Below are 55,297 nucleotides of genomic sequence, written 5' to 3'. Positions count from 1 at the left end.
GACGGCGGCTGACACGCCGGGCAAGGCGCGGGAGGGACCGGGGACGGGACTGCGGTGGTTGCCATACGGACTCGTACGTGTGCCCCGGCCGGGCGTCTCAACGGGTGCCGGGGCCGGCGGACGGCGCCCGGTGGGCGGCCGACCTGGGCGGACCGTAGCGTGAAGGGAGACGGCTGGCCCGCAGGGGAGGGACGGGAAGGGAGACGGTGACGATGCCCGGGCTGGACTACGCGGCACTCTTCGCCGCCACACCGAGCCCCTACCTGGTGCTGGGCCCGGACCTGGTGATCGTCGAGGTGAACCAGGCCTACCTGGACGCGACCAGGCGCACCCGTGAGGACCTCGTCGGGCAGCACATCTTCGAGGCGTTCCCGGACAACCCGGCCGATCCGGAGGCCGACGGGGTGCGGAATCTGAACGCCTCGCTGCACCGGGTCCTGACCACCCGGGAGCCCGACACGATGGCCCTGCAGAAGTACGACATCCCCCTGGCGGGCTTCTCCGGCGCGTTCGAGGAGCGCTGGTGGTCCCCGATCAACACGCCGATCCTCAGACCGGACGGGAGCGTGGCGTGGATCATCCACCGGGTGGAGGACGTGACGGCGTACGTCCAGACCCACAGCAGCCCGGGCGGGCCCCCCTCGAAGCAGCTGACCGAGCGGGAGGCACTGGAGGCCGAGCTGTACGCGCGGGCGCGCGAGCTGCAGCGGCTGAACGAGGAGCTGCGGCAGGCCCACACCCGGGAGCGCCAGGTGGCGGTCGCCCTGCAGGAGGCCATGCTCCAGTCGCCCGACCTGGCCCAGCACGAGAACGTCGCGGTGCGCTACCTGCCCGCCACCGGTTCGCTCAACGTGTGCGGCGACTGGTACGACGTGGTCGACCTGCCGGGCGGCCGTTTCGCGGTGGCGGTGGGCGACGTGGTCGGCCACGGCCTGGAGGCCGCCGCCGTCATGGGCATGCTCCGCAGCGCGCTGAGCGCCGCCATCCGCGCACTGGAGCGGCCCTCGCAGGCCCTGGAGGTCCTGGGCCTGTACGCCCGGTCGGTCGAGGGCGCGCTGAACACGACGGCCGTCAAGGCGTTGGTCGACACCAACAGCTGCCTGATCATCTACAGCAACGCCGGCCACCCGCCCGCGGTCCTGATGCACCCGGACGGCGGCTGCGATCTGCTGGACCAGGCCACCGATCCGCCGCTGGGGGCCCGGCCCCAGCACATCCCCCGTCCGCAGGCCGTGCAGACGTACACCCCCGGGGACACGCTCGTGGTCTACACGGACGGGCTGATCGAGCGCCGGGGGGAGGACATCGACGCCGGTCTGCGCCGGCTGACGGACGTGCTCGGCCGCCACTGCACCCTCAGCCCGGAGCGCCTGGCCGACGCGCTGCTGGCCCAGCTGGGCGTGGCCGGCGGGGCCCGCGACGACATCGCCCTGGTCGTGGTGCGGCTGTGACACCGCCGGCGGCCGCTCCGGGGGAGGGCGCCGCCCTCACTGCGTCAGACGGTACCCGGTCACCAGCTCGGCCTGGATCAGCACCATGTGCTCCATCTCCCGGTCCACCCACGGCGTGAGCCGGGCGTGGTAGCGGGACAGTGCCTGCGGCTCCGTCAGACGGCTCGCCCGGCCGGTGACCATGACGCTCCACCCGGTGCGGGTGTGCGGGTCGATCTGGTCCGCCTCGTACACCACCACCTGGGACGCGGACGCGCTGCTGAGCAGGGCGGCTCCGGCGTGCGTGCGGATGACGACGTCGCCGTCGTCGGTGACGAGGTGGTTGACCGGGCGGATCACCGGAAGGGCCTGGTGGGTGAAGCCCACCCGCCCCATCGGCACGTCCGCCAGCAGCTTCAGCGACTCCTGCCGGTCCAGTTCCAGCATGCGGGAGCGGTGGGGGAAGGACGGGACGGTCATGACGCCTCCCGGCAGGTGGCGACGTGTTCGGCGCCGTCGGGCCACAGGACCTCGACGTCGACGCCGTGGCTGCGGGCGAAGGCCACCAGGTGGGCCGTCGCGTCCCGGCCGTTGGACGGGGAGCCGTCCCACACCGCCAGCAGCCGGACGCAGGAGCGCAGCAGGTTCTCGTCCGCGCCCACGCAGGCACCCCGGTCCGCCGGATCGTATTCCAGCAACCGCACCTGTTCGGAGAGGAGCAGCAGTTCACCGGCGGCCTTGCGATCGGGCTCGGCGAGCTGGGCGGGTACGCCGTTGCGCGCCGGGAGCACGGTCACCAGGGCCATCCCCGCCTTGCGGGCGGCACGTCCGAACGCGAGCGGCAGGCCATGACCGGCACGCACCAGCCCGGCCTTGCCCGCCCGTGCGAACTCGGCCAGCCGGGCGCGCAGTTCCTCTTCGAGCAGCGTGAGCGTCGGCACGGTGAGATCGGGATGTCCCACGACAGCGATCACTCCTGCCTGTCCTTTCTTCCGACCGCACGGCGGTCATGACGACGTCCGACTTCCTGATGGAAGAGGCTTTCGAGCAGCGCGCAAGGCGCGTGGGCCCGCCGGTCCCGTGGGCGGGCGCCTGCGGGAGCGGACGCGACCGCGAGCATGAGGTGATCGTCAACAGGTGTGCTGCGGCATGCCAGGGCCGGCCGGGCCGAATGAGGGACCGCATGGCTCTTGTGCGGAGGCGGGTACCTGTGCCCCGGGCGCTGAACACCCCGGAATGCCCCGGTATGTCAACCGCCGGACGGCTGGCGGACGACGGCCCGTCCCGCCCTGGAGTCGGGGCCCTTCGGCCCTTGTCGCGGCGGCGACGCACCGACTTCACTGGCGCCGCGGCCCCGCCCGGCAACCCGGGCCGGAGCCGCCGCCCCCGGGCCGGGACGGCGGTACCGCACCGGTACGGCAAGGACGGGCCATGAGGCGCGAGGACCGACAGGAAGCCCCCGCGGGCGGGGAGACGGGTGGAGCGATGGACGCGGCGGTCTACGCGCGGAACGCGGTCCCCCCGACTCCCCGCCCGGCCCGTTCCCCAGCCACCGTGGGCCCGGAGCCCACCCGGAACACCAGCAAGGCGGACCGAGCCTTATGACGACCAGCAGCACCACCCCGCCCCGCACCACCGACGACCGGGAGGCAGACCGGCGGGACATCACGTCCCGGGGGACGATCGGCGCCGGGCGTGCCCTGGCCTGGCTGCTGATCGTGACGGGCGCCCTCGGCGTCCTCGCCTCCTTCGTCATCACCATCGACAAGTTCGAGCTGCTCCAGGACCCGGCCTTCTCGCCGTCCTGCAACCTCAGCCCCGTGGTGTCGTGCTCGAACGTGATGCGCAGCGACCAGGCGTCCGTCTTCGGATTCCCCAACCCGCTGGCCGGCCTGATCGCCTACCCGGTGGTCTCGGCGGTCGGCTTCGCCCTGCTGGCCGGGGCCCGTTTCCGCCGCTGGTTCTGGCTCGGGCTGAACCTGGGCACGCTGGTGGGCGCCGGCTTCTGCATGTGGCTGATGTCCCAGGCGCTGTACGAGATCGGCGCTCTGTGCCTGTGGTGCTGCCTGGCCTGGGCGGCCACCATCGCGATGTTCTGGTACACGACCGTGCACAACCTCCGGCACGGGATCGTCCCGGCTCCGCGTGGCGTCGTCGCCGGCGCGCAAGAGTTCCACTGGGCCGTACCGGTGGCCTGGTACCTCAGTATCGTGATGCTGATCACGACCCGTTTCTGGTCCTACTGGCAGACGCTGCTCTGAAACGGGCGCCGGCCCTCCGAACAGGGCCGTTCGGCCCATGTGCAGGTCACTGCTGGGACTGTTCGGCCCTATCGGGCACCCGGGCCCGTCGGACGATCATGTGGCGGCGGCCGGGAGGCGCCGCGTCGTCCTTTCCCGCACCACGGCACTTCCCGGCTCGTCGGCGATACGAACCGATGGGGAGGACACCGTCCGGTGGACGAGGTACAGACAAGACACATAGCGAGCTCGGAGGAGGCGGGGACACCCGCGGTGCTCCACGAGCCGACCGGATCCACCGGACACACGCCGAGCAGGCCGTCCTGGGTGGAATGGCTGACAACCACCGATCACAAGAAGATCGGGACGATGTATCTGGTCAGCGCGTTCATCTTCTTCATCGTCGGCGGTCTGCTGGCCCTGGTGATGCGCGCGGAACTGGCCCGGCCCGGCCTGCAGATCATGTCGAACGAGCAGTTCAACCAGGCCTTCACCATGCACGGCTCGATCATGCTGCTGCTGTTCGCGATGCCGATGTTCACCGGCCTCGCGAACTGGATCATGCCGCTGCAGATCGGATCGCCGGACGTGGCGTTCCCGCGGCTGAACATGCTCGCCTACTGGCTGTTCCTGTTCGGCTCCTCGATCGCAGCGGCCGGTTTCTTCACCCCTGACGGCGCGGCCGACTTCGGGTGGTTCCTGTACGCCCCGCTGTCGGACGCCGTCCACTCGCCGGGCCTCGGCGCCGACTTCTGGATCATGGGCGTGGCGCTCTCCGGCTTCGGCTCGATCCTCGGCGCGGTCAACTTCATCACCACGATCATCTGCATGCGTGCGCCGGGCCTGACCATGTTCCGCATGCCGATCTTCACCTGGAACGTGCTGCTCACCGGCGTCCTGGTGCTGCTGGTCTTCCCCGTCCTGGCGGCTGCGCTGTTCGGGCTGGAGCTGGACCGCAGGTTCGGCAGCCACATCTTCGACCCCGCCAACGGCGGGGCGTTGCTGTGGCAGCACCTGTTCTGGTTCTTCGGCCACCCCGAGGTCTACATCCTGGCGTTGCCGTTCTTCGGCGTCGTCTCCGAGATCATCCCCGTCTTCTCCCGCAAGCCGATGTTCGGCTACATGGGCCTGATCGGAGCGACGATCTCGATCGCCGGCCTGAGCATGTCGGTGTGGGCGCACCACATGTACGTCACGGGCGGTGTGCTCCTGCCGTTCTTCTCGTTCATGACGTTCCTCATCGCGGTACCGACCGGTGTGAAGTTCTTCAACTGGATCGGCACCATGTGGCAGGGCAGCCTGTCCTTCGAGACGCCGATGCTGTATGCGACCGGCTTCCTGGTCACCTTCGTCTTCGGTGGTGTGACCGGCGTCATGCTGGCCTCGCCGCCGCTCGACTTCCACGTGTCCGACACGTACTTCGTCGTCGCGCACTTCCACTACACGCTGTTCGGCGTGGTGGTCTACGCGGTGTTCGCCGCGTTCCACTTCTGGTGGCCCAAGTTCACCGGCAAGATGCTGGACGAGCGCCTCGGCAAGATCACCTTCTGGACGCTCACGGTCGGCTTCAACCTGACGTTCCTGGTCCAGCACTGGCTGGGTGTCGAGGGCATGCCGCGCCGGTACGCCGACTACCTGGCGGCCGACGGCTTCACCGCGCTCAACACGGTCTCCACCATCGGGTCGTTCCTGCTCGGTCTGTCGATGCTGCCGTTCTTCTACAACGTCTGGAAGACCGCCAAGTACGGCAAGCGCGTCGAGGTCGACGACCCGTGGGGCTACGGGCGTTCGCTGGAGTGGGCCACCTCCTGCCCGCCGCCGCGGCACAACTTCACGGCGCTGCCCCAGATCCGGTCCGAGTCGCCGGCGTTCGACCTGCACCACCCGGAGGTCCGCGCGCTCGAGGCATCGAGGTAGGCCATGTCCCATGCCGTCCTGGCCCTGGGCGTCGCCGTGCTGACCCTCGCCGGTGCCGTCTGGTACCTGCCCGCCCTCGCGGATCTGCGTGCGGGGGCCGACCGTCCCGACTCCCGCCGCATCGCGGCGGCGGCCTGCCTGACCGGTTGGGGCACGGTCGCCTCCCTCGCCCCGCTGCTGGTCGCGAACGCGACCGGATGGGTGATCGCCGTCGTGACCGGCGTGGGTACGGGCGTCACGGCGGGCCTGTGGACACGCGCCGGGGTGCAGCGCAAGCGTGAGGAGCGCGAGGCCGCCCGTCAATGGGCGACCCTGCGCCACTTCGCCCCCGGCTCCGGCCGGGAGCCGGGCCCGTCCCCGTACACCGTCGCGGCCCTCCTCGGTACGGGGCTGGTCCTCTCCGTGGCCGTCGCGACCCTGCTGATGGCCGCGCCACCCGAGGACGGCCATGACTGGCTGACGGCCGCGGTCGCTCCGGCCGTCGTGATCGGACTCTTCCTCACCATCGCGGTCACCCGCACCCGCGTGACCCGCCGCCGCACGGCGACGGGTCACGCCCCGCCCACACGGTAGAGTCCTGGGAACCCCGCCGGGCGTGACGTTCCGCCCACGGGGTTCCCGCATGTCCTGACCCCGCCGCGCAGGCGCCCTCGGCCCGCCTCCCCGAGACGACGGCCGGCCGCGGCTCGGGGCCGGATCGGCGAGGAAGCCGTTCAGCAGGGCACTTCCCGCCACGCTCCGCGCCCCTGCCCAACCGCGCGCCGGAGCCTCCCCATGCGCGGCAGGCGCCGTCGTGCGCCCCGCGCACCCTCCCATCCGACCCACGAGTGGCACGGCGTCCCAGGAAGCCCTCAGGAACGTGGCCGAATCGGGTCATCTGACGTGTGTTCGCGGACCGCGATACTCAGGGCTGGGCAATCCGCCCGAACCCCTACGTCCGGAGGCCACCCATGCCCCAGACCCGCGTGTCCCACTCCACCGTGATCGAAGCCTGGCTGTCGGGCGCCGAGAGCGCCTACGGCCAGTCCAACCCTGCCGGCCCCCTCTACGTCGGCGGCACGGCGGCCGAGGCCGCGCTGATCGACCCGAGCGACTCGCTCTACGGCTTCTGCTCCAGCCCGAGCGGTTCGCACGGCAGTTTCTGCTGCTGACCGTCCACGGCGGTCCGACGGCCCCGGTGCGGGTGGCTGAGCGCTGAGTGCCTGCACGGGGCGGGGTTTCTTCGAGTTCGACCAGCAGGAGCGTGGGGAACCAGCGCCGGGCCGGGACGCCCGCGTACCCGGGAACGGCCGCGCCGTCCGGGCCGGCGAAACGGTCCCCCGCGCTCCCTCCGCGCGCCCTGGAAGGCGCGGGACGGCGGCACGGGAAAGGCGGACGGTGAGCGGATCGGGGCTGGAGAACGGGTACGACGCGGAGTGGTTCACCCCACCCGTACGCGCCGCCGCCCGCCCATGGCGGGAGGAACTGGCCCGGCGACTGGCCGGCATCAGCGCCCTGGGCCGGGAGGAACGGGACGTGGTGCTGGAAGCGGGCCACACCGCCCTGGTCAGGTCCCTGCACGCGAAGCTGTCCCGCCTGTTCCTGATCGAGCTCCACGCGCTGCGCCTGGAGACGGGCGGCGTCCGGCCCCCCGGGAGCCCCGCGGCCGCGGCCGACACGGACACCTGGGCCGCGTTCATCGAGCAGGCCGCCGAGAAGGGCTACCTCGACCGGCTGGCCGGCCGGTACCCGACGCTCGGTGCGCGGATCACGTCGGTGGCGCGGCTGTGGCTGGCGGCGACGGCGGGCTTCGCGCAGCGGCTGGCCGCGGACCGGGCCCTGCTCCGGCCGCTGCTGGCGGGAGCCGCCGGGGAGATACGTGCCGTCACCTTCGGCGCGGGCGACAGCCACCGTGGCGGCCTGACCGTCAGCCGGGTCGACTTCGTCTCCGGAAGCGTCATGTACAAACCCCGGCCCTCCGGGGCCGACCTGGCACTCGGCGGCCTGCTGGACGAGTTGTTCGCGGACTTCCCCGGGGCCCCGGCGCCGGACGAGCGGATCCGGGTGCCGCGGACCCTGGCGCGCGAGGGTTACGGCTGGGCCGAGTTCATCCACCACCGGTACTGCGCCGACGAGGCCGAACTCGCCGCGTTCTACCGCGGCATCGGGCACTGGCTCGCCGTTCTCCGCTTCACCGGCGGCACCGACATGCACGCCGAGAACATGATCGCGGCCGGTCCGGTGCCGGTGGTCGTGGACGCCGAGACCCTCTTCGACGCCCCCGCCCCCTTCCCGCCCAGCAACAGGGGCGACGCGGTGGACGTGGCGGCGGCGGCCATCCGCCGCACCGTGCTGCGGACCGGACTGCTGCCCGTACGCGGCACCGGCTTCGCGCTCGGCGGGGTGGACATCTCCGGGGTCGGGGCACTGCCGGGCCAGCAGCCGCTGATCCCGAACCCGGTGATCGCGGACGGCGGCACCGCGGCGGCCCGCTTCCAGGTGGACCTGGTCGCGATGCCCGCCGCGGGCAACCACCCCAGCCCCGCCCCGGTGCTGAGCGCCTACTGGGACCGCATCCTGACCGGCTTCCGGGAGATGACCGCCCACCTGCGCCGGCCCGGCGAGGACCCGTACCGGCTGCTGCGCCGCTTCGAAGGCACCCGGGCGCGCCGGATCCTGCGCCCGACACAGGCGTACGTCGACATCGGCCGGATGCTGTGGCACCCGGCGTCGCTGCACGACGAGCCCGCGGCCGTCGAGCGGGCCCGGGACATCCTGCGGCGCAACGCCGAGGTGCTGCCCGGCGCACCCACCGACCGCGCGGCCATCGACGCCGAGATCGCGGACCTGCTGGCCGGCGACGTACCGATGTTCACCTTCACCGTGGACCGGGCCGCCGTACGCGTCACCGTCGAGGACTGGCGCACGGCCGACCTGCCGCTGGAGGAGGCGGTGATCCAGGACGCCCTGGTGGGCGCCTACCTCAACGAGCGTTCGCTGCCCGCGCGTGTCCAGGCCCCCACCCGAGATCCGCACGCCCGGGACGGGGAGCGGCGCCGCCGGGCCCTGGCCGCGAGGATGGTCCGGCGGCTGTGCGACGGGGCGGTACGCGGCGACGACGGCACGGTCACCTGGATCAGCCCGGTGTTCACCCCGGCCGGATGGTCCATCAGGGTGCTGCCCGCCGACCTCTACACCGGGCAGGGCGGGGTGGCGCTGACCCTCGCGGAGTACCTGACCGAGGTGCGGGCCGGCCGGGCCGACGAAGTGCCCGGCGTCACCGAGACCTTCGACGGCGCGCTGCGGGTGCTGATCGGCACCGAGGACCTGACGCCGACGCCGTCCGCCGGGGCGTTCAGCGGCGCCGCGTCCCAGGTGTGGACCTGGCTGGCGCTGCACCGGGTGCTCGGTGAGGACCGGCTGCTGGAACGTGCGGCCGGACGGGCCCTGCTGCTGGACCGGGGTCCGCTCGTCGAGGACGACATCGAGGTGGACCTGCTCAACGGAGCCGCCGGCGCCGTCGTCCCGCTGCTCGGCCTGGCCGCCGCGACCGGGCAGGACCGCTGGCTCGGTGCCGCCGCGCACATCGGACGCCGGCTGGCCGGGCTGGCCACCCAGGACTCGAGCGGTGCCCGCTGGACGACCCGGCTCAACCCCGAGGGCATCGGCGGCTTCGCCCACGGCGCCACCGGCATCGGCTGGGCCCTGGCGAGGCTCGCCCTCAGCGACGCGGGTTCCGCCGCCGACCGCCGCGCCTGGAGCCACCTCGCCGAACGGGCCTTCGCCTACCAGGAGTCCCTCTGGCAGCCCGGGCACGGCAACTGGCTCGACGCGCGGGTCGGCGCGGAGGAGGACTTCTTCACCAGCTGGTGCCACGGCAGCGCGGGGGTCGGTGTCGGCATGCTCGACCTGTACCGGCGCGCGGGCGACCCCGCCCACCTCGACATGGCCCGGCGCGCCGCGCGCGCCTGTGCCGCCGAAGGCTTCGGCTGGAGCCACACCCTGTGCCACGGCGACCTCGGCCTGTGGGAGTTCCTCACGTCGCTGGACTCCGGCGACCGGCCGGATCTCGACGCGGAGATCCTCACCGGCCTCGAACAGCGGGGCCCGGTCGGCGGCCTGGCCCGCGAGGCCTTCTCACCCAGCCTCATGTCCGGTCTCGCCGGCGTCCTCCACACCCTCCTGCGCATGCATCCCGCGGCCGACCTGCCCAATCCCCTGCTCCTCGACTGACCTCGCCGGGTACGGACCCGCCCCGGGAGGTCGGCCGGTCCCGGCGGCAGCGGAGGAACTCCATGCCCGGGGATCTCTTCACGGAGGTGTCCCGGGGCGGGCGGGTTTCATCGCGAGGGCAGCTCGGCGGCCCGCAGCAGCAGGGCCCGTGCGGCGTCCACGCGGCGCATCGGCGGAGGCGTCCGGGGCGGGGATCGCGGCGAGTGCCGTCGCGCGGTTCAGGCCAGGGACAGGAACAGCTTCTCCAGGCGGGCGCGCAGCTCGTCGACGCTCTCGCCGTCGGCGCGCCCGGATTCCATGCCGGTGACGCACTGCTGGAGGCCGGTGGCGATGATCGCGAAGCCGGCCCGGTCCAGGGCGCGGGAGGCCGCGGCCAGCTGCATGACGACGTCCTCGCAGTCGCGGCCCTCCTCGATCATGCGGATCACGCCGGAGATCTGACCCTGCGCACGGCGCAGCCGGTTCAGCACGGCCTTCAGGTCCGTGTCCACCAGATCCAGTTCCATGACCACTCCTCGAAGCGCACCAGGGGGAAAGCATTCATACCCCTAGGGGTATTGTACGGCGTCGTCGACGGCCTCCCCCGTGTGCCGGAGGGGGCCGTCGGTCACAGGGTCGGTTCAGCCCGCTTCCGCCGACTGTGCGGCCGCCTCGCGGCGCAGGTCTTCCATGTCCGCCTCCCGGACCTTGCCGATGAGCTCCTCCAGCGCCTGCGGCGGGAGGGCGCCGGGCCGGGCGTAGAGGATCGTCCGGTCGCGGACGGCCATGAGGGTGGGGATGGAGGAGATCCGGAACGCCGCGGCGAGCTCCGGCTGCGCCTCGGTGTCGACCTTGCCGAACACGATGTCCGGGTGGCGCTCCGCGGCCTTCTCGTAGACGGGGGAGAACATGCGGCACGGTCCGCACCAGGCCGCCCAGAAATCGATCAGCACGATCTCCGAGCCGGTCACGGTCTCCTCGAAGTTGTCCTTGGTCAGTTCGATGGTCGGCATGCTGCCCGTTCTCCTTCGCTATACCCGGTGGGGTATTTTTCCCAACCGTCGGCCGGCCGGTTTTGTTCCAGGCAGACCGGCGGCAGCGGAAACCACCGCATCCGCTCGAAGTCGGCCGGCAGCCCGGTGGGTCCCTCGTCGGGCATGCCGGAGCGGGCGGTCAGCAGCGCGCGGGCGCGGGTGAGCTGCCCTGCCAGCGCGTCCTCGCCCAGCCGCCGGCGGGGGGTGGCGGGCATCGTGAGCCCGTCGGCCGTGCAGCAGGCGCCGGTCAGCCGGAGCGGAGGATCGACCGGGCCGCCGCGGTGGCGCCACTGCCCGGTGCGGGGATCGAAGCGGTAGTCGGACAGCAACCGGTGGCCGTGCTCGGCGATCAGCTCCACCGCGTCGATCAGGTAGTCGCGGACCGTGTCGCTGATGAAGTAGTTGAAGTTGAGGCGGACCCAGCCCGGCTTGATGCCGTCGCAGCCGCGGGTGACCTCGTCCAGCAGTGCGTGGGAGGAGGCCGCGTTGATGGCGAGCAGGCGGTGTCCGTAGGGGCCCGCGCAGGAGCAGCCGCCGCGGGCCTGGATGCCGAAGAGGTCGTTGAGCAGGGCGACGACGTAGTTGTGGTGCAGGTAGGAGTGCGCGCCGTACCGGATGCGGAAGGAGACGATGGACAGCCGCCGCGCGTGGCGGTTGCCGAGGATCTCGATGCCGGGGGCGCGGTCCCAGCGCGCCAGGGCCGTCCGCCAGTGCCGCTCCTCGGCGGCCTGGATGGTGTCGGTGCCGACCGCCTGCTTGAGGGCGAAGACCAGTCCGGCGCGGATGGACTCCACGATCGCCGGGGTGCCGCCCTCCTCACGCGCCACCGGATCGTCGAGGTACCGGTGGCCCAGGGGGCCGACGAACGCGACCGTGCCGCCGCCGGGGGCGGTGGGCACCCGGTTGCGGACGAGTTCGCGCCGTACGACGAGGACACCCGGGGTCTGCGGCCCGCCCACGAACTTGTGCGGCGAGAGGAAGACGGCGTCCTTGTGGTCCCCCGCGCCCGCGGTGCTCTCGGCGACGCGGATGGGCACGTACGGGCCGGCGGCGGCGTAGTCCCAGAAGGACAGGGCGCCGTGCGCGTGCAGCAGGCGTGCGATGCGGTCGGTGTCGGTCAGGATCCCCGTGACGTTGGAGGCGGCGGAGAAGCTGCCGATGCGCAACGGCCGGTCGGCGTACCGCCGCAGCTCCGTCTCGAGCCGGCCGAGGTCGATGTGGCCGTCGGCGTCCTCCTCGATGACCACGACGTCGGCGATCGACTCGCGCCAGGGCAGTTCGTTGGAGTGGTGCTCGTACGGGCCGACGAACACCACCGGCCGCTCGGCAGGCGGCGGTGCCTCCGGGCGCCGCAGCCCCAGGATGCCGACCAGCTTGTTGACCGCGGCGGTGGCGCCCGAACCGCAGAAGATCACGAGATCGTCGTCGGTGCCCCCGACCACGTCGCGGATGATGTGGCGGGCGTCCTCCCGCAGCCGGGTCGTCTGCAGGCCGGTGGTGGAGCTCTCGGTGTGGGTGTTGCCGTAGCGCGGCAGCACCTGCTCGCGCACGAAGTCCTCGATGAAGTCGAGGGAGCGGCCGGACGCGGTGTAGTCGGCGTAGACGATGCGCTGCGGGCCGTACGGCCCGTCGAGGACCTCGTCGTCTCCGATGAGCCCGCGGCGGACGCGCGCCACCAGAGGCGACGCGGGCGGGGGTGCCGAGGCGCTCATGGCGCCAGCTCGATGTCGACCTCGGGCGGCTGCTGGAGCGTGTTGTGGACCGTGCAGTGCGAGGCGACCGCGAGGAGGGCGGCGCGGCGCTCGTCGGGCAGTCCGGGCGGCGGGACCACGGTGACGCGGACCGCGGCGACGCGGGCCGGCCGGTCGGTGGCCATGGTGTACTCCGTGCGGACCCGCAGCCCCGCGCGGTCCAGACCGTGGCGGTGGAGATAGCGGCCCGCGTAGAAGGCCACACAGGTGGCCAGGGACGCGGCGAACAGCTCGGTCGGTGTCGGCGCGCTGTCGGCGCCGCCCGCCTCCGTGGGCTGGTCGACCAGGATCCGGTGACCGCGGACGTCCACGGCGTACGCGTCCGCGTCGACATGGGTGACCTCGAAGCCGTGCGCGTCCGCCTCCCGCGTCCCACGCGCGCCGGTGGTCCCCGATGGTGCGCCTGTCATGGCTGGGTCCTCCTCGTCGGCGTCGACTGCTTCCGGGATCAGTGAAACGCGGGAGGGGGCGCCCGGCGGAGGGGCCGATGGGGTGTGAACGGGGCCGTTCGGTCCTGGATGGGACTACGGCGATGACATACCCTACGGGGTATTTTTCGCGGTGGTCGGGGCCGTACCGCACGGCCGGCCCCGCCTCGGGCGCGCCCCGGGCGTGGGCGGCGGCCGCCCGCACAAGGGCCGAGCGGTGCGACAGTGGGGCCGAACGGCCCCCCGTTGCGCCGGGACGGGAAAATACCCTCGGGTGCATACGTTGTTGTCATCGTCCAGGAGGACCGTCCGATGACCGTCTCCGAACAGCAGGCCTCGTCCGAGACCCGGGCCACTCTGCCGCTCATCGGCGACAAGGCACCGTACTTCGAGGCCGACTCCACCCATGGGCCGGTACGGCTGACCGACTACGCCGGCCGGTGGCTCGTGCTCTTCAGCCACCCCGCGGACTTCACCCCGGTGTGCACGACCGAGTTCGTCGCCTTCACGGAACTCGCCGACGAGTTCGCCGCCCGGGGCGCCGCCCTGCTCGGCAACTCCGTCGACTCGGTGCACAGCCACCTCGCCTGGACCCGGGCGATCGAGGAGAAGCTGGGGGTGCGCATCCCGTTCCCGATCATCGCCGACCTGGACACGGGCGTCTCGCGCGCGTACGGCATGCTCCACCCGAACACGTCGGGCACCGCCGCCGTGCGAGCGGTCTTCGTCATCGATCCGGAGCAGACCGTGCGAGCGGTCCTCTACTACCCGATGAACGCCGGCCGGATGATCCCCGAGCTCCTGCGGCTCCTCGACGCCCTGCAGACCTCCGACCGCGACGGCGTCTCCTGCCCGGCCAACTGGCGGCCCGGCGAGGACGTGGTCCTCGGGGCCCCGAAGACCCAGGCGGAGCTGGATGCCCGGCTGGCCGACGGCGGCGTCAAGCTCACCGACTGGTACCTGGCCTGGAAGCCCGGGACGGCCGCCTGACCCGGACGGCGGTCAGGACCGTACGGCGCGGCGGTCAGGACCGTACGGCGCGTACCAGGGCGTCGACGGCCGTGCACGAGCCGTCACCCTCGGCCACCGGCCGGGTGACGGCCTCGGCCCGCAGGATGCGGGCGTGCGGCCGCCACAGGGCGGCGACCTGCTCGGCGGTGTAGAGCACGTGCGGATCCCGCGGGCCGCCGTGGCCGTGCTCCGGGTTGGTCGCGTCATGGCCGACGAGCAGCAGCGTCCCGCCCGGCCGCACGGCCGGCGCGGCCCGCCGCAGCACCTCTTGCAGCTGCGGCCACGGCAGGTGCAGGTAGGCGATCAGAGCCAGCCCGTATGCCGCCTCGGGGGGCTGCCAGGCCGTCAGGTCGGCGCGGACGGTGCGCAGTCCGACGCCTCGCTCGGCGGACACCCGTTCCGCCTTCGCCAGCGCGACGGCGGAGAAGTCCACGGCGTCCACCTCCCAGCCCCGCTCCGCCAGCCAGACCGCGTTGCGTCCCTCCCCGGCCGCCAGGTCCACCGCGCGCCCGGCGGGCTCCAGCCCGGCCAGCTCCTGTTCGACGAACCGGTTGGGCCGCGCCGTCCAGAGCAGCCCGGAGCCCCGGTAGCGCTCGTCCCAGTCCGCTGCGTCCATGCCGTGCTCCTCATCCCTCCGCGTGTGCGGAGCCCTCGTCCCGTCGGCCGTCGGTGCCGAGCGCGCCGTTCCTCCCCTGTCCGCCGGAGGTCTTCTCGTCTCCGCCGGAGCTCCGTTCGTCCCCGGCGAGGAGATACGGATACGGGCAGTGTCCCGGATCCGGGGCGATGCAGGCGTTGCAGGGCCGGGACCGGTCGACGACACACTTCGGGACCGGCCTCATGGCCGGTCCCCCCTGCCGTCCGGTTCCGGGAACTGCCGCGCCAGCCGCCGCAGCGCGCGCTTGAAGGCCAGGACCGGCACGTAGTGGCGGAGGGGAGCCTGCGCGAAGTGCTCGAACTCCTCCACCACCGCGGCGGTCAGGAGGCCGGAGGGAATGTCGGGGCGCCGGTGCGCGAGCCGCGCCCGGACGTCGTCGCGGGCGCGGCGCTCCGCCTCCGGCGTGACGGGGCCGGCCGGCCGGGTGTCCCGGCAGTGGCCGCCCCGCTCGACGGACGGCGGTGCGCCGTCACCTGTGATCCTGACCATGCCGCCAGTATACCCCCGGGGGTATATCGTGAGTGAGGTGAGGGCCCGCCGGGGCTCAGGCCAGGGTCAGGAACAGCTCCTCCAGCTCGCTCTCGGTCATCGGCGGGACCTGTCCGTGCGACTGCTCGTTGAGGCACTGCCGCATCCCGCTGGCCACGATCTTGAAACCGGCCCGGTCGAGAGCCCTGGAGACCGCGGCGAGCTGGGTGACGACGTCCTTGCGGTCGCGGCCCGCCCTGATCATGGCGATGACTCCGGCCAGTTGCCCCTGTGCGCGGCACAGCCGGTTGAGCACCTCGGTCGCCGAGTCTTCTGCGGTGTTCGGGCCTTTCGTGTCCATGTGGACACCTCCTCAGGGCCGGTCGGTGAGGTCAACACACCCCCGTAGGTGCGCGGAGACGGTCAGGGGAGGACCGGGTCCGAGGAGTCGGCGGGCCGGCCGCCGTCGGCGGGGCCGGCCGGACGCGACCCGGGCGAGCCGACGGGCAGGGTCGGCGCGCCGCTCCGCCGCTCCTGCGCCCGCTTGGCGCGACGGAGCATGGACCAGCTGAACAGGAGCCCCGCGACGGCGGCCGCGCCGGTCCAGATCAACGGGTCGGCCGACAGGACGTCGAGCAGTTGGGGGCCCGTCTGCTGGCCGAGGACGAAGACGCCCATGACGGCGACGAACCAGCCGAAGGACTTGCGCAGGGCGTCCTGCGGGATCCGCCCGGCGACCCGGCCGCCGACCAGACTGCCGGCGACGGCCGCGGCGGTGACGACGGCCGCGAGCCCCCAGTCGATGTGCACACTGGCGAGGTAGCCGGCCAGCCCCGCGAACGACTTCATGGAAATGACCAGCAGCGAGGTGCCCACGGCGACCGCCATCGGCAGCCCGCCCAGCAGGGCGAGCGCCGGGACGACCAGGAAGCCGCCGCCCGCGCCCACAAGACCGGTGGCCAGACCGACCGCGACACCGTCCAGGAGGACGTGGGCCACCGGGAGTTCGTGGCGGACCGGCTTCGGCTCCCCGCGTCGGCCGCGGATCATGGCGACGGCGGTGGCGATCATCATCAGGGCGAACGCGATGAGCAGCACGGTGCCGGGGACGAACTCGGCCACCCGCCCGCCCGCGTAGGCGCCGGTCATGCCGGCCAGGCCGAACAGCAGCCCGGTACGCCAGCGGACGCGTCCGGCGCGGGCGTGCGAGACGACGCCGGCGGCGCTGGTGACGCCGACGACGAACAGCGAGGTGGCGATGGCCTCCTTCGTCTCCATCCCGGCCAGGTACACGAGGATGGGCACGGTCAGGATGGATCCGCCGCCGCCCAGCACGCCGAGGCTGATGCCGATGAGCAGCGATCCGGCGATGACGACGGCGATCACGACACGCCTCGCGCGGTGAGGGGCCGTCCGGCGCGGGTGAGGGCCTGCGCGGCCCACTCCGTGCGGCCGCGGGACCGGCGGACGAGGACGAGGGGCTCGGGGAGGTGCGGCGGCGCGCCGTGAGCGCGTGCGGCGGCGTACGAGGCCGGTGAGGCGTGGGCCTGGGGGGTCATGGGACGGAACTCCTTGCTGCCGGCGGAGCGGTCGGCTGACGGGCGGGACACGCCCGGCCGGGGGCGGCGTCCGCGGACCGGCCGCCGCCCCCGCTCCGATCAGGCGTCTGCCGTTGCGGGCTGGGCGAGCCAGGCGCCGTAGCCGCCGAGCAGGTCGGAGACGTCGGCGCGGCCCTTGTGCCGCAGCAGGCTGGCGGCGATGGACGAGCGGTGGCCGCCCGCGCAGTGGACGACCAGCGGACGGTCGGCCGGGATCTCGTCCGTCCGGCGGGCCAGTTCGGCCAGCGGGATGTGCAGCGAGCCCTCGATGAAGCCCTCTTCGCGCTCCGCGCCGCCCCGGACGTCGAGGATCACCGGCGGCTCGTCGCCCTGCAGCGCCCGGTGGAGTTCGTCGACCGTGATACGGCTGGCCTGTTCCATCTCGTCGGCCATGACGATGAAGGCGCCCTCCGGCTCACGCAGGTAGCCGCCGACCTTGTCGAAGCCGATCCGGGCCAGCCGGGTGACGACCTCCTCCTCGCGGTCCTGCGGCGCGACCACCACGACCTCCTCGTCGGGGCCGACGACCATGCCCGCCTGCTCGGCGAACCGGCCGTCCGCGGGCACGTTGACCGCACCGCGCAGATGCCCGGCGGCGAAGTCCTGCGGGGAGCGGGTGTCGAGGACGACCGCGCCGGCGGCGCGACGCTGCAGGAACTCCTCGGTGGACAGCGGCCGGGGGGCGGCGGCCGGGTCGAACAGGCCGTGCTCCTTGCGGTTGAGGATCGCGTCGTAGACGAAGTACGCGGGGGCGGAGGGCTGTCCCGCGGTCACCAGGGCCACGAACTCCTCCTCGTCCATCGGACGGCAGGCGTAGTTGGTGGCGCGCTGCTCGCCGATGGTGGACTGGCGCTGGGTGGAGAGGTTCTTGCCGCAGGCGGATCCGGCGCCGTGGGCCGGGAAGACCCGTACCTCGTCGGGCAGGCCCATCAGCTTGGTCTGGATGCTGTCGTAGAGCATCCGGCCGAGCTCGTCGGCCGTGACGCCGAGCGAGGCCAGCAGGTCGGGGCGGCCCACGTCGCCGATGAACAGCGCGTCACCCGTGAGCACGCCGTAGGGCACGGCGTCGTCCGCGTGCTCGTGGACGAGGATGCTGATCGACTCGGGGGTGTGGCCCGGGGTCTCCATGATCTGCAGGGTGACGTCGCCGAGGCTGATCCGCTCGCCGTCGGCCAGCTTGCGGATGGGGTACTCGGCCTCGGCGCGCTGCCCGTAGCCGATCCAGGCGCCGGTGCGGTCGGCCAGTTCCAGGTGGCCGGCGAGGAAGTCGGCGTGGAAGTGGGTGTTGAGCACGGCCTCGATGGTGAAACCGTGGGCCTCGGCGTCGGTGAGGTACTCGGAGATGTCGCGGCGCGGGTCGATGACGACGGCCTTGCCGGTGGTCTCGTCGGCGACCAGGTACGACGCCTGGGAGAGGCAGTCGAGGTAGTACTGGGCGAAGAACATGGTCGGGTGACCTCCATGTCGGACGATCCCGGGGTAATACCCCCCGGGGTATATATCGAGGCAGGATGCGCCCTTCTCGCCGGACGGAACCGTCCCGCCGAAGGGCTGGTCAGGGGGGAGGTCGGCCCGGGTCAGGGGAAACCCGGGCCGACCGGTCACAGGCGGCCGGTGAGCATGCCGCGCCAGTACACCGGCGGCAGCACGTACCGCTTGAACACCCACATGTCGCGCCGCTCCTTGAACGTGTTGATCAGGGGGAACGACGGCTGGGGCTTCAGGTCGTAGTCGAACTCGGCGAGCAGCATCTTGTCGCGGGCGGTCACCAGCGGACAGGACGTGTAGCCGTCGTAGCGGTGCGACGGGGCGCTGCCCTTCATCACCTCGAGCAGGTTGCCGACCACGACGGGTGCCTGCTTGCGCACCGCCGCGCCGGTCTTCGACGTGGGCAGGTTCGCCACATCGCCGATCGAGAAGACGTTCGGGTGCTGCGGGTGCTGGAGGGTGTACTTGTCCGCGGCGACGAACCCGAGCGGGCTCGCGGGGTCGGCGAGCGGGCTCGCCTTGACCCAGTCGGGCGCGCTCTGCGGCGGTACGGCGTGCAGCAGGCCGTAGGAGAGCGTCTCCTTGCTCCCGCTCGCGTGGTCGGTGATGGTGACCTCGCGGCGGTCCCCGTCGACGGCGGTCATCTCGGACCGCAGCCGCACCTCGATCCCGTACCGGGCGGCCACCTTCTCCAGGGTCCGCGTCCAGTCGGGCACCTTGAACATGGCGGGGTCGGGGATGACGAGGATGACCCGGATCTGGTCGAGGACCTTCTGCTTGCGCCAGTAGTCGGCCGCCAGGTATGCGATCTTCTGCGGGGCGCCGCCGCACTTCAGGGGCGTCGCCGGGTGCGTGAAGACGGCGGTGCCGGAGCGCAGGTTCTTGATCAGCTCCCAGGTGCGCGGGGCGTACTCGGGCGCGTAGTTGCTGCTGACGCGGTCGTGGCCGACCGCGTCGGCGAGCCCGGGCACGCCGGCCCAGTCCAGCTGGATGCCGGGGGCCATCACCAGATACTCATAGGTGAACTCGTCGCCGCCGGAGAGCGTCACCGTGCGGGCGTCGGGGTCGACGGCCACGGCACGCTGCCGTATCCAGCGCACTCCGTCCGGCATGACCGACGCCTCGGGGCGGCGGCTGATGCGCAGGGGCGCCTGACCGCCGCCGACCAGCGTCCACAGCGGTTGGTACCAGTGCGTGTCGGACGGTTCTACGACGGTGATGTCGCTGATGCCGGCTCGGCGCAGGCGGGCGGCGACGCTGATGCCGGCGCTACCGCCGCCGATGACGGCGACGCGGTGACGGCCGGTGATCGGCTCTCCTGCGGGCGAGGGGGTGGCGGCCATGGCGGAACTCCTTGTGTCAGGCCTGGGTGCGGGTGGTGGGTGTGGCGTGGGGCCGGGACGCGGGGTTCCGGTGCCGGCGTGAAGGGCGATGGAGCGGGAGTCGGTGGGCGCCGAGAGTGTGGACGGTCAGGCGGTGCGCTCGTGGTACCCGGCCGCCAGCGGGCGGCCGCCGTCGGCCCAGCCTCTGGTGCCGCCGGCCACGGAGTAGGCGTCGACACCGCGGGAGCACATCCAGTCGGTGGCGGTCTTGCTGCGGTTGCCGCTGGCGCAGATCACGTACACCCGCTGGTCGGCGGGCAGCTCGGAGCATCTGTCCAGCACGGTGCTCAGTGGCATCAGCCGTGCGCCGGGCACGTGTCCGGCGGCGTACTCGTCCGCCTCCCGTACGTCGACCACCAGGCCGCCGTCGGCCCAGGCCGCGGCGAGCGTCTCCAGTGTCACTTCGCGAGCCATTGGTTGCCTCCTCAAATACCCAGGGGGGTATCAATGTCGGCGAGCGTAAGTGGCGCCCATGGCTCCGTCAAATACCCTGCGGGGTATTTGCCTGTCAGGCAATATCTGGATGTATAGACGCATCCCCACCCTGGTCAGAGTCTGACGTCATACTTCCCGGCGCTCGGACGGGCGGGGACGATCCCGTGCCCTGCGGTGCGGGGAGGGGGTGTCGCTGCCGACCTGGGCGCGCCCGGTGGAGCGGAGTCGGCGGGACCGGATCGGTGCCGGCCGGACGCGGGGGCCGGGCGGCAGGGGTGCCGAGGTGTCTCGGTGGGGGTCGGTGCCGCCCTCGTGGGGCGTTGCGGGCCCTGTCGGTTGTGCGGCGGGCGCGGCGGGCGGCGTCGGCCGCACCGCGGCGTACGAAGGGCCGCGTGCCGGCTCCGTCCCCGCGTTCCGGAAGCGTTGCGGGGCGGCGCCCGCCCGCGGCGGTGCTCCGGCGGCGCGGGCCGGCTCGACCGTGTGGCCGCGGGCGCCGAAAGGCTCGACCGTGTGGCCGTGGGCGCCCGGTCGCGGCACGGCGGCGATGCGGTCCTCGGTGACGGTGGCGAGCGCGGTGGCGGACATGCCCCCACACGTAAGCGACCGAGCCGTCCGGCGACCAGGGCCGAACGGCCCCCTTCTCGTCCCCCGATGCCCGGGGGCCGCTCTCGGGGCGGGGCGGGGCGGGGCGGGGAGGGGAGGGGAGGGGCGGGGCGTGCGCGCCGTTGAAGGGCGTGCGGCTGAGCGGACTTACTCCCGCTCAGTCCACAGGAACGGTGCGCGGGACGTTCGGGAGTCAGTCCGCCGTCGACGCGCTGCCGGTCGAAGCCGGCGCGGTCGAAGCACACGCGGTCGGAGTCGGCGCGGTCGTCGCCGGTGTGGTCGTGGCCGGTGGGGTCCCACGCCTCGGAACGGCCCCTTCCGTCGGAACGGCCCGGACGGTTCCGGTCGTCCGGGGCGACGGGCGGCTCATCCGGCCAGGACCGCACAGCCCAGCGCGAGCAGGGACAGCCCCTTCACCAGTTCCAGCCCGACGTAGTACAGGTGGGCGTGGGAGCGGTGCCGTGCGGGGTCCTCGCCCGCGAGCACGGCGTCGGAGCGCCGGTTCAGCCGTGGCCGGACGACGGCGAGCTGTGCGGCCAGGACGGCGGCGACGATCGCGGTGAGCGCGACGACGGCCGCGGACGGAGCGCCGGTGGCCACGGCGAAGACCACACCGAGGGCCAGGACGGCCTCGACGAGGTTGAGCGCGCGGAAGACGAGACGCCCGATGCCGAGTCCGATGGGAATCGTCACTCCCGGCGCCCGGAACTTCAGCGGCGCCTCCAGGAAGGAGATCGCCAGCACCATGCCGAGCCAGAGGAAGGTGAGGGCGCCTGCCGCGGCCGCCGACGTGGTGTTCATCGCTGCCCGTCTCTTCTGCCGGGGCAGCGGCATCTCGAGCTGTCGGATGCCGCTGCCGTCGAAGCCTGCTGTGTGCTGCGGGCCGCGGTCCAGGGGGCCGGGAGCGCCGCAGGTCGTTTTTACGATACCGCTTGTAATAAATCGACCTGGGGCCGGGTCATGGCCGGGCGAGTCATCCGGCGGTGATGCGCTCCAGCGGTACGTCCGGGTCGGCGAGCTGGTCCCGGTCGACCGGGGTGCCGGCGCGGACCAGGTGCCGGATCCCCTCGTTGACGTCCCAGACGTTGACGTTCATACCGGCCAGCACGCGGCCGTCGGCCAGCCAGAAGGCGATGAACTCCCGGCGTGCCAGGTCACCGCGCACGACCACGTCGTCGTAACCGCCGGGCTCGGCGTGGCCGACGTATTCCATGCCCAGGTCGTACTGGTCGGTGAAGAAGTACGGGACGCGGTCGTAGGACGCGGGCTCGCCCAGCATCGACGCGGCCGCCGTCTCGGGCTGGTGGAGGGCGTTGGCCCAGTGCTCCACGCGGATGTGCCTGCCCAGCAGGGGATGGAAGGCGTTGGCCACGTCACCGGCCGCGTGGATGTCCGGGTCGGAGGTTCTCAGGGAGGCGTCGACCACCACGCCGTTGTCGACGTGGAGACCGGACGCGGCGGCCGGCCGGGTGTTCGGGACGGCGCCGATCCCGACGACGACGGCGTCCGCGTCGATGCGGGTGCCGTCGGCCAGTCGCACCCCGGCCGCTCTGCCGTTCTCGCCGATGATCTCGGTGACCTGCGCGGTCAGTCGCAGATCCACGCCGTGTTCGCGGTGCAGGTCGGCGAAGACGGGCGCGATCTGTGGCCCCAGGACGCGCAGCAGCGGCAGCTCGCCCGCCTCCACGACGGTGGCCTCGACGCCGGCCGCCCGCGCGGCGGCGGCCACCTCGAGGCCGATCCAGCCCCCGCCGACGAGGACGATGCGGGAGGCCGACCGGAAGATGCGCCTGATGCGTTCGCAGTCGCCGATGCGGCGCAGGTACAGCACGCCGTCGAGGTCGGCGCCGGGCACCGGAAGGCGGCGCGGGGCGGCGCCGGTGGCCAGCAGCAGCTTGTCGTAGCCGATCGTCTCGCCTGCGGGGCGACCGGAGCCGTCACCGCCACCGGAGACGCCGACCGTGTGCCGGTCCCGGTCGATCGCGGTGACGGTGTAGCCGAGCCGGAGTTCGACGCCCTGGTCGGCGTACCACCGCGACGGGTGGACGGAGATCGTCTCGCGGTCCTCCTTGCCCTGCAGGCAGCCCTTGGACAGCGGCGGACGCTCGTAGGGTGCCTCGGGCTCGTCCCCGATGAGCAGGATCCGGCCGTCGAAGCCGTGTCCGCGCAGTGCTTCGGCGGCCTTGGCGCCGGCCAGGCCGGCCCCGGCTATCACGAATGTCGGTGGTGTCATCACGCTTGCTCCCAGCTGTCGGTCGTGCGGTGGGGCCGGGTGGTGCGGCCGAGGGGGCGTCGGCTCCCGGGGCCCCTCACCCGTGAGCCGGGTGAGGGGCCCGCCCGCCTCCTCGCGTTCTGTGGCTCGCCGCCCGCCGTCAGGGGGCCTGCGTGCCGTGGTAGCGCTGCGCGAGCCGGGCGAGGGCGACCGCGCCGAGCAGCAGGCCGAAGTCACGGAGCGCGATGTCGTAGTAGCCGGGGACGGTCAGCAGGTCGACGATGATGCCCGCCAGCCATCCGGCCACCAGCCACCCCCCGAAGCGTGGGGCGACGGCGACGGCGAGGCCGGCCACGATCTCGATGACGCCGACGGCGTACATGGCCGTCTGGGCGCTGCCCGGGGTGATGTCGTCGATCCATGGCGCGAGGTAACCGGGCCAGTCGACGAGCAGGTTGGCGAACTTGTCCAGCCCGAACAGGATCGGCGCCAGCGTGAACCCGGCACGCAGGACGACGAATGCCTGGTAGCCGGGGTCGGCGAGTGCGGTCCGCCGGGAGGTGGGTGAGGGGGCGGTCGGGGGTGCGGACGAGGACATGGTGGTGGCCTTTCCCTTCTATCGACAACTTTCACTTACGATAGAAGCGCGTCCACCCCTCTTTAGTCAATGGCTATTGGTTTTACACTGCTCTCCATGGACCACGCGAAGGAAGCACCCGATCCCGACGTCTCCGCCGTCGCCGCTCTCGACGAGCCGACCCGGAGAAGGCTCTATGACCATGTGGTGCGCCAGCCGGGCCCCGTCAGCCGCGACGAGGCCGCGGCCGCCCTGGGACTGGCCCGGCAGACCGCGGCCTTCCACCTGGACCGCCTGGCCGACGAATCGCTCCTCGACGTCGTCTACGAACGGCGCAGCGGCCGCACGGGGCCCGGCGCGGGCAGACCCGCCAAGCTCTACAAGCGCTCCACCAAGCAGGTCACGGTCAGCCTGCCCGAACGGCACTACGAGCTCGCCGGACGGCTGCTCGCCGAGGCCCTGGAGGAATCCGAGGCCACCGGCGAACCGGTACGGGCCGTTCTGCACCGCAAGGCGCACGAACTGGGCCGGCAGCTCGCCGTCCAGGGCCGAGCGGGTGTCTTCGACCTGCTGGAAGGGAACGGATTCGAACCCCGCTACGACGGTGACGCCATCGTCCTGGGCAACTGCCCCTTCCACGCGCTCGCCCAGGAACACCCGCAGACCGTGTGCGGCATGAACCTCCACCTGCTCCAGGGCGTCCTCGAAGGGCTCGACGAGGCCAGGCTCCGGGCGTACCTGTCGCCCGGCCCCGGCCACTGCTGCGTCCGCCTGCAGCCTGCTTCCCCGCCGCCCCCGACCGCGCGCCGTCTCTGAGGAATGCCGCCGTCACGGCCGCGCGCCGCCCGCAGGACCTTCCCCACCCACGAGGAGTACGTCATGGAGATCACCGCACCGCTCACGGCTTCCGCATCGGACGCGGACGACCTGTCCACCCGCTCCGCCGGTGTCCCCGGGCAACAGGCGCCGATACCCCCCGTCACACCGCTGCGCGTCGTCCATGACACCGACGGCATCGATCTGGCCGGCGCCGAACGCGCCGCCGCTCAGTTCCTGCGGGCGCTCGGCATCGAGACCGACACCGAAAGCCTGCACGGCACCCCCGGCCGCATGGCCCGCGCCTATGCCGAACTGTTCAGCCCGCGCCCCTTCGACCTGACGACCTTCCCCAACGACGAGGGCTACGACGAACTGGTGCTGGCACGCGGCATCCCGGTCCGATCCGTGTGCGAGCACCACCTGTTGCCGTTCGTCGGCACCGCCCACGTCGGCTACCTACCCGGTCACCGCATTCTCGGCCTGTCCAAACTGGCCCGCGTCGTCGAGTACTTCGCCTGCCGGCCCCAGGTCCAGGAACGCCTGACCAAGCAGGTCGCCGACTGGCTCCAGGCCCACCTCGAGCCCAAGGGCATCGGCGTCGTGATCGAAGCCGAACACACCTGCATGACCCTCCGCGGCGTCCAGGCCACCGGCTCCAGCACCCTGACCTCCACGCTCCTGGGCACACTCCGCCACGACGCCCGCTCGCGCGCCGAATTCCTCTCCCTGGCCGGCCTTCCCGGCTGAGCCCGGCCACCCGCCCCGCTCCCACCCCGGGGCTCGGGCCCGGCCCGGCGGAGGCCGACGGGTGCCGGCGGCGCGGGTGGCCTCCGCGCGGCCCCGTGACCGCCGCGGCGCGCCCCGGTCGCGCGTCACGCGGCGCGCGCCGGTCGCGCGTCAGGCGTCAGGCGTCACGCGACACGGGGGAACGGTCAGGGATGGAGCTTCTTCTGCTCGCCGAGCATGGCGACGAACTTCTCGATGCGGGCCGCCCGGGTCTCCGGCTTCTTGGCGTCCCCGACCCGGTGGAGGATCGAGTACCGGTTGCGGCTGTCCAGGGTGGCGAAGAAGTCGCGGGCCGCCGGTGCCGCGTCCAGCGCGGCCTGGAGATCGTCGGGGACCGTCGCCTTGCTCTGCGGCGCGTACGCCGCCTCCCAGCGGCCGTCCGCCTTGGCCTTCTCCACCTCGCGCAGGCCGGCGGGCCGCATCCGGCCCTGCTCGATCAGCCCGATGGCCTTCTGCCGGTTCACCTCCGACCACCTGCTGCCCGGCCGGCGCGGGGTGAAGCGCTGCAGCCAGTGTTGCTCGTCCAGCTTCTTCTTCTGCCCGTCGATCCAGCCGTAGCACAGCGCCGACTCCAGGGCCTGCGGGTAGTCGACGCCGTCGAGTCCGGAACCGGCCTTGGGGATCCTCACCCAGATCCCTGGGACGTCCCCGTGGTTCTCCTCCAGCCACTTCTCCCACGCGTCCTGCGTGGCGAAGGAGAGAACCGGGTCCGTGGCTTTCCGTGATCCCTCAGACATGGCCTTCATGAAATCCCACCCCGGTGGCCCGGTCAACATCCGGCCGGAGCCAGGCAGTCGGGCCCGGGGGCCCGGCCTGCCGTCCCCGCTGGTCGAGCGGCACAAGGAAGGGCGGATCCGTTCGGACCGGGGTGGGGGTCACCATGTGCGGCGCCGGGTCACGACCGTGCTCCCGGGCGGGGTGCCCTCCCCGCCCGGGGCCCGGTGGTGGCCCGGCATCCGCGGCCTACCAGCGGTTCCGATGCACGACCTCGGCCACCGGGCGGCGGCCCACCGGCCCGAACCTGCCGCGCGGCCACCCCACCGGGACGGCCGCGAAGGTGTTCATGTCGTCGGGGATGCCGAGGACCGCCTTCCACTCGTCCTCCAGCATCAGGTGCCAGATGGTGATGTTGGCGGCCAGCCCCAGGCCCCGTGCGGCGAGCAGCAGGTTCTGCACGCCCGGGTAGACGCACGAGCCCTCCGCGAGGGCGCTGAAGCGCTCCTGGATCCGCGCCATGCGCGTGGTCGCCTCGGCGCCGAGTTCCTCGGCGTAGCGTCGCAGGCCCTCCTCCTCGATCCTCGGCTCCGGGAACCGGTAGCAGGGGATGATCAACGCCGGGGTCTGGGCGAAGTGGTCGCGCTGGTACTCGATGGCGGCGACCATGCGTCCGTACGCGGCCTCGTCCATGCCGGCGGGCGCGTACTTGCCGGTCGTGGCCAGGTAGGCGTCCACACACCGCTTCCACAGCGGCGCCAGCTCGGCCATGACCGCGGGGTCGGTGACGACGACGTACTCGTAGCGCTGCATGTTGCCGCCGCTGGGGGCCCAGACGGCCGCCTGTATCAGGCGGTCCAGGAGTTCGTCCGGCACCGGGTCGGGCCGGAGGCGCCGCATGGCCCGCATGGTGGACATGGTCGCGAAGAGGGCCGGCTCGGCGGCAACGGCCGGTGCCTGGGGCGTGGTTGGCTGAGTGTCCATGATCGCGAGTGTAGGGATGCGGCAGTTCGCCGGCGCCCAGGGCGCCACCGGCGACCTCGTCGACCACGACGGGGTCCAGGTCATGAGGGACTGAGGCGGTTCGCTCGCTCACGCCTGCCCGGCGTAGGCGGCGAACGCGGTCCACTGCTCCGCGGAGAAGGTGAGCGAGGCCGCCGAGGGCCTCTTCGAGTCCCGGACATGGACGGCGGCGGGTGTGGTGGCGACCTCTACGCAGTCTCCGCCGTTCGTACCGCTGTAGCTGCTCTTGAACCAAGCGAGTTCGCTGTGCTGCTGTCCAGTGCGCGTGTCGACGCTCATAGCTCCCCTGCCATGTGCTCGATGAGGCGGGCGGACTCCTCCGTGTGGAGGGCCTGTGACCGCAGCATTCCATACCGCAACCAGAACTCGCTGACCTCGTCCTGGTCCGAGCGAATGCTCATGATGCCCTGCGCCTCGATGCAGACGAACTGCCGACGTTCCAGCGTCTCCAACAGAACCATCTGACCGTTGACGCCGCTGTGCGCGGCGAGCTTTGTCGGCATCACCTGAACTTCCACGTTGCGCAGACGGACACTGTCCCGCAGCCGCTCCAACTGTTCCCTCATCACCCTCACACCACCCACCATCCGGTGCAGAGCGGCTTCTTCGATGACGCAGGAGAACACGACACATGGGTTCTTGCGGGTCAGAAGCGACTGACGCGCGAGCCGAGCAGTGAGGTGTTGCTCAATGGCCTCCTCGTCGAGAGGCGGGAAGTGAGATTCGAGGAGGGCGCGGGCGTATGACTCGGTCTGGAGCAGTCCTGGTACGAGCATGGGGTCGTAGGAGAAGCGGCTGACTGCCTCAGCCTCCAGCAGTGCGAAGTCCTGGAAGAACAGGGGGAGCTTCGCCCGGTCCACGTCATCCTGGAGAACTCGCAGAGCGCCACCCGCTTCCAACGCCCGCTCCGCCGCCTCGGTGAAGGAGACCTTCGCGGGCCGCCGCCCCTGCTCCACCGAGGCCACCTGCTCCACCGAGTACCCGATCGCGTCCGCGAGCCCCTGCTGCGTCAGTCCCGCCCGTTCGCGGAACAGGCGCAGCAGCTTGCCATAAGCGCTCCACACGGCCGGCCGTTCCTTCTCCGGCCTGCGTCGGCCCGTGGTCTGGCACGTGCGCTCCGCTGCCCTGCCCATGTCGCCCCCTGATCTGCCGCAGTCCTGGTGCGACCTGCTCAACGACGCCTCGGTGCAGCCGATGCGCGGTGCGGACCCGTACAACGGCCGTACAGACCCGTACCGGAGACCGAGGCCAGGGGGCGCCACGAGCCCTCTTTGTCACGGTTGAGTACCGGGCCGGAACTGTGGCTTCCACCACAGCCAACGCGATCTTGTCCTGGTGTGATCGCCGGATGCTCGGTTTCCTCCTCCGTCTCCTGCCCTTCTGGGTCCGTGAGCCACTGTTCATCGTGATCGGGTCCGTTCTCGGCGTACGCCTCATGTATCTCGCCCTCCGCGACGAGGAATGGGCGGCAGCCGGGATCGGTGCGGTGTTCCTGGTGTTCACCGCGGTGCGTGTCCACACGGTTGTCCGGGCCCTGCGCGCACGCCGGAACCCGAGCCCGGTGGCCTCCACGGGCGGGGCGGTGTCCGAAGCTGCTGCCCAGCCGCAGCCGCAGCCGCAGGCTCCGGAGGCGCGGCGTCCCACCCCGGCCGCTCCGGAGAGGGACCACAACGCCTGGGGCCAGGCCGTCGCGGCCGTGGCCGTGTTCGGGGCACTCGGGGCCGCAGTGTGGCTGGGCCCGCATCTGCTGCCCTCCGAGGACAGGACACCGCAGGCCGCCTCGTGTTCGAGCGAAAAGGACGAGAAGCTGCCGAGCGCCTACAAGAATGCGTCCCACGCCGTGACCGGCGATGAGCTGTGCAAGGCGCTCAACAGGTCCGACCTGGCCCAGCTCCTCGGAACGCCCGCGGAGACCGCGACCTCGGCATCCGGCACCAGCAACACCGCTCCCCTGACCGACGGGAAGGTCGCCCAGCCGGAGGCCGAGGTCCAGTTCGACACCTACACCGTGAACGTCTCGGCCACGTACAACAAGCTGTCGATCGCCCAGTACGTGAAACTGATGAAGTTCGGGGAGGAGACGGACATCAAGAAGCTCTCCGTCCTCGGCCGGCCCGCGGTCCTCTTCTCGGATCACACCATGAAGATCGAGATCAATCTCGGGGGCGGCGGATCCGGCGGGCCCGTCGGCCAAGGCCCCCTGGCCAGAACGTTGTCCGTGGCCCTCGACGGGAAGGACCGGGGCGGCTACTGCGACATCACCGTGTGGAGCACGTCCGGAGCCCTCCCGGACGACAGCGCCCTCCTCGGAATCGCCGAGAAGGTTCTTCCGGCGATCCCCGAACGGACCGTGTGACGAGGCGCTCGGGGGCCACGGTCCTTCTCCTTCGCTGCGCCGGCGCCATGGGCCTCGGCTTCGGCACCGTCGTCGTTCCCGATACCGAGACCGAAGCCCGCCTGACGGCCCTGGTCGGTCAGGAAGATCGCGGATCTGTCGGACGGGCGGCCTGGCCAATACTCTGAGCCCCGTCCGCACTGTCTGGGGGAGTCATGACAAGTAGGTTCACCGAGTTGGTCGTCGACTGCCGCGATCCGGAGAGGCTCGCGGCCTTCTGGTGCGAGGTCCTGGACTTCAAGGTGATCGACCGGAGCGAGGGCAAGGTCGAGATCGGTTCCTGGGTGCCGACCGTCGAGGACGTTCGGGCCCGCCAGATGCCGCCCACCCTGCTGTTCATCCAGGTGCCCGAGGGCAAGACCGTGAAGAACCGGCTTCACCTCGACGTCAGCCCGATCGACGGCAGCACCGAGGACGAGGTGACCAGGTTGCTCGGTCTCGGCGCCACCAGGACGGATGTGGGCCAGGGATCAGACCGGAACTGGGTGGTCATGGCAGACCCCGAGGGCAACGAGTTCGACGTCCTCCGCACCCTGGCACCGCAGTACCAGTAGATGGTCGTAGCTAGTGCCCCGGCAGGCAACGTTTGCCCGTCAAGGAGCGGCGTCCGGTGCGTGCTCTCGGTGTGCCGGGTGCAAGTCCTCGTACTGGATGTACGTGGGCTTGTGCCCGGTGCGGCGAGAGTGCGTGCCGGGCGTCGCGACGGGGCGAACGTTGCCTGTTGGGGCACTAGCGACTACGCCGCCACGGGCTTCGGCTGTGCCGTGCTGAGGCGTCCGGCTCGGGCGAGGCCGGCGACCGAGGCCGCGCATACCAGCCCGGTGGCGGTGAGGACCGTCCAGGGCAGCCAGAGCGCGTCGTGCCGGCGGGCGAAGTCCCACAGCGCGCCGGTGACGAGGTTGCCCACGGTGATGCCGAGCCCGGAGAAAGTGTTGTAAAAGCCGTAGTGGGTGGCCACCAGGCGGTCTCCGGACAGGGCGACGACCGTATCCATCTCGAAGGGATAGACGACGGCGGATCCGACCGCCAGCAGGACCACAGCTACGACCAGCGCCGTCAGCACGACCGTCGAGGAGCCGCGTGGGCTGAGGGCGAGCGGTGTGAACGCGAGTCCCATCGCCACTAGTCCTCGTACCAGGGCATCGCTGGGCCGCCAGCGCTGTTTTGCCCAGCCGGTGAGACGCAGTTGGCCGATGACGGCGACGGCGGCGGAGACGACGAACAGGCCACTGGTGACCGCGGTCCCCTCGGCGCCGAGGGCCTCGGACGCGGCGAGCGGCAGCGCGAGGTAGACCTGGAAGGTCAGGACGTAGGAGCCGATCATCGCGGCGGAGAAGAGGAGGAAGGGCCGGTTGGCGACGACCGTTCGCCACTGGGTGAGGACGCTTTCCCGGTCTGTGGTGGCCGGGCCGCTGCGCCGCCAGGGACGTGCGCGCCATTGCAGGAGGGTGAGCGCGGCGAAAATGGCCGCGGCGACCGTGCAGACCAGGCGGAAGTCGGCGGCCAGCAGGGCGAGTCCGACGAGGGGGCCGAGCAGCATGCCGACTTGGTAGTAGACGTTGAAGGTGGCGAAGGCGTCCACGCGCCGGTCGCCGGCCTCGGCGGCGAGGTAGGCGCGGACGGCCGGGTTGAACAGGGCTCCGGCGAAGCCCGTGGCGGCGGAGGCGGCGATGAGGGCGGGGAGGTTGTCGACCCAGCCGAGCAGGCCGAAGCCGAGGGTGCGCAGCAGGCATCCGGCCATGATGGGGATCTTGTAGCCGAGGCGGTCGGCGAGCGTGCCGCCGATGAAGAACATGCCCTGCTGGGAGAAGTTGCGGACGCCGAGGACGAGTCCGACGGCCCAGGCGGCCAGTCCGAGTCCGTCGGACAGGTGGGCGGCGAGGTAGGGCATGAGCATGTAGAAGGCGAGGTTGATGGCGAACTGGTTGGCCATCATCAGCCGTGCGCCGCGCGGGAACGAGCGGGTTTGCTGCCACAGGTGTTTCATCGGGTGACTCCCACTGGGTTGTGGCGTTCCGGGCGGGCGAGCGGGTCCACGACGTGTGTGCAGCGGGTCCAGCGGGTGACGGTGCGCTCGTGGCTGTCGGTGATCTCGTCGGGATCGTCGGCGGGCAGGTGCCCGAGGAGGTCGTGGCGGCGGCAGTAGGTGTCGTCGAAGACCGTGCCGACGTAGCGAGGCGGGCCGTCGGGGAAGACCGCGACGATCCGGTTCTCCGGGGGCAGGGTGCGGGCCAGCCAGCGGGCCACCAGGGCGACGGCGCCGACGCTCCAGCCGCCGGTGGCGTAGTGGTTGCGGGCCAGGTGGCGGGCGGCCCACACGGCTTCCGGGGCGGCGACCCAGTGCACCTCGTCGAAGAGGTCGTAAGCGACGTTCCGGGGGTAGATGCTGGATCCCAGGCCGCGCATGAGGCGAGCGCCGGCGGGCTGACCGAAGATCGTCGAGCCGGTGGTGTCGACGCCGACGATCCGTAGCTGCGGGAAGTATCCGCGCAGTACCGAACCGATGCCGGCCGAGTGGCCGCCGGTGCCGACGGAGACGACCACGGTGTCGATGCGACCGAGCTGTGCGAGGAGTTCGTGGGCCAGTGGGGCGTAGGCGGCCACGTTGTCGGGGTTGTTGTACTGGTCCGGGCCCCAGGCGTCCGGGTGGACGGCGAGGAGCTCGTCGACGCGGTGTCGGCGGGCTTCCTGCCAGCCGCCTTCCGGGTGGGGCGTGGTGACGAGATCGACCTCGGCGCCGTGGGCGGTGAGGAGGCCGGTCATCAGAGGCTCGATGCCGGGGTCGGTGACGACGGTGACCGGATGGCAGTACGTCGCGCCGGCCAGGGCGAGGCCGAGGCCGAGGGTGCCGGAGGTCGACTCGATGATGCGGGCGCCGGGCAGGAGCCGGCCGCTCTCGCGGGCGGCGCGGACCATGTGCAGGGCGGTGCGGTCCTTGATGCCGCCGGGGTTGTGGCCTTCGAGCTTGGCCCAGAAGCCGCGGCCGGCGGCGGTGAAGGGCGCTCCGATCCACAGGACGGGCGTGCCGCCGACCAGTTCGGCGGGGGTGTGCAGGGGGTGTTTGGCGTCGGCCCGCAGCTGGGCCGGTGGCATCGGAAGTGTTGTGGGGGTTTGGAGGCTCATGGCGTGCTTCTCCTGCGGTCGGCACCGTCACGGGCAGCCGACCGGTGGGTGAGAAGGGAGACGGAGGCGATCGGTCGCCGCGCGGCCCGGATCGGGTGGGCACGGCGAAAAGCCGATCAGGTCCGCCACATGCCGAGAAGAGCCCGCGTACGTCCGGCGGACGGCGCTGCGAAGGAAGCGGGGGAGTGGTGCAGCGCCGGCGGTGGGACGAACGGATCGGTAGCCGACGGTCCGGCCGGGAGGACGGCCGGGAGCGACGCGTCTGTGAGTTCGAGGTCGCGGGGCGGCTGAGCGGCCGGCCCGTCCAGCTCGCAGCAATGAGCATGGTCGTCAGGCGAGGGTGTACTCGACCCAGCCGTGTTCGCTCGATCCCTTCCGTTTGCGGAGAATTGCTGCCCGCACGCGGTGGGGGACGTCTGCAACAAGGTGTCAGCCCGCTGAGCGGTGGCAGCCGTCGGGCCGTGGGAGCAGACGAGGACGTGCATGAGCATGGCCAGCAACACCGTGACCACCGCTCCGTCCCACGCCACGGAGCGGCCTCGTCGCATCACTGACCCAGCTCGCATCAGCACGAAGAGTAGTCGTATGAGCGCGCAGCGTTCTCGTCGGTGAGGCCGAATGCTCACCCTGTCCGAGATGAGAGACGGGGTTCGAGCTTCCGCACTTCCCGAACTTCTGGCGCCGCGCGGCTTTCCTCCGGCAGGCTGCCTCTCGCATCCGTGATCACTGGATCGGGTGAACCAGGGCGATCGAGCCTTCCGACCGGCGCGACGGCCCGCCATGGTGAACGCGCTGCCGCCGCCGACGAGTACCAGCGTGACCCCGACCGCAGTCGGCACCCCGGCAGGCCCGAAGAGGCAAGGGAAGACCCCGGCGAGCAGCTCATGCATGCCTGACCTGCGGCCGGATACTCGTCTGTGCCGGACCAGCCGACAGGAGGGGCCGATCCATGACCTACGACCGCACGGTGTACCTCGAGACCGACTTCGCCACCGCCGTCACGCGGGTCCGCGAGGCCCTCGGCGAACAGGGCTTCGGCGTCCTCACCGAGATCGACGTCACCGCCACCCTCAAGGCCAAACTCGACGAGGATATGGAGGACTACGTCATTCTCGGCGCCTGCAACCCGCCGCTTGCCCATCAGGCTCTTGCGACGGACCGCACCATCGGCCTGCTCCTGCCGTGCAACGTGGTCGTCCGCGCGGACGGCGACCACACCGTTGTACAGGCCCTCGACCCGCAGACGATGGTTGCCCTGACCGGCCTCGACGCGCTCCGCCCGGTCGCGGATGAAGCCACCCGCCGCCTCGACGCCGCCCTGGCCTCCCTCAGAGGGACCGTTGCGGAACGGTGACGGGCGGGCCCCGCCTGCTGTGGTGCTGCGCGGCAGTCGGCGGAGCTGTCTCGTCGTGGTGACCGCCATGACGGGGGACCTGGACGCAGGTGTCTGGCTCCCGCTCGGGAGGTCCGCTGCGTGACTCGACAGCTCGTCCGCGGCATGGATCCTGAGCGAGTGGGCTGCGTTCGGGTCAAAGCGGCGTGCCTTGGGATGCCGCCTGCCCCCTCCGGCCGCTACCGCGACCTCGCCCGCCCCGCTGTCCTTCTCGTTCACTGCACCGGCGTCATGGGTCTCGGCTTCGGCACCGTCGTCGTTCCCGACACCGAGACCGAAGCCGCAGCCGACTCCACCGCGGCGGCCCTCCGCGTGACCTGCTGCGTCACGATCACCCGCGCCCGCGAGCAGGGCTGGTCCCAGGTCTGCAGGGCAGCCGGTTGCCGCGCCACCTGGGGGCTGCACGGGTAGGCCGTGATGTGCTGAGCGCCCACTGGGTGAGATGGCCGAGGGAAGGGCGGGTGGCGCCCGACCCGTACGTACGTCAGCGGCGCCCCGTATCCGCCATGCCGCCGCCTTCCAGCAGCGATACTGGATGCATGGACGCGACGATCACCGCCCCCCGCGCCGAGGTGCTGCGGCACCGGTACCGCAGCCGACTGCCCGAGCGCTTGCAGGAGCTGGCCGGCCCTGTCGAGGGCAATGTGGACCTGCCGCTCCACATCGTCTGGTCCGGGCGGACGAACTACAGCCTGGACCGGCCGAAGTCCCGCATGACGCTCTACCGGACCGTTCTAGCCGAAGGACTGAGTGAGGACCTGGTGGCCCTCCTTCACCATCGGCTGCTCATCGAGCAGTGGCCTGTGCTGCGGCGCTTGATCAGTCCCTACATCCGCGAGGTCTGGGAGGACGCCTTCCCCGAGCTGCTCCGCACCGCTCCGGCCGACACGACCGCCGCGTGAAGCTCACTCCGCTCCACGAGCGTCTCCTCGCTGACATCCTCGATCTCGGCTCCCCCTACCCTCCGGTCCTCACCGGCGGATACGCCGTGCAGGCCCACGGCCTGGTCGAACGCTTCAGCCGCGACCTCGACGTCGCCACTGAGAACCCCGCTCCGATGCAGGAGATCGTCGCCTCACTCACAGCAGGTCTCAGCGCGCGCGGATGGCGGACCACGCACGTCCGGACCGATCCGCTCAGCGGCCGGTTCCTCGTCACCGATCCGTACACCGGCGAGGAGTGCGAGGTGGACGTCCTCAAGGAGGCGTTCTGGGCTCCGCCCGCCCAGACCCCCTACGGCCCCGTTCTTTCCCTCGACGACGTGATCGGCACCAAGGTCCGTGCCCTCGCTGACCGCGGCACCGTCCGCGACCTCATCGACGTCCAGGCTGCCTCCCGCCACCGCTCCACCGCCGAGCTCGAATCCCTGGGCCGCCGTCGCGCCCACGACGAGTTCAGCCTCGAAGACCTCCGGGACCGGCTCGTCGGCGCGGACTGGTACGAGGATGAGGACTACACCGCGTACGGGCTCACCTCCCAGCAGATCGAAGAACTCAAGGCGTGGGCGCTGGCGTGGGCGGAGGATCTAGGCGCGCGGATTCATGACGAGAACGCCTGAGAGGCGGTCACGCGTCCATCCCCATCTACCACCGTGGCAACGAGAGGATGCGGTACAGCCAGCAGGGTCCGACCCGGAGCCGTCCACGGTGGTGGCTGCCCTGCACGGCGGATGTGCAGGTCGGTTGAGTGATACTCCGCAGTGGACTCACGGCGCAACCGGGCTGCGGTAACGGTCAAACACTGCATCCCGTTCCCGCTCCCATGTCCAGTCCGGGTCCCGACGGTGGAACTCGGTCACGGCCAGCTCGAAGAATTGGTCGGAAGGCTTTCGGCTGGATCCATTGACTACGAGTGCTGACAGCATCGGCTCAGGACCGGTGCTGTCCCGGCGGCAGACGTCTGCCAGCAGAAGCGACATCATCCGGCCGTGGTAGTGGACCCGGTGCTCCGGTGCCACGGCCTCGCTGAGCGCCTTGTAGGTGTCGGTCCGGCCCTCTCGGGCCCACCCCTTCAGAATCGCTACCATGGCGTCCCGGGCAGCCATGTAGTCCGCATCCCCGCGCGCCGCCTCGGAGGCGGGGAGCGGGGACGTCCACCGCGACGTCCGGCTCGCCCTTCGGTTGTCAGTGCCGCCTCCTGCGATCGCCGTTGATCAGCCTGCGGCAACGGAGGGGGTGTGATGGACGAGATCCGGCGCGGAGAGCGAGGCAAGCAGAGGACATGGCAGTGGCTCATGGTCCTGACGGCGCATCGGGGCTTGTGTGTCTACTGCGGTCGTTCCGCGGCCACCACGATTGACCACGAGAAGCCCATCGCCGATACCGGGGCAGACGTCTGGTGGAACTTTCGGGGAGGGTGAGCGAGGCCATGCGCTGCATCGCCCGCGCCTACACCGTCACCGCGAGTCGAGGCCCAAGCTCCTGGCCGTCAGGTGGTTTGGTCGTCCGCCCAGAGGCCGTCCGGACGGACCTGTCGTCTCAGAGGCGCGTCAGCGAGACGAGTATGCGCAGGGTTCCTCGTTCTGCCCCGGCAGCAGTCGCAGGGCGAAGACGGAGCCGTCAGCGTGGACGGAGACGGGGCCGCCCCAGTTCTTGTCGAAGGCGAGGCGGGGGCGGACGCCGCGGCTCGCGTGGACGAGGACGCGGTACTCCTCGACGTCGCCCCTGGCAAGGAGTCGGAAGACCTCCTCGTCCACGCCGGAGAACGCCTCGACGCGGGGACCGTTGAGGCGGAAGACGTGGTCGGTGCCGACGTACTCGTTGCCGAATAGGGTGTGGGCGGCGTCCTGGATGCTCATGCTGGCCGCGTGTTCGAGGCCGGTGAAGCGTTTGCGGCCCTGCCGGTCGGTCAGGTGGCGGGCGGTGGCGTGGCCGGAGCCGGTGAAAGCCATGAGGCCCGCCGCGGTGGTGTGGGCCAGGGACTCCTGGAACCAGGCGTAGTCCTTCGGCTGCACGTGGCAGCCCCGTACGGGCTCCGGTGCCACCAGGCCCTCGGCCGACGGGTGGATGTCCGGCATCACGTTCGCCTGGAACGGCGGGGCGTTCCGGTTCGCTTCCCGGCTCCGCCAGCCCCCGGCCCGCACCACGCCATGACAGGGCAGTGGCCCGGGCGAGGATGTGGAGCACGTCCCAGAGGGTCACTCGGAACTGCCGGGGCAGCTCCGTCGGCAGGATCGGGACGAGGGTGGGCTTCCGGCGGAGCGGCTTGTCCTCATTCTCCTTCCGCTTCTCGTCGTCCGCTGCGATGGCGGCCTTCACCTTCCCGACGAGCGCGTCGTCGGAGTGGACGGAAACGTTCGAGGACCGGGTCAGGTCCTGGAGCACTTCCTCGGTCGGCTTCAACGGCTCTCCTTCACGGTGTGCGAGGGCGGTTCGCCATTGGCTGGACCGTACGGAAGAGAGGGGCGGCGCACGCAAGTGCGCAGCGGCGCGTGGCCTGGACTTCGGCCCGGGCGGGCCGAAGCCGGCGCCTTGGCCCCGCCTCGCTTGCGAGTCCCACGCTGCCGAGGGGCGTCGGGCGGGCGGCAGGCAGCGAGCCTGCTTCTGGGGCGGTCGAGCGCCGACCGGCCGACGGACAAAGGGAACCGTGTTCCACGAACCAGAGCGATGTCGGTGCCCGACAGGTCGGTGCGTGGACGCACGTCGTCCGTGTCCAGAGTGGTCTCCCGCACCTTTGACGGCTCATCAGGTAAGTCAGCATCCGGTCAGCATGAGTCGCCGGGCTTTCCCGGAGGGTTGCCTGAACAGGCGCCGGTGCGGCGTGAAAGCCCAGGCGTGAAGCCGTCTCGCCCGAGCGGAGCGATGTTCCTCACAATTCTTGACCGGCGTGTCCCGGTGTACAGTCGAGACCGCCCTTGACCTGCACAAAGCAGGCAGGGAGCCGTCTTCCAGGAGTTTCGACATGCTGCGCACCATGTTCAAGTCCAAGATCCACCGTGCCACCGTCACCCAGGCCGACCTGCACTACGTCGGCTCGGTGACCATCGACGCGGATCTTCTCGACGCCGCCGACCTGCTGCCCGGCGAGCTCGTCCACATCGTGGACATCACCAACGGCGCCCGCCTGGAGACCTACGTCATCGAGGGGGAGCGCGGGTCGGGCGTCATCGGGATCAACGGGGCCGCGGCCCATCTCGTCCACACCGGTGACCTGGTGATCATCATCAGTTACGCCCAGGTCTCCGACGCCGAGGCGCGGTCCCTGAAGCCGCGGGTGGTGCACGTGGACGGTGACAACCGGATCGTGGCCCTCGGAGCCGACCCGTCCGCGCCGGTGCCGGGCTCGGACCAGGAGCGCAGCCCGCAGGCCGTCGGGGTCTGACCACGCCGGGACGACGGCGCGTCCGATGACTCCTTCGACGTCTCCCTACGAGGGCACACTCGCCCTGCTGCACACCTCGCCCGTGCACATCCCGGTCTTCGAGGCCCTGCGCGACGAGGCCCATCCCGGGCTGGGGCTGAGGCACCTGGTGGCCCCGGACCTCCTGGACCGGGCGCGTGAGGAGGGCCCCGCGGCCGTGGCCGACGACGTCCGGCGCCTCCTCGGCGAGGCGGCCGCGGCGGGCGCCGGCGCCGTGCTGTGCACCTGCTCGACCATCGGCGCGGTCGCCGAGCGCACCGCCGTCGGCGTGTCCGTGCTGCGCGTGGACCGGCCGATGGCCGCCGCCGCGGTGGCGGCGGGCTCCCGCGTCATGGTGCTCGCCACCGTGGAGAGCACCCTGGGGCCGACGGTCGCGCTGGTCCGGGAGGAGGCCGCCGGACGCGCGGTCGAGGTGCGCACCCTGCTGGTGGAGGGCGCGTGGGACCGGTTCCTGGCGGGGGACGCCGAGGGCTACGTCCGCGCGGTGGCCGAGGCCGCGGACACGGTCACGGACGCCGATGTGATCGTCCTGGCCCAGGCGTCGATGGCGCCGGCGCAGCAGCTGACCACCGCCACCGTGCCGGTGCTGTCCAGCCCCCGGCCGGGACTGGCGGCGGCAGCCGCGGCGGCGGCTGCGACTGCGGCTCTTGGCTCCACGCGCGCCGGGCGTCCTCCGGCGGCAGGGGGCCGGCCGGCCCCACCCGGTCCCGCGACGGGGTGAGTTTCCGTGCGGCGGCCGGGTACCCGGGGGAGGAGTCCAGGGCCGACGCAGCAACTGGCTGGAGGACACGATGACGCGCCCGCTCCCCGATCCCGTACAGCCGGGGCGGCCACCCGGGCCGGGGCCGACTCCGGGGCCGGAGCCGGTCCCCGAACCGGGCCCCGCACCAGAACCGGAACCCGTGCCCCCGGCGCCGGGGCCCACGCCTCCCGGCCCGGGCCCGGGCCCGGCTCCGGGTCCCGGCCCCGACCGCCCGGAGCCCGGGCCGGAACCGAACCCGGAGCCCCGGCCGGCTCCGGAGCCGCCCCCGTCCCCGATCCCCGAACCGCCGGGCCCGGAACCCGTCCCGGAGCCCGAACCGGGACCGCCCCTGAAGTGAGGCCCGGCCAGGCCGCCGGCCACGGCCGCCGAGGCGGCCCGCACCGGCGTGACGCCCGCAGCCCCCGTCGACCCGTCGACCCGCCGCACCCGCCCCCGCAGCGGCGGCCGCAGCCCCGGGCACGGAGGCGCGGCGGGACCCCGTACCGAGGTCCACCGTGCCGTCGTGCCGTCGCTCCCTGCGCCTCGACCTCCGACCGGACCCGCTCCACGGTGCCTGCAACGCGAGCCTCCGCAGCCCCCGCCGATCCATCGCAGCCATACCCGCAGGTCGCCTCGACCCGTCGCACCCGCCCCCGCAGCGGCGGCCGCAGCCCCGGGCACGGAGGCGCGGCGGGACCCCGTACCGAGGCCCGCCGCGCGGTCGTGCCCTCGCGTGCTTCCTACGCCTCGATCTCCGACCGGTCGCCGCCCCACAGCGTGTGGAACGAGCCCTCGCGGTCCGTCCGCCGGTAGGTGTGCGCCCCGAAGAAGTCGCGCTGTCCCTGGGTGAGCGCGGCGGGCAGCCGCTCGGCGCGCAGGGCGTCGTAGTAGGCGAGCGCGGCGGAGAAACCGGGTGTCGGGACGCCCTGGCGGGTCGCCTCGACGAGGACCTCGCGCCAGTCGTCCTGGGCCGCCGCGATCTCCTGCGCGAACGTCTCGTCCGACAGCAGGCTCGGCAGGTCCGCGCGGGCGTCGTACGCGGCGCGGATGCGGTCGAGGAACGCGGCGCGGATGATGCAGCCGCCGCGCCAGATGGAGGCCACCTTGCCGAGGTCGATGTCCCAGCCGTACTCCTCGCTGCCCGCCGCGATCTCGTGGAAGCCCTGCGTGTACGACACGATCTTCGACGCGTACAGCGCCTGCTCCACGCCGTCCGTGAAGGCCGCGGCCCCCTCCTCGCCCAGCGGCGCGGCCTGCGGGCCGGCCAGGCCCCGCGACGCCTCGCGCAGCGCCGCGTGCCCGGACAGCGAGCGGGCGAACACCGCCTCCGCGATGCCCGACACCGGCACACCCAGGTCGAGCGCGATCTGGACGGTCCAGCGGCCCGTTCCCTTCTGCTCCGCCCGGTCCTGGACCACGTCCACGAACGGCTTGCCCGTCGCCGCGTCCACGTGGGAGAGCACCTCCGCCGTGATCTCGATCAGGTACGAGTCCAGGCGGCCGGTGTTCCAGGTGCGGAAGATCTCCGCGATCCGCGCGGGGGAGTGGCCCGCGACGTCGCGCAGCAGTTGGTACGCCTCGCCGATGAGCTGCATGTCGGCGTACTCGATGCCGTTGTGGACCATCTTCACGAAGTGCCCGGCACCGTCGGGACCGACGTGGGTCACGCACGGCGCCCCGTCCGCGGCCTTCGCGGAGATCTTCTCCAGCATCGGCCCGAGGGACGCGTACGATTCGGCCGAGCCGCCCGGCATGATGCTCGGTCCGTGCAGCGCGCCCTCCTCGCCTCCGGAGATGCCCGCGCCGACGAAGTGGATGCCCCGCTCCCGCAGGTCCCTCTCGCGGCGGCGGGTGTCCGCGAAGTGCGCGTTGCCGCCGTCGATGATCATGTCGCCGGGTTCGAGGAGCGGGGCGAACTCCTGGATCACCGCGTCGGTCGGCCCACCCGCCTTCACCATGATGATCAGACGCCGGGGCCGCTCCAGCGCCGCCACGAACTCCTCCGCGGTCTCGGTCGCCACGAAGTCCCCCTCGTGCCCGAACTCCTTCACGAGGTCGTGCGTCCGCGCCACGGTGCGGTTGTGGAGGGCGACCGTGTAGCCGTTGCGCGCGAAGTTGCGGGCAAGGTTGCGGCCCATGACCGCGAGGCCGGTGACGCCGATCTGGGCTGAAGTGCTCATGGGGGTTGGCTCCTGGGGTCCTGGAATCGGCTGTGCCGGTTCGTCCTGACAACATCGTCGACAGGGGCGGTGAGGGTGGTGTCCGTCAGTATCGCCCGGTGACCATCCTTACGTGCCGGTACACCCACCGCACACCCGGACCTCCCGGTGCGGAGCACGCCCGTACGGTCGCACCCGCACCCCCCGCCCCACCCGAGCCGGCGGCCGGCGCTTGACCGGCCGCGCCAACAGGGGGCGGTTCCGGGCCCGTTGGTGTCGTGGAGCGGCCGGTTGCCGCCTTGTCATGGCCTGTTCGCGACGGTTACGTTTGCCGCTCCTGACGCATGTCGAGGGGGCTTCCATGGCCGTACGGGGCCGGCACCGCCGGTATCAGCCGACAAGGATCAACCGCGCCTCGCTCACCGTCACGGCGGGCGGCGCCGGCATGGCCCTCCCGCTGATCGGCGCGGGCGTCGCGCACGCGGCCGACATCGACACCTGGAACAAGGTCGCCGCCTGCGAGTCGAGCGGCGACTGGAGCATCAACACGGGCAACGGCTACTACGGGGGACTGCAGTTCACCCGGTCCACCTGGGAGGCGTACGGCGGCACGGCCTACGCCCGGCGCGCGGATCAGGCCACCAGGGACCAGCAGATCGCCGTGGCCGAGAAGGTCCTCCAGGGGCAGGGACCCCACGCCTGGCCGGTCTGCTCCGAGCACGCCGGTCTCACCCGCTCCACCGGCGCCACTCCGGCCGGCGCCCGCACGTCGGGGACCCCGCAGAGCGCCAAGCGCTCGGTGCGCGATGTGAAACCGCAGACCACGCCCCAGTCGCAGGCCGGCACCGCCGAGATGTACACCGTCGTGCGCGGCGACACGCTCTCCGGCATCGCCGCGTCCCACCACGTCGAGGGCGGCTGGCAGCGGCTGTACGCGGCCAACCGCACGACGGTCGGCACGGACCCGGACCTGATCCTGCCCGGCCAGCGGCTGCATCTGCGGGCCGGGACCCCGGCGCCCACCGAGCCGCACCCGGCACGGAGCCACGCCTCGCCCAGGACCACCTCGCCCAGGACCACCTCGCCCAGGACCATCGCGCCGAAGCCCACCTCGCCCAAGCCGCCCACCCGGAAGACCACTTCGGGTCACTCCGCCACCACGCACTCCCTGGTCGCACCGGTGGCCGCCGCGCCGGGCACGCCGTACCACGCCGAGGGCTCCTCCTGGTCGAAGGGCTACCACACCGGTGTCGACTTCCCCGTGCCCACCGGTACGTCCGTGAAGGCGGTGGCGGCCGGACACGTCGTCAGCGCCGGCTGGGGCGGCTCGTTCGGCTACCAGGTGGTCGTCCGGCACGGCGACGGACGCTACACGCAGTACGCCCATCTCTCGGCGATCTCCGTCAGGGACGGGCAGAGCGTCACGGCCGGCCAGCGCATCGGGCGCTCCGGTTCCACGGGCAACAGCACCGGCCCGCATCTGCACTTCGAGGTGCGGACGGGGCCCGGATTCGGCAGCGACGTCGATCCCGTCGCCTATCTGAGGGCCGGCGGCGTCAGGCTCTGACGCATGCGCCGGGGAAGCCGACGGTCAGGACCTGACACGGGTGCGGTGCCGGTTCAGCGAGGGCACCGGTACGAACGGCCCGCCGTAGAAGGGGCCGTACGGGAGCGAGGGCCCGTCGCGGCCGTCCGGCTCCCAGCGCTCGTACGCGCCCTGCGGGACCGGTGCCGGTACCAGCACCTCTTCCTGGGCCGGTGCGGTCGCCGGCGCGGGCACCGCGGACAGCACCTCCCGGGCGGCGGGATCCGGCCCGGGGACGGTCTGCGCCGCGGTTCCTGCGGCGGTCCCGGTGGCCACCGCGGCACGCCCCTCGCCGCCGATCCGCTCGGTGGTCAGCAGGATCAGACCGCCCGCGGCGACGACACCGCACCCCAGGGCGAGGACGGTGCCCGCGGTGCCGTGGCGGAACGTCTCGCCGAACATGGTGATGCCGACGGCGGCGGCCAGCACCGGGTTCACGACCGTCAGTGTGGCGAGCGGCGCCGCCAGGCCGGCGCCCCGGTAGGAGGCCTGCGACAGCAGCATGCCGGCCGTCGCGAAGACGCCTATCACCGCCAGGCTCGGCAGATCCCCGAAGGAGACGCCGTCCGTCCAGTCGACCGCGACCGTCTTGGTGAACACCGACGACATGCCGAACGCGACACCGGACGCGACCGCCAGCAGCACGCTGCGCACCGCCGGATGACGGTGCGCAGCCCGGCCCGCGACCATCAGCGCCACGACGCCACCGGCGGTGACGAGGGCCACCAGCACCCGCTGGGTGCCGCTCAGGGACTGGGCGTCGGCGGCACCGACCAGGGACAGCAGCCCCGCCAGGCCCACGGTCGCCATGACGGCGCCGCGCCAGGCCGTCGCCCCGGCCCGGCGGCCCACGAACAGCGCCGCCATCGGCAGCGCGAACACGATGGTCAGCGCGCCCAGCGGCTGGACCAGGCTGAGAGGACCGTAGGCGAGGGCCACCACGTGCAGCAGCCCGCCGACACCGTTCAGGACCACGGCTGCCCACCAGCCCAGCCGGCGCAGGGGCGCGTACGCCCGGCACGGCGAGGACACGGCGACCTGCTCCTGCGCGATCGCCCCGCCCGCGTACGCGACGGCGGAGACGAAGGACAGCAGCACGGACAACGCGAGGGCGCTCATGAGCGGCTCCTCTGCGGGCGGCCGGGGCGTGGGGCCCGGCGCGGCGAACGGTCGGCTTCCATAATCAACACCTTGCCGCGAACGACTGTTCCCCGTCGTCGTCCCTGAGCACGCATTGGGTCATACTGCCGATGGAGTACGCCTGTCGTCCCCTCCTCCCCAAGAGGGGTGACAGGTGAGGTGTCCCCCCGGGTGCGAGCCCCTAGGGGCCTTGGTACTACTGGCCTTCGTGGACCTGGACCCCGAACTCGACCCCGACGCCGGCCGCCTTCGCGACCTCGCCGCGCTCGGCGCCCTCGGCGGCTTCTTCGCCCTGCGCACCGGTGCGCCGCCGCGAGGCCCCCTACCGACCCTGGCGCAGGCGTATGCGCCCGTGCCGTCCGGACCGCCCATGCCGTCCGGACCGCCCGTGCCGCCCGTGCCGTCCGGACCGCCCATGCCGTCCGGACCGCCCGTGCCGCCCGTGCCGTCCGGACCGCCCGTGCCGCCCGTGCCGTCCGGACCGCCCGACGGTCCCTCCGGCGCCTGGATGCTCCGCGCGGACCCGTTGGCCTTCCGCGTCCGCAAGGTCGCGCGGAGCCTCCACGCACCGGAGGCCCGCGTCGCCGCCTCCATCGCCCACCAGGGACTGGTGGCCCGGCTCTGGTCCGTCGCCCTGGGCTGCGCGGCCCTCCACGGGTGGGTACCCGACCTCGACCCCCGCCTGCTCCACTGGGACCCGGACGCCGGCGCGCCGGACGACCTGTGGCTGGGAGAGGTCCGTGCGCTGCCCGCCGAGTCGCTCGACGCGGTCGTGCGCGAGGGACATCTCGTGCCGCTCGCGGCTGCCCTGACCGCCCGGTACCGCCTCTCGGCGGGCCTGCTGCGGGGCAACGCGGGCTCCGCCCTGGCGGGCAGCGTGCGCATGCTCGCCCGGTGGGCGGGGGAGAGCGGCCGCACCGACGTGGCGCGGCGGGCACCGGCCCTGGCCGCCGGGCCGTTCGCACACCCCGATCTGTCCCGCAGCCTGGACCCGGCCACCGGCCGCCGCCGCAGCTGCTGCCTCTACTACCGGCTGTCCGGGGGCGGCCTGTGCGGGGACTGCTGCTTCGAGAGGCCGCCCGGTCGCGGCTGACCCGGGGGTGGTCTTCCGCAACCGCCGTATCTGGGTGACCATGTGGGAATCGGCCAGGCGCTGCGACAGGGGGTTGCGGGTGCGTGTGGGACTGCTGACCCGGGAGTACCCGCCGGACGTGTACGGCGGCGCCGGCGTCCACGTCGAGTTCCTCGCCCGGGAGTTGCGTTCCCTCGTCGAGCTGGACGTGCACTGCTGGGGCGAGGGCGGCACGGGCGGCGTCGTGCGCCACCGGTCGTGGCCGGCCCTCGACACCGCCAACGACGCACTGCGCACCTTCTCCGTGGACCTGTCCGTCGCCGCCGCCCTCCAGGGCCGTGAACTGGTCCACTCGCACACCTGGTACGCGAACCTCGCCGGCCACCTCGGCAAGCTGCTGTACGGCATCCCGCACGTGATGACCGCCCACTCGCTGGAGCCGCTGCGCCCCTGGAAGGCCGAGCAACTCGGCGGTGGATACGCCCTCTCCAGCTGGGCCGAGCGCACCGCGATCGAGGCCGCGGACGCCGTGGTCGCCGTCTCCGGCGCCATGCGCGACGACATCCTGGGCTGCTATCCGGCCCTCGACCCGGCGAGGGTCCACGTCGTGCACAACGGCATCGACACCAGCCTCTACCGGCCGGACCACGGCACGGACGTCCTCTCCCGCCTCGGCGTCGACCCCGGTCGGCCCTATGTCCTGTTCGTCGGCCGCATCACCCGCCAGAAGGGCGTGCCGCATCTGCTGCGCGCGGCACGGGACATCGACCCGGCGGCGCAGGTCGTGCTGTGCGCGGGCGCCCCGGACACCCCCGAGATCGACCAGGAGTTCCGCGAGCTCTTCCGGGAGTTGAGCAGGAGCCGGGCGGGTGTCCACTGGATCCCGAAGATGCTGCCGCGCCCGGACGTGATCCAGCTCCTGACCCACGCCGCCGTGTTCGTCTGCCCGTCGGTCTACGAGCCGCTCGGCATCGTCAACCTGGAGGCCATGGCCTGCGGCACGGCCGTCGTGGCCTCGCGCACCGGCGGCATCCCGGAGGTCGTGGACGACGGCCGTACCGGTCTGCTGGTCGACGTGGACGACGACTTCGAGAAACACCTCGCCCGCGCGCTCGACTCCGTCCTCGGCGATCCGGCGGCGGCCGGGGCCATGGGCGAGGCCGGACGCGAGCGGGCGGCACGGGAGTTCGGCTGGGACACGGTGGCCCGCCGCACGGTTCGCCTGTACGAGGGCGTCCTCGCGCAGGGGCGGTCACAGTGAGCGGAGAGCGGCACAACCGGGCGTAGAGGGGCGGCGGCATGCGGCGCGGAGGACCTTCGGTGCTGGGAATCGTACTGGCCGGCGGGGAAGGGAAGCGGCTGATGCCGCTGACCGCGGACCGCGCGAAACCGGCCGTGACCTTCGGCGGCACCTACCGTCTGGTCGACTTCGTCCTGTCCAACCTCGTCAACGCCGACATCCTGCGCATCTGCGTGCTCACCCAGTACAAGTCGCACTCGCTCGACCGGCACATCACCACCACCTGGCGGATGTCCAGCCTGCTGGGCAACTACGTCACTCCCGTCCCGGCCCAGCAGCGTCTCGGCCCGCGCTGGTACCTGGGCAGCGCCGACGCCATCCTGCAGTCGCTGAACCTGATCCACGACGAACAACCCGAGTACGTGGCGGTGTTCGGCGCCGACCACGTCTACCGCATGGACCCGCGGCAGATGCTCGCCCAGCACGTCGAGAGCGGCGCGGGCGTGACCGTCGCGGGCATCCGGGTGCCGCGCGCCGAGTCCTCGTCGTTCGGTGTGATCAGTCCCGGCTCGGACGGACGGACCGTGGAGCGCTTCCTGGAGAAGCCGGCCGACCCGCCGGGCCTGCCGGACGACCCCGAGCGTGTCTTCGCCTCGATGGGCAACTACGTGTTCACCACCAAGACGCTGGTCGAGGCCCTCCAGCGGGACGCCGACGACGGGGCCTCGGTGCACGACATGGGCGGTTCGATCCTGCCCGCCCTCACCGACCGCGGCGAGGCGGGCCTGTACGACTTCGCCGCCAACCACGTGCCCGGTGAGACCAGCCGCGACCAGGGCTACTGGCGGGACGTGGGCACCCTGGACGCGTACTACGACGCCCACATGGACCTGATCGCGGAGCGACCCGCCTTCAACCTCTTCAACCGCAGCTGGCCGGTCTACACCCACTCCGGACAGCTGTCGCCGGCCCGTTTCAACGCGGGCGGCATCGCCGGTGAGTCGATCATCAGCGCCGGGTGCCTGATCCGGGGGCAGGTGACCCGGTCGGTGCTGTCGCCGGGCGTCGTCGTGGACCCGGGTGCCGTCGTCCAGGGGTCGGTCCTGCACGACAACGTGCACGTGGGGCGGGGCGCGATCGTGCGCGGCGCGGTGCTCGACAAGAACATCGAGGTGCCGCCGGGTGCGACGATCGGCGTCAATCCCGAGCGGGACGCGGCGCTGTACACGGTGTCCGAGGGCGGAGTGATCGCGCTGGGGAAGGGGCAGCTCGTCGTCCAGTGACCCGGCAGGCGACGTTCGCACGCGGCGGACGGGCGCGCCCGACGGGCTCCGGCCCACTCGGTCGGCAGCTTGTCATGCACCTGATTACTGGCGCGCGGTGATCCGAACGCTCGCGCACGGCCGTGCGGCGGCGTGCGCCCGCCGCGGGCCGCGCACGAGGCACCGGACCGCGACGCGTCAGGGACGAAACCGGCGGGTTCCCCGGGAAACTGACGCCCCGCCAGCACCATGTGCACAACGATGTCGATCCTCCGGAGGTCTTCCGAGATGAGATGGACCCGGCGCCTGCGCCTGTGCGCCGCGGGCGCGGTGGTGGCCTCGGCGCTGTTCTCCCCGCCGGCCGCGCAGGCCGCCGAGCAGAGCGACGGCGGGCTCACCGACCTGGTCAACCCCTTCATCGGCACCCAGAACGAAGGCAACACCTTTCCCGGGGTCGCCGTGCCCTTCGGCATGGTGCAGTTCTCGCCGGACACCGGGCACAACACCGGCTACGACTACACCCAGCACCGGATCCGCGGCTTCTCCCTGGTCCACCTCTCCGGCGTCGGCTGCGCCATCGGAGGCGACCTGCCCGTGCTGCCGGCCGTCGGCGACGTCACCGAGACGGACTACGCCAGATACGCGGCCACGTTCGACCACACCGACGAGCAGGCGAGCCCCGGCTACTACCGGGTCGGACTGGGCGGCGGCATCGAGGCCGAGCTGACCGCGACCGAACGCGCCGGTGTGCAGCGCTACACGTTCCCGGCCACCGACAAGGCGAACGTGCTGCTCAACGCCGGCCAGTCGCTGCACAGGAACGTATCCTCCGAGGTCGAGATCCTCGACGACCGCACCGTGCGCACCCAGATCACGGGCAGCGGCTTCTGCCGCTCCACCCGGCCGTACACGGTGTACACGGTCACCCGTTTCAACCGGCCGTTCACGGCGCACGGGACGTGGTACCAGGACTCGATCACCCGGGACGCGACGACGTCGTCGGGCCCCGGGCGCAACGGCGCCTACGTCACGTTCGACACCACGAAGGACCGCGCCGTCGAGGCGACCACCGCGCTGTCGTACGTCGACGCGCGCGGCGCCGAGGTCAACCTCCGTGCCACGCACGAGCGTTCGTTCGCCGACGTCCGGGAGGCGGCGCGCCGGGCGTGGGAGGACCGCCTCGACGACGTCCGTGTGCAGGGCGGCGACGAGACCCGGCGCAGGACCTTCTACTCGTCCCTGTACCGGTCCTTCCTCGCGCCGAACATCGGCAGCGACGCCGACGGCCGCTACACCGGCTGGGACCAGCGGGTGCACCGGGCGGTCGGATTCACCTACTACCAGAACTGGTCCCTGTGGGACACCTACCGCACCCAGGTCCAGTTGCTGTCCCTGCTCGCACCGCGCCAGGCCCGGGACATGGCGATCTCCCTGCTCAAGGTCGACGAGCAGGGCGGCTGGCTGCCCAAGTGGGGCTACGGCACGGTCGAGACGAACATCATGAGCGGCGACCCGGTCACCCCGTTCCTCACCCACGCCTACCACCAGGGACTGCTCAAGGGGTACGAGGAGCGGGTCTACCGCGCGCTCAGGAAGAACGCCGACGGCGTCCCGCCCGCCGACACCATGTACGTGGGCCGCGAGTCGAACCGCGAGTACCTCGCGAACGGCTTCGCGCCGTACATCAAGGACAGCCCGTACCACAAGCCCGGTGACTCCGACTACCATCACGGCGGATCGGTCACGCTGGAGTACGCCCTGTCCGACGCGATGCTCGCCCGGATGGCGCGCGACCTGGGACACGACGCCGACGCGGAGCGCTACGCCGCCCGGTCGCGCTCCTACCGCCACCTCCTCGACCCCTCGACCGGCTTCTTCCGCGCCCGGGACGCCTCCGGAGCCTTCGCCGGGCCCGCCGACCCGGCGAACAGCGAGGGCTTCCACGAGGGCACGGCCTGGCAGTACCAGTGGCTCGTGCCGCAGGACCTGCCGGGCGTGGTCGGCCTCATCGGCGGCCGGAAGGCGGCGAACGACCGGCTCGACGCCTTCTTCGCCTACGACCGGCTGACCGCGGACCCGGCGGGGACCGCGCGCGACGTCTGGGTGAACGGGCCGTACGACTACTACCACGCCGACAAGTACAACCCGCAGAACGAGCCCGACCTCATCGCGCCCTACACCTACCTCTCGACCGGTCAGCCGTGGAAGACGACGGACGTGGTGCATGCGGCGCTGACCCTGTTCACGGACGGCCCGACCGGCATGACCGGCAACGACGACCTCGGCACGATGTCCGCCTGGGACGTGCTGTCGTCGATCGGCATCTTCCCGGTGCAGCCCGGCTACCCGACCTGGGGTCTGACCACGCCCGTGTTCGACCGGGTCGACCTGGTCCTGGACCGGGCCCACTACCCGCGCGGCAGGCTGACCATCACGGCGCCGGGCACGTCCGACCGGGAGCGCTACACCCAGGGCGTGCGCGTCGACGGAACGGCCTACGAACGCACGTACGTCACCACCGACACGTTGCGCCGGCTGGGAACACTCGAGTTCACGGTCGGCGCGCGGCCGTCCGGGTGGGGCACGGCACCGGATGCCGCGCCGCCCGCACTGACGTGACCTCGTGTGTCCCATGGGTCCCGGCCCTCTCGGCGGGGCGGGACTTCGCGACATGTTAACTGTACGTAGCCTGATCATACTTGACCGTAATCGTCCGTCGGAGGTTGACTCTTGCTTCCCCCGAATCGTCGACGCGAGGCAAGCCATTGACTTCTGACCTGCTCGCACCACTCGACCTGGCGTTCTGGAACATCGAGTCCGCCCGGCATCCGATGCACCTCGGTGCCCTCGGCGTGTTCTCCTGCCACTCGCCCACCGCCGGTGCGCACGCCGCCGACCTGCTCGCGGTCCGTGCCGCGGCGGTGCCCGGACTGCGCATGCGCATCCGTGACGTCTGGCTGCCGGACGTACGCCTCCCGCGCGACCTCGCCGACGTGCGCCTCCCGCTCGCCCTGGGCGGCGCGGCCCGCGAACCCGCCCCCGAGTTCGACCCGCTCGACCATGTGCGGCTGCACGCCCCCACCGCCGACTTCCACGCCGTGGCGGGGCGGCTCATGGAGCGCCCGCTGGAACGCGGCCGGCCGCCCTGGGAGGCGCACGTGATGCCGGGGGAGTCCGGCACCTGCTTCGCGGTGCTCTTCAAGTTCCACCACGCGCTCGCCGACGGGCTGCGCGCCCTGATGCTCGCGGCCGCCGTGATGGACCCGACGGACCTGCCCGAACCCCGCCCGCGCCGCCAGGAGGCCGCCCGGGGCCGCCTTCCCGGCATGCGCAGACTTCCCGGTCTGCTGCGCGGCACACTCGCCGACGTGGGACGCGCCCTCGACATCGGTGCCTCGGTCGCCCTGTCCACCCTCGGGATGCGCTCCTCCTCGGCGTTCACGTCCGAGCCCAGCGGCACCCGGCGCACCGCCGGAGTCGTCGTCGACCTCGACGAGGTGCACCGGGTGCGCAAGTCGGAGGGCGGCACGGTCAACGACGTGCTGATCGCCGTCGTCGCGGGCGCCCTGCGCCGCTGGCTGGACGAACGCGGCGACGGCAGCGCGGGCGTCGCGCCCCGCGCCCTGATCCCCGTCTCCCACCGCCGCCCGCGCACCGCGCAGCCACAGGGCAATCGGCTCTCCGGCTACCTGATACGGCTCCCGGTCGGCGACCCGGACCCGCTGGAGCGGCTGCGGTCGGTCCGCACGGCCATGGACCGCAACAAGGACGCCGGGCCCAATCGGGGCGCGGGCGCCGTGGCACTGCTCGCCGACCACGTTCCGGCGCTGGGCCACCGGCTGGGCGGACCGCTGGTCAGCCAGGCCGCCCGGCTGTGGTTCGACATCCTGGTCACCAGCGTGCCGCTGCCGAGCCTGGGCCTGAAGCTCGGCGGCAATCCGCTCGTCGAGGTCTATCCGCTCGCCCCGCTGGCCCGCGGGCAGTCCCTCGCGGTGGCGATCTCCACGTACCGCGGACGTGTGCACTTCGGGTTCGTCGCCGACGGCCGGGCGGTGCCGGACCTCGGCCTGCTGGCGCGCGCGGTGTCGGAGGAGGTGCAGACCCTGCTGGCGGCCTGCCGCGGCTGAGCGGCCCACCGTCACGGCGTGCGGGGGACGGCCTCGCCCGCCGTGACGAGCGGACCGCTCGTCCGGCGGCCGCTCGTTCCGCAGGCCGCTCGTTCCGCAGGCCGCTCGTTCCGCAAGCCGCTCGTTCCGCAGGCCGCTCGTTCCGCAGGCCGCTCGTCCGGCGGCCGCTCGTTTCGCAGGCCGTTCGCCCCGCGGGCCGTTCGCCCCCACAGGGCGCCCGCCCGCGGGCGGGCGCCCTCGGGCCGCCGTCGCCGGCGCCGCCCGACCGGGCACCGGCCGCGCCCCGGATCACCACGGGTTTGGTGCCTGGGCCCGGCGCTCCGTAAGATTCCCCGTTCGAAAGCGGGCGCGGCGGAGCGCTGCGCGGGAGAGCGAGGAACGGCAGCGCGATGACGGTGACAGAGGACGGTCCGGCGGGCGGCGCGTCGGCGGCCGCGGACGAGGTGTCGTACGGGCCCGGCATCGACCCGGAGCGACTGGCCGTCTGCCTCGGCGTGCTCGAGGAACTCGACCGGCTGGACGTCGACCACCCCGATGCGATCACCGTGCGCCGGGCCACCGCGCACGTCTACCGCATGGTCAAGCAGCGCCGCCGCCAGGAGCGCAGGGCCGCCAAGACCGCCCACGACAAGGCGGTCACCGAGGCCACGGCGACCGGGTCCGCCCAGCGCATCGACGACGAGACCGAGGGCATCCTGCCGTCGTCGGCCACCGAGGCCGGCCGGATCGCCGGCATACTCCAGCGCCCGCGCGCCTGCTACGTGTGCAAGACCCGCTATGTCGAGGTCGACTACTTCTACCACCAGCTCTGCCCGGCGTGCGCGGCCGAGAACCGGACCCGCCGCGACGCCCGCGTCGACCTCACGGGCAAGCGCGCGCTGCTCACCGGCGGCCGCGCCAAGATCGGCATGTACATCGCGCTGCGCCTGCTGCGGGACGGCGCCCACACCACGATCACCACGCGTTTCCCGAACGACGCCGTCCGCCGTTTCAAGGCACAGCCCGACAGCGACGAGTGGATCCACCGGCTGAAGATCGTCGGCATCGACCTGCGCGACCCCGCCCAGGTCGTGGCGCTCGCCGAGTCGGTCGCGGACGCGGGCCCGCTGGACATCCTGATCAACAACGCCGCCCAGACCGTGCGCCGCTCCGCGCAGGCATACAGCGAGTTGCTGGCCGCCGAGTCCGCGCCGCTCCCGGCGGGCGAGCTGCCGCCCGCCGAGATCATCGGGGCCTTCGGCTCGGGGGCCGTGGCGGCGCTGCCGGTGGCCGACGGCGGCGCGCTGAGCGCTCAGGACGTCACCGAACTCGCGCTGGTCTCCGGCTCGGCCTCGCTGGCGCGGATCGAGGCCGGCACGGCGATCGACGCCGGGGGACTCGTGCCCGATCTGGACGACACCAACAGCTGGGTCCAGGCGGTGGAGGAGGTGACGCCGGTGGAACTGCTCGAGGTCCAGCTGTGCAACTCCACGGCGCCGTTCCTCCTGATCAGCCGCCTGCGGGCGGCGCTGGCCGCCTCCCCGGCCCGGCGCACGTACATCGTGAACGTCTCGGCGATGGAGGGCGTCTTCAACCGCGGCTACAAGGGCGCCGGCCATCCGCACACCAACATGGCCAAGGCCGCCCTGAACATGCTCACCCGCACCAGCGCGGAGGAGATGTTCCAGAAGGACGGCATCCTGATGACCGCCGTCGACACCGGGTGGATCACCGACGAGCGCCCGCACCCGGACAAGATCCGGCTGGCGGACGAGGGCTTCCACGCTCCGCTCGACCTCGTCGACGGCGCGGCGCGGGTATACGATCCGATTGTGCGCGGTGAGCAGGGCGAAGACCTGTACGGCGTCTTCCTCAAGGACTACGCGCCCGGCAAATGGTGAGCCCGGGAGGCGGTCCTGAGGCGGTCACGCGCCGACCCTGACGCGTGACCTGGCGCCGGCTGGGAACCCGGACCCTGGTGAGTACCGCGCAAGGAGGTCCGTCTCATGGCCACTGAACACGACATCGATCCCCGTGCCGCCGACGATCCCCGCAACGTGTACCCGACCGACGAGCGGTTCTATGCGTCCGACCGTCCGGAACACGTGGTCCTGCCCGAGGACCGCCCGCGCGGAGGAGGCCCCGCCGCCCCGGTGAAGCACCGCGGGACCTGGGCCACGGTGGCAATGGTCGCCGGCATCATCCTGCTGATCCTTGCCGGCATCGCGCTGTTCCCGTGAGTGATCGCCGCAGCAGCGCATGATCACGTCCCCGAATGAGTGATCGCGTCCGTTCCCGGACCGCTCCGGGAACGGACGCGACCCTGCCGTCCGGATGCCCGGGCGCACACCCGACCGTAGGCTGAGCGTGCTCGGGGCTCGCGCGGAGGTGGGTCATGCCCCGGAACATCTGGTCGGGTGCCATCAGCTTCGGCCTGGTCACCATCCCGGTCAACGTGGTCGCCGCGACCGAGGACCACAGCGTGCGCTTCCACCAGTACCACCTCGAGGACATGGGCCGGGTCCGCGTGCGCAAGTACTGCGAGATCGAGGACCGCGAGGTCTCGCAGGACGAGATCGGCAAGGGCTACGAGCTCTCCAAGGACCAAGTCGTCACCGTCCTCGACGAGGAACTGCGGGAACTGCCCCTGCCGACGGCCCGTGCCATCGAGATCGCCGCCTTCGTGCCGGTCGGGTCGATCGATCCGATCCGCATCGGCGAGGGCTACTACCTGCAGGCGTCCGGGGAGGTCGCCGCGAAGCCGTACGCGCTGCTGCGCAAGGCGCTGGAGCGGACCTCGAAGGCCGCGGTGGCCAAGTTCGCCTGGCACGGCAGGGAGCGGCTCGGTCTGCTCCGCGTCCGCGACGAGGCGATCGTGCTGCACGCGATGCGATGGCCGGACGAGATCCGTGACTCCTCCGGGCTGGCGCCCGCGCCGGTGACGATGTCGGACCGGGAGATCGCCGAGGCCGAGCACCTCATCGACCGCATGACCCGCGAGGACCTCGAGGGGCCCGATTTCGTCGACCACTACACCGAGGCGCTGGAAGAGATCATCGAGGCGAAGCGCGAAGGTCATGCCCCGCCCGAGGTCCCCGAACCGGAGGCGGAGCCGGGCACGGTGCTGGATCTGATGTCGGCGCTCCAGGAGTCCGTGCGCAAGGCCCAGGAGTCCCGGGGCGAGACCGGCGGGGCTGACGTGCACGAGCTGTCGGCGAAGGAGGGGGCGGGGAAGGAGAGGGCGGGGAAGGAGAGGGCGGGGAAGACCGCGGCGAAGAAGCAGCCGGCCGGGAGGCAGCCGGCCGGGAAGGCGGCCGCGGCGAAGACCACGAAGCGGGCGGCGGCGCGTCGGACGGCCGGGAGGAAGACGGCCGAGACGGGGGCGGCCCGGACGCAGGCGGCCCAGACGGAGGCGGCCCGGAAGAAGACGGCCGAGAAGAAGACGGCCCGGAAGACGGCCCGGAAGGCGGCGGCGAAGAGGACGGCGCGCCCGCGCAGCGCCTGAGCGCCGGGGAACGGTCCCCACCGGGAAATCCCGGTGACCGCGGCCACTTTCCTGAACCACAATGAGCAGTCGCGCACCAGGTCGACAGTGGTGTGTCCCAGCACCGCCCGACCCGAGGAAGGCGCCGTCCGTGACCGTCCCCAACGTCCTGCTGTCCGGCATCGTCGGCTCGACCGCGTACGGGCTCGCCCACGCGGGCTCCGACATCGACCGGCTGGGTGTGTTCGCGGCGCCCACCGAGCTGCTGCACGGTCTGCACCCGCCGAAGGAGTCCCACGTCAGCTCGGCCCCGGACCACACGCTCCACGAGGCCGTGAAGTGGTGCCGGCTCGCGCTCGGCGGCAACCCGACCGTCATGGAACTCGTCTGGCTGCCCGCGGAGTTGTACGAGGTGCGGACGCCGCTCGGCGACGAGCTGATCGGCATCCGGACGTCGTTCCTGAGTGCCGCGCGC

General features: G+C 72.2%; 53 protein-coding genes and 2 pseudogenes (1 of these 55 only partly in view). 28 read left to right on the top strand and 27 right to left on the bottom strand.

Features of this window, described 5'->3' with window-relative positions; genetic code table 11:
- Positions 1–212: 212 nt before the first annotated feature.
- Positions 213–1,451, top strand: a complete 1,239-nt coding sequence (locus ACFYMU_RS16945; protein ID WP_388373475.1) for a PP2C family protein-serine/threonine phosphatase — start codon at positions 213–215, stop codon at positions 1,449–1,451.
- 36 nt (positions 1,452–1,487) lie between these two features.
- On the opposite strand, the gene ACFYMU_RS16940 is transcribed toward ACFYMU_RS16945, so the two are convergent.
- Both ACFYMU_RS16940 and ACFYMU_RS16935 read right to left on the bottom strand, forming a co-directional pair.
- Positions 1,488–1,910 (bottom strand): pyridoxamine 5'-phosphate oxidase family protein, encoded by a 423-nt coding sequence (locus ACFYMU_RS16940; protein ID WP_388373473.1) that lies wholly within the window; start codon positions 1,908–1,910, stop codon positions 1,488–1,490.
- Positions 1,907–2,404, bottom strand: coding sequence for a hypothetical protein (locus ACFYMU_RS16935; RefSeq protein WP_388373471.1), 498 nt, complete (start codon positions 2,402–2,404; stop codon positions 1,907–1,909). Before ACFYMU_RS16935 ends, ACFYMU_RS16940 begins: the two co-directional genes overlap by 4 nt.
- Before the next feature lie 627 nt (positions 2,405–3,031).
- Here ACFYMU_RS16935 and ACFYMU_RS16930 point away from each other — a divergent pair.
- The 5 genes from ACFYMU_RS16930 (at position 3,032) to ACFYMU_RS16910 (ending at position 9,799) form a co-directional block, all read left to right on the top strand.
- Positions 3,032–3,691, top strand: coding sequence for a vitamin K epoxide reductase family protein (locus tag ACFYMU_RS16930; protein ID WP_388373469.1), 660 nt, complete (start codon positions 3,032–3,034; stop codon positions 3,689–3,691).
- 252 nt (positions 3,692–3,943) lie between these two features.
- Positions 3,944–5,587, top strand: coding sequence for a cytochrome c oxidase subunit I (ctaD, locus tag ACFYMU_RS16925; RefSeq protein ID WP_388373536.1), 1,644 nt, complete (start codon positions 3,944–3,946; stop codon positions 5,585–5,587).
- A gap of 3 nt (positions 5,588–5,590) precedes the next feature.
- The gene (locus ACFYMU_RS16920; RefSeq protein WP_388373467.1) at positions 5,591–6,160 is read left to right on the top strand and encodes a hypothetical protein; all 570 of its coding nucleotides are present in this window, start codon (positions 5,591–5,593) and stop codon (positions 6,158–6,160) included.
- Between the two features lie 377 nt (positions 6,161–6,537).
- The gene (locus tag ACFYMU_RS16915) at positions 6,538–6,738 is read left to right on the top strand and encodes a DUF6229 family protein (protein WP_388373465.1); all 201 of its coding nucleotides are present in this window, start codon (positions 6,538–6,540) and stop codon (positions 6,736–6,738) included.
- A 226-nt stretch (positions 6,739–6,964) separates the two neighbouring features.
- Entirely contained in the window at positions 6,965–9,799 is a 2,835-nt protein-coding gene (locus ACFYMU_RS16910; protein ID WP_388373463.1) for a type 2 lanthipeptide synthetase LanM family protein, read from the top strand.
- 218 nt (positions 9,800–10,017) lie between these two features.
- Here ACFYMU_RS16910 and ACFYMU_RS16905 read toward each other — a convergent pair whose 3' ends face one another.
- The 4 genes from ACFYMU_RS16905 to ACFYMU_RS16890 all read right to left on the bottom strand — a co-directional run bounded on the left by ACFYMU_RS16905 (position 10,018) and on the right by ACFYMU_RS16890 (position 12,973).
- A complete protein-coding gene (locus ACFYMU_RS16905; RefSeq protein WP_388373461.1) occupies positions 10,018–10,305 on the bottom strand; it encodes a metal-sensitive transcriptional regulator in 288 nt (95 codons plus the stop codon).
- Positions 10,306–10,419: 114 nt separating this feature from the next.
- Positions 10,420–10,791 carry a thioredoxin gene (gene trxA, locus ACFYMU_RS16900; RefSeq protein WP_388373460.1) on the bottom strand — a complete coding sequence of 124 codons (372 nt, stop codon included), beginning with the start codon at positions 10,789–10,791 and terminating at the stop codon, positions 10,420–10,422.
- Entirely contained in the window at positions 10,773–12,524 is a 1,752-nt protein-coding gene (locus ACFYMU_RS16895) for an aminotransferase class V-fold PLP-dependent enzyme (RefSeq protein WP_388373458.1), read from the bottom strand. The genes trxA and ACFYMU_RS16895 overlap by 19 nt, the downstream gene beginning before the upstream one ends.
- Positions 12,521–12,973: an OsmC family protein gene (locus ACFYMU_RS16890; RefSeq protein WP_388373456.1), complete on the bottom strand. Its 453-nt coding sequence runs from the start codon at positions 12,971–12,973 to the stop codon at positions 12,521–12,523. The genes ACFYMU_RS16895 and ACFYMU_RS16890 overlap by 4 nt, the downstream gene beginning before the upstream one ends.
- Before the next feature lie 330 nt (positions 12,974–13,303).
- Here ACFYMU_RS16890 and ACFYMU_RS16885 point away from each other — a divergent pair, with 330 nt between their 5' ends.
- Positions 13,304–13,981 (top strand): peroxiredoxin, encoded by a 678-nt coding sequence (locus ACFYMU_RS16885; protein ID WP_388373454.1) that lies wholly within the window; start codon positions 13,304–13,306, stop codon positions 13,979–13,981.
- Between the two features lie 34 nt (positions 13,982–14,015).
- Here ACFYMU_RS16885 and ACFYMU_RS16880 read toward each other — a convergent pair whose 3' ends face one another.
- The 11 genes from ACFYMU_RS16880 to ACFYMU_RS16830 all read right to left on the bottom strand — a co-directional run bounded on the left by ACFYMU_RS16880 (position 14,016) and on the right by ACFYMU_RS16830 (position 23,441).
- Complete coding sequence (locus tag ACFYMU_RS16880) at positions 14,016–14,618, bottom strand: class I SAM-dependent methyltransferase (RefSeq protein WP_388373452.1); 603 nt, start codon at positions 14,616–14,618, stop codon at positions 14,016–14,018.
- A gap of 219 nt (positions 14,619–14,837) precedes the next feature.
- Positions 14,838–15,146 (bottom strand): three-helix bundle dimerization domain-containing protein, encoded by a 309-nt coding sequence (locus ACFYMU_RS16875; RefSeq protein ID WP_388373450.1) that lies wholly within the window; start codon positions 15,144–15,146, stop codon positions 14,838–14,840.
- A 55-nt stretch (positions 15,147–15,201) separates the two neighbouring features.
- Positions 15,202–15,486, bottom strand: coding sequence for a metal-sensitive transcriptional regulator (locus ACFYMU_RS16870; RefSeq protein ID WP_388373448.1), 285 nt, complete (start codon positions 15,484–15,486; stop codon positions 15,202–15,204).
- A gap of 62 nt (positions 15,487–15,548) precedes the next feature.
- Positions 15,549–16,511: a sulfite exporter TauE/SafE family protein gene (locus ACFYMU_RS16865; RefSeq protein WP_388373446.1), complete on the bottom strand. Its 963-nt coding sequence runs from the start codon at positions 16,509–16,511 to the stop codon at positions 15,549–15,551.
- Entirely contained in the window at positions 16,508–16,684 is a 177-nt protein-coding gene (locus tag ACFYMU_RS16860) for a hypothetical protein (RefSeq protein ID WP_388373444.1), read from the bottom strand. The genes ACFYMU_RS16865 and ACFYMU_RS16860 overlap by 4 nt, the downstream gene beginning before the upstream one ends.
- Before the next feature lie 99 nt (positions 16,685–16,783).
- The gene (locus tag ACFYMU_RS16855) at positions 16,784–18,169 is read right to left on the bottom strand and encodes a rhodanese-like domain-containing protein (protein ID WP_388373442.1); all 1,386 of its coding nucleotides are present in this window, start codon (positions 18,167–18,169) and stop codon (positions 16,784–16,786) included.
- A 155-nt stretch (positions 18,170–18,324) separates the two neighbouring features.
- On the bottom strand, positions 18,325–19,554 hold the full coding sequence (locus ACFYMU_RS16850) for an FAD-dependent oxidoreductase (protein ID WP_388373440.1): 1,230 nt from the start codon (positions 19,552–19,554) through the stop codon (positions 18,325–18,327).
- 126 nt (positions 19,555–19,680) lie between these two features.
- Complete coding sequence (locus tag ACFYMU_RS16845) at positions 19,681–20,007, bottom strand: rhodanese-like domain-containing protein (protein WP_388373439.1); 327 nt, start codon at positions 20,005–20,007, stop codon at positions 19,681–19,683.
- A 990-nt stretch (positions 20,008–20,997) separates the two neighbouring features.
- Entirely contained in the window at positions 20,998–21,432 is a 435-nt protein-coding gene (locus ACFYMU_RS16840) for a hypothetical protein (protein WP_388373437.1), read from the bottom strand.
- A 172-nt stretch (positions 21,433–21,604) separates the two neighbouring features.
- On the bottom strand, positions 21,605–22,864 hold the full coding sequence (locus ACFYMU_RS16835) for an NAD(P)/FAD-dependent oxidoreductase (RefSeq protein WP_388373435.1): 1,260 nt from the start codon (positions 22,862–22,864) through the stop codon (positions 21,605–21,607).
- A gap of 139 nt (positions 22,865–23,003) precedes the next feature.
- Entirely contained in the window at positions 23,004–23,441 is a 438-nt protein-coding gene (locus ACFYMU_RS16830; RefSeq protein WP_388373434.1) for a hypothetical protein, read from the bottom strand.
- A 96-nt stretch (positions 23,442–23,537) separates the two neighbouring features.
- On the opposite strand from ACFYMU_RS16830, the gene ACFYMU_RS16825 reads away from it, so the two are divergent.
- Positions 23,538–24,236: a helix-turn-helix transcriptional regulator gene (locus ACFYMU_RS16825; protein ID WP_388373432.1), complete on the top strand. Its 699-nt coding sequence runs from the start codon at positions 23,538–23,540 to the stop codon at positions 24,234–24,236.
- A gap of 63 nt (positions 24,237–24,299) precedes the next feature.
- Positions 24,300–24,986, top strand: coding sequence for a GTP cyclohydrolase I FolE (gene folE, locus ACFYMU_RS16820; protein ID WP_388373430.1), 687 nt, complete (start codon positions 24,300–24,302; stop codon positions 24,984–24,986).
- Between the two features lie 185 nt (positions 24,987–25,171).
- On the opposite strand, the gene ACFYMU_RS16815 is transcribed toward folE, so the two are convergent.
- From ACFYMU_RS16815 to ACFYMU_RS16800, 4 genes are all read right to left on the bottom strand, one after another.
- Complete coding sequence (locus ACFYMU_RS16815) at positions 25,172–25,762, bottom strand: YdeI family protein (RefSeq protein ID WP_388373428.1); 591 nt, start codon at positions 25,760–25,762, stop codon at positions 25,172–25,174.
- Between the two features lie 226 nt (positions 25,763–25,988).
- Positions 25,989–26,723 (bottom strand): nitroreductase family protein, encoded by a 735-nt coding sequence (locus tag ACFYMU_RS16810; protein ID WP_388373426.1) that lies wholly within the window; start codon positions 26,721–26,723, stop codon positions 25,989–25,991.
- Between the two features lie 108 nt (positions 26,724–26,831).
- Positions 26,832–27,041, bottom strand: coding sequence for a DUF397 domain-containing protein (locus ACFYMU_RS16805; RefSeq protein WP_388373425.1), 210 nt, complete (start codon positions 27,039–27,041; stop codon positions 26,832–26,834).
- A complete protein-coding gene (locus tag ACFYMU_RS16800) occupies positions 27,038–27,895 on the bottom strand; it encodes a helix-turn-helix domain-containing protein (RefSeq protein ID WP_388373423.1) in 858 nt (285 codons plus the stop codon). Before ACFYMU_RS16800 ends, ACFYMU_RS16805 begins: the two co-directional genes overlap by 4 nt.
- Positions 27,896–28,110: 215 nt before the next feature.
- Here ACFYMU_RS16800 and ACFYMU_RS16795 point away from each other — a divergent pair, with 215 nt between their 5' ends.
- Positions 28,111–29,118, top strand: a complete 1,008-nt coding sequence (locus ACFYMU_RS16795; protein WP_388373421.1) for a DUF6215 domain-containing protein — start codon at positions 28,111–28,113, stop codon at positions 29,116–29,118.
- A gap of 194 nt (positions 29,119–29,312) precedes the next feature.
- Positions 29,313–29,711, top strand: coding sequence for a VOC family protein (locus ACFYMU_RS16790; protein WP_388373419.1), 399 nt, complete (start codon positions 29,313–29,315; stop codon positions 29,709–29,711).
- 182 nt (positions 29,712–29,893) lie between these two features.
- On the opposite strand, the gene ACFYMU_RS16785 is transcribed toward ACFYMU_RS16790, so the two are convergent.
- Together ACFYMU_RS16785 and ACFYMU_RS16780 are read right to left on the bottom strand one after the other, a co-directional pair.
- The gene (locus ACFYMU_RS16785; protein ID WP_388373417.1) at positions 29,894–31,144 is read right to left on the bottom strand and encodes an MFS transporter; all 1,251 of its coding nucleotides are present in this window, start codon (positions 31,142–31,144) and stop codon (positions 29,894–29,896) included.
- Complete coding sequence (locus tag ACFYMU_RS16780) at positions 31,141–32,280, bottom strand: PLP-dependent cysteine synthase family protein (RefSeq protein ID WP_388373416.1); 1,140 nt, start codon at positions 32,278–32,280, stop codon at positions 31,141–31,143. The genes ACFYMU_RS16785 and ACFYMU_RS16780 overlap by 4 nt, the downstream gene beginning before the upstream one ends.
- A gap of 949 nt (positions 32,281–33,229) precedes the next feature.
- On the opposite strand from ACFYMU_RS16780, the gene ACFYMU_RS16775 reads away from it, so the two are divergent.
- From ACFYMU_RS16775 to ACFYMU_RS16760, 4 genes are all read left to right on the top strand, one after another.
- On the top strand, positions 33,230–33,634 hold the full coding sequence (locus ACFYMU_RS16775) for a DUF302 domain-containing protein (RefSeq protein WP_388373415.1): 405 nt from the start codon (positions 33,230–33,232) through the stop codon (positions 33,632–33,634).
- Between the two features lie 195 nt (positions 33,635–33,829).
- Positions 33,830–34,084, top strand: coding sequence for a hypothetical protein (locus ACFYMU_RS16770; RefSeq protein ID WP_388373414.1), 255 nt, complete (start codon positions 33,830–33,832; stop codon positions 34,082–34,084).
- Positions 34,085–34,212: 128 nt separating this feature from the next.
- On the top strand, positions 34,213–34,575 hold the full coding sequence (locus ACFYMU_RS16765; RefSeq protein WP_388373412.1) for a hypothetical protein: 363 nt from the start codon (positions 34,213–34,215) through the stop codon (positions 34,573–34,575).
- Positions 34,572–35,231: a nucleotidyl transferase AbiEii/AbiGii toxin family protein gene (locus ACFYMU_RS16760; RefSeq protein WP_388373411.1), complete on the top strand. Its 660-nt coding sequence runs from the start codon at positions 34,572–34,574 to the stop codon at positions 35,229–35,231. Before ACFYMU_RS16765 ends, ACFYMU_RS16760 begins: the two co-directional genes overlap by 4 nt.
- A gap of 147 nt (positions 35,232–35,378) precedes the next feature.
- On the opposite strand, the gene ACFYMU_RS16755 is transcribed toward ACFYMU_RS16760, so the two are convergent.
- Together ACFYMU_RS16755 and ACFYMU_RS16750 are read right to left on the bottom strand one after the other, a co-directional pair.
- The gene (locus ACFYMU_RS16755) at positions 35,379–35,717 is read right to left on the bottom strand and encodes a hypothetical protein (RefSeq protein ID WP_388373409.1); all 339 of its coding nucleotides are present in this window, start codon (positions 35,715–35,717) and stop codon (positions 35,379–35,381) included.
- Positions 35,718–36,161: 444 nt separating this feature from the next.
- Positions 36,162–36,689 carry a hypothetical protein gene (locus tag ACFYMU_RS16750; protein WP_388373407.1) on the bottom strand — a complete coding sequence of 176 codons (528 nt, stop codon included), beginning with the start codon at positions 36,687–36,689 and terminating at the stop codon, positions 36,162–36,164.
- Positions 36,690–37,573: 884 nt separating this feature from the next.
- Here ACFYMU_RS16750 and panD point away from each other — a divergent pair.
- Positions 37,574–37,993 (top strand): aspartate 1-decarboxylase, encoded by a 420-nt coding sequence (gene panD, locus ACFYMU_RS16745; protein ID WP_388373406.1) that lies wholly within the window; start codon positions 37,574–37,576, stop codon positions 37,991–37,993.
- Between the two features lie 25 nt (positions 37,994–38,018).
- Entirely contained in the window at positions 38,019–38,753 is a 735-nt protein-coding gene (locus ACFYMU_RS16740; RefSeq protein ID WP_388373404.1) for an aspartate/glutamate racemase family protein, read from the top strand.
- Positions 38,754–39,514: 761 nt separating this feature from the next.
- On the opposite strand, the gene gndA is transcribed toward ACFYMU_RS16740, so the two are convergent.
- The gene (gndA, locus tag ACFYMU_RS16735) at positions 39,515–40,954 is read right to left on the bottom strand and encodes an NADP-dependent phosphogluconate dehydrogenase (RefSeq protein WP_388373403.1); all 1,440 of its coding nucleotides are present in this window, start codon (positions 40,952–40,954) and stop codon (positions 39,515–39,517) included.
- A gap of 283 nt (positions 40,955–41,237) precedes the next feature.
- Between gndA and ACFYMU_RS16730 the strand changes: the two are divergent.
- Together ACFYMU_RS16730 and ACFYMU_RS16725 are read left to right on the top strand one after the other, a co-directional pair.
- A pseudogene (locus tag ACFYMU_RS16730) lies at positions 41,238–41,585 on the top strand (transglycosylase family protein); the annotation flags it as partial.
- A gap of 144 nt (positions 41,586–41,729) precedes the next feature.
- Positions 41,730–42,500 (top strand): annotated as a pseudogene (locus ACFYMU_RS16725) (peptidoglycan DD-metalloendopeptidase family protein); the annotation flags it as partial.
- 24 nt (positions 42,501–42,524) lie between these two features.
- Here ACFYMU_RS16725 and ACFYMU_RS16720 read toward each other — a convergent pair.
- Entirely contained in the window at positions 42,525–43,637 is a 1,113-nt protein-coding gene (locus ACFYMU_RS16720) for a DMT family transporter (protein WP_388373401.1), read from the bottom strand.
- A gap of 229 nt (positions 43,638–43,866) precedes the next feature.
- Between ACFYMU_RS16720 and ACFYMU_RS16715 the strand changes: the two genes are divergently transcribed.
- The 9 genes from ACFYMU_RS16715 to ACFYMU_RS16675 form a co-directional block, all read left to right on the top strand.
- Positions 43,867–44,751, top strand: a complete 885-nt coding sequence (locus ACFYMU_RS16715) for a (2Fe-2S)-binding protein (RefSeq protein WP_388373399.1) — start codon at positions 43,867–43,869, stop codon at positions 44,749–44,751.
- Between the two features lie 79 nt (positions 44,752–44,830).
- Positions 44,831–45,991 (top strand): glycogen synthase, encoded by a 1,161-nt coding sequence (glgA, locus tag ACFYMU_RS16710; RefSeq protein WP_388373397.1) that lies wholly within the window; start codon positions 44,831–44,833, stop codon positions 45,989–45,991.
- Positions 45,992–46,029: 38 nt separating this feature from the next.
- Complete coding sequence (gene glgC, locus ACFYMU_RS16705) at positions 46,030–47,253, top strand: glucose-1-phosphate adenylyltransferase (RefSeq protein ID WP_388373395.1); 1,224 nt, start codon at positions 46,030–46,032, stop codon at positions 47,251–47,253.
- Positions 47,254–47,520: 267 nt separating this feature from the next.
- Complete coding sequence (locus ACFYMU_RS16700) at positions 47,521–49,851, top strand: GH92 family glycosyl hydrolase (RefSeq protein WP_388373393.1); 2,331 nt, start codon at positions 47,521–47,523, stop codon at positions 49,849–49,851.
- A 146-nt stretch (positions 49,852–49,997) separates the two neighbouring features.
- Positions 49,998–51,359, top strand: a complete 1,362-nt coding sequence (locus ACFYMU_RS16695) for a wax ester/triacylglycerol synthase family O-acyltransferase (protein WP_388373392.1) — start codon at positions 49,998–50,000, stop codon at positions 51,357–51,359.
- Positions 51,360–51,748: 389 nt separating this feature from the next.
- Positions 51,749–53,239 (top strand): SDR family NAD(P)-dependent oxidoreductase, encoded by a 1,491-nt coding sequence (locus ACFYMU_RS16690; protein ID WP_388373390.1) that lies wholly within the window; start codon positions 51,749–51,751, stop codon positions 53,237–53,239.
- Positions 53,240–53,344: 105 nt separating this feature from the next.
- Positions 53,345–53,578 carry a hypothetical protein gene (locus ACFYMU_RS16685; protein WP_388373388.1) on the top strand — a complete coding sequence of 78 codons (234 nt, stop codon included), beginning with the start codon at positions 53,345–53,347 and terminating at the stop codon, positions 53,576–53,578.
- Positions 53,579–53,733: 155 nt separating this feature from the next.
- Positions 53,734–54,843, top strand: a complete 1,110-nt coding sequence (locus ACFYMU_RS16680) for a Ku protein (protein ID WP_388373386.1) — start codon at positions 53,734–53,736, stop codon at positions 54,841–54,843.
- A gap of 130 nt (positions 54,844–54,973) precedes the next feature.
- Positions 54,974–55,297, top strand: the 5' portion of a protein-coding gene (locus ACFYMU_RS16675) for a DNA polymerase beta superfamily protein (RefSeq protein WP_388373384.1). Its footprint extends 381 nt past the window's final position; the window shows 324 of its 705 coding nt (coding positions 1–324); the start codon lies at positions 54,974–54,976; its stop codon lies off the right edge, out of view.

Origin of the sequence: Streptomyces sp. NPDC007264 (assembly GCF_042869095.1) — a bacterium.
GTDB lineage: Bacteria > Actinomycetota > Actinomycetes > Streptomycetales > Streptomycetaceae > Streptomyces.
This window is presented reverse-complemented; position numbering and strand designations above follow the sequence as displayed.

Bases quoted from the DNA above. Each gene is read 5' to 3' on its own strand.
- ACFYMU_RS16770 (WP_388373414.1), top strand. From the start codon at position 33,830: ATGCCGCCTGCCCCCTCCGGCCGCTACCGCGACCTCGCCCGCCCCGCT.
- ACFYMU_RS16750 (WP_388373407.1), bottom strand. From the start codon at position 36,689: ATGCCGGACATCCACCCGTCGGCCGAGGGCCTGGTGGCACCGGAGCCC.
- ACFYMU_RS16840 (WP_388373437.1), bottom strand. From the start codon at position 21,432: ATGAACACCACGTCGGCGGCCGCGGCAGGCGCCCTCACCTTCCTCTGG.
- ACFYMU_RS16700 (WP_388373393.1), top strand. From the start codon at position 47,521: ATGAGATGGACCCGGCGCCTGCGCCTGTGCGCCGCGGGCGCGGTGGTG.
- ACFYMU_RS16755 (WP_388373409.1), bottom strand. From the start codon at position 35,717: ATGGCTGCCCGGGACGCCATGGTAGCGATTCTGAAGGGGTGGGCCCGA.
- ACFYMU_RS16740 (WP_388373404.1), top strand. From the start codon at position 38,019: ATGACTCCTTCGACGTCTCCCTACGAGGGCACACTCGCCCTGCTGCAC.
- ACFYMU_RS16800 (WP_388373423.1), bottom strand. From the start codon at position 27,895: ATGGGCAGGGCAGCGGAGCGCACGTGCCAGACCACGGGCCGACGCAGG.
- panD (WP_388373406.1), top strand. From the start codon at position 37,574: ATGCTGCGCACCATGTTCAAGTCCAAGATCCACCGTGCCACCGTCACC.
- ACFYMU_RS16810 (WP_388373426.1), bottom strand. From the start codon at position 26,723: ATGGACACTCAGCCAACCACGCCCCAGGCACCGGCCGTTGCCGCCGAG.
- glgC (WP_388373395.1), top strand. From the start codon at position 46,030: ATGCGGCGCGGAGGACCTTCGGTGCTGGGAATCGTACTGGCCGGCGGG.
- ACFYMU_RS16920 (WP_388373467.1), top strand. From the start codon at position 5,591: ATGTCCCATGCCGTCCTGGCCCTGGGCGTCGCCGTGCTGACCCTCGCC.
- ACFYMU_RS16780 (WP_388373416.1), bottom strand. From the start codon at position 32,280: ATGAGCCTCCAAACCCCCACAACACTTCCGATGCCACCGGCCCAGCTG.
- ACFYMU_RS16870 (WP_388373448.1), bottom strand. From the start codon at position 15,486: ATGGACACGAAAGGCCCGAACACCGCAGAAGACTCGGCGACCGAGGTG.
- folE (WP_388373430.1), top strand. From the start codon at position 24,300: ATGGAGATCACCGCACCGCTCACGGCTTCCGCATCGGACGCGGACGAC.
- ACFYMU_RS16825 (WP_388373432.1), top strand. From the start codon at position 23,538: ATGGACCACGCGAAGGAAGCACCCGATCCCGACGTCTCCGCCGTCGCC.
- ACFYMU_RS16860 (WP_388373444.1), bottom strand. From the start codon at position 16,684: ATGACCCCCCAGGCCCACGCCTCACCGGCCTCGTACGCCGCCGCACGC.
- ACFYMU_RS16890 (WP_388373456.1), bottom strand. From the start codon at position 12,973: ATGACAGGCGCACCATCGGGGACCACCGGCGCGCGTGGGACGCGGGAG.
- ACFYMU_RS16790 (WP_388373419.1), top strand. From the start codon at position 29,313: ATGACAAGTAGGTTCACCGAGTTGGTCGTCGACTGCCGCGATCCGGAG.
- ACFYMU_RS16855 (WP_388373442.1), bottom strand. From the start codon at position 18,169: ATGTTCTTCGCCCAGTACTACCTCGACTGCCTCTCCCAGGCGTCGTAC.
- ACFYMU_RS16680 (WP_388373386.1), top strand. From the start codon at position 53,734: ATGCCCCGGAACATCTGGTCGGGTGCCATCAGCTTCGGCCTGGTCACC.
- ACFYMU_RS16720 (WP_388373401.1), bottom strand. From the start codon at position 43,637: ATGAGCGCCCTCGCGTTGTCCGTGCTGCTGTCCTTCGTCTCCGCCGTC.
- ACFYMU_RS16915 (WP_388373465.1), top strand. From the start codon at position 6,538: ATGCCCCAGACCCGCGTGTCCCACTCCACCGTGATCGAAGCCTGGCTG.
- ACFYMU_RS16775 (WP_388373415.1), top strand. From the start codon at position 33,230: ATGACCTACGACCGCACGGTGTACCTCGAGACCGACTTCGCCACCGCC.
- ACFYMU_RS16685 (WP_388373388.1), top strand. From the start codon at position 53,345: ATGGCCACTGAACACGACATCGATCCCCGTGCCGCCGACGATCCCCGC.
- ACFYMU_RS16815 (WP_388373428.1), bottom strand. From the start codon at position 25,762: ATGTCTGAGGGATCACGGAAAGCCACGGACCCGGTTCTCTCCTTCGCC.
- ACFYMU_RS16785 (WP_388373417.1), bottom strand. From the start codon at position 31,144: ATGAAACACCTGTGGCAGCAAACCCGCTCGTTCCCGCGCGGCGCACGG.
- ACFYMU_RS16945 (WP_388373475.1), top strand. From the start codon at position 213: ATGCCCGGGCTGGACTACGCGGCACTCTTCGCCGCCACACCGAGCCCC.
- ACFYMU_RS16880 (WP_388373452.1), bottom strand. From the start codon at position 14,618: ATGGACGCAGCGGACTGGGACGAGCGCTACCGGGGCTCCGGGCTGCTC.
- ACFYMU_RS16875 (WP_388373450.1), bottom strand. From the start codon at position 15,146: ATGGTCAGGATCACAGGTGACGGCGCACCGCCGTCCGTCGAGCGGGGC.
- ACFYMU_RS16795 (WP_388373421.1), top strand. From the start codon at position 28,111: ATGCTCGGTTTCCTCCTCCGTCTCCTGCCCTTCTGGGTCCGTGAGCCA.
- ACFYMU_RS16765 (WP_388373412.1), top strand. From the start codon at position 34,213: ATGGACGCGACGATCACCGCCCCCCGCGCCGAGGTGCTGCGGCACCGG.
- ACFYMU_RS16895 (WP_388373458.1), bottom strand. From the start codon at position 12,524: ATGAGCGCCTCGGCACCCCCGCCCGCGTCGCCTCTGGTGGCGCGCGTC.
- ACFYMU_RS16805 (WP_388373425.1), bottom strand. From the start codon at position 27,041: ATGAGCGTCGACACGCGCACTGGACAGCAGCACAGCGAACTCGCTTGG.
- trxA (WP_388373460.1), bottom strand. From the start codon at position 10,791: ATGCCGACCATCGAACTGACCAAGGACAACTTCGAGGAGACCGTGACC.
- ACFYMU_RS16690 (WP_388373390.1), top strand. From the start codon at position 51,749: ATGACGGTGACAGAGGACGGTCCGGCGGGCGGCGCGTCGGCGGCCGCG.
- ACFYMU_RS16845 (WP_388373439.1), bottom strand. From the start codon at position 20,007: ATGGCTCGCGAAGTGACACTGGAGACGCTCGCCGCGGCCTGGGCCGAC.
- ACFYMU_RS16905 (WP_388373461.1), bottom strand. From the start codon at position 10,305: ATGGAACTGGATCTGGTGGACACGGACCTGAAGGCCGTGCTGAACCGG.
- ACFYMU_RS16940 (WP_388373473.1), bottom strand. From the start codon at position 1,910: ATGACCGTCCCGTCCTTCCCCCACCGCTCCCGCATGCTGGAACTGGAC.
- ACFYMU_RS16930 (WP_388373469.1), top strand. From the start codon at position 3,032: ATGACGACCAGCAGCACCACCCCGCCCCGCACCACCGACGACCGGGAG.
- ACFYMU_RS16885 (WP_388373454.1), top strand. From the start codon at position 13,304: ATGACCGTCTCCGAACAGCAGGCCTCGTCCGAGACCCGGGCCACTCTG.
- gndA (WP_388373403.1), bottom strand. From the start codon at position 40,954: ATGAGCACTTCAGCCCAGATCGGCGTCACCGGCCTCGCGGTCATGGGC.
- ACFYMU_RS16850 (WP_388373440.1), bottom strand. From the start codon at position 19,554: ATGGCCGCCACCCCCTCGCCCGCAGGAGAGCCGATCACCGGCCGTCAC.
- ACFYMU_RS16835 (WP_388373435.1), bottom strand. From the start codon at position 22,864: ATGACACCACCGACATTCGTGATAGCCGGGGCCGGCCTGGCCGGCGCC.
- ACFYMU_RS16830 (WP_388373434.1), bottom strand. From the start codon at position 23,441: ATGTCCTCGTCCGCACCCCCGACCGCCCCCTCACCCACCTCCCGGCGG.